The following is a 57,671-nucleotide window of genomic DNA, read 5'->3' on the forward strand; positions in this document are numbered from 1 at the left end:
CTCTATAACGGCATGATCCACCCGCTGCTCGACTACCCGATCAGGGGCGCCATCTGGTACCAGGGCGAATCCAACGTGGGCCGCGCAGAGGAGTACAGGCAACTCTTCCCCACACTGATCCGCGACTGGCGCAGCCGCTGGCAGCGCGATTTTCCGTTCCTGTTCGTGCAACTGACCAATTTCCTCGAAGCCAGGAATGCCCCCGGCGACAGCGACTGGGCGCGCCTGCGCGAGGCCCAGGCCAGCGCGCTGGCACTGCCCGACACCGCCATGGCCGTGGCCATCGACGTCGGCGAGTGGAACGATATCCACGCGCTCGACAAGAAAACCGTCGGCGACAGGCTGGCCCTGGCCGCGCAGCAAAGGGTGTACGGCGAGGACATCGTCGGCAGCGGCCCGCGCTTCGAATCGATGAAAATCGACGGCGACCGCGCCCTGCTCCGCTTTTCCGGTATCGGCGATGGGCTGGCAGCCCGCGGCGGCCCGTTGCGGGAGTTTGCACTGGCCGGCGAGGATCGACAATTCCACTGGGCCGAGGCCGAGATCGTCGGCGACCGCGTCATACTGCACAGCGACGCAGTGGACGACCCGGTGGCCGTGCGCTACGCCTGGGCGGATAACCCGGAGAACGCCAATCTCTATAACAGCGCCGGTTTACCGGCCGCTCCCTTCCGCACCGATGACTGGCCGCGGGACGCGGAGCACTGATGTTCTCCCCTCTCCCTAACCCTCTCCCGGGAGGAGAGGGAACTGCTTATTGATTGGAGGTAAAAAATGCAGACACGCAGACTCGGCAAAACCGGCTATCGGGTCAGTGAGATCGGCCTGGGCTGCTGGCAGCTGGGTGGCGACTTCGGGCCACTCGAAGGCGAACGGGCCGGGGCCATTCTGCAGGCCGCGGCGGATAACGGTATCAATTTCTGGGATACCGCCGATGTCTACGGCGGCGGCCTGAGCGAAGAGCGCATCGGCAACTTTGCACACAAACCGGAAAACCTGACAGTGGCCACCAAGCTGGGACGCTCGCCGGCCCTCTACCCGGACGGCTACAGCAAGGACGGCCTGCGCGAGAGCCTGCAGGCCTCTAGCGCGCGCCTGGGCGTGGAGACCATCGACCTGGCCCAGCTCCACTGTGTTCCCGCCGAGGTGATGCGAGACGGAACGATTTTCACCTGGCTAGAGGACCTCAGGGCCGAGGGGCTGATCCGCCACTACGGCGCCAGCGTGGAAACCATCGACGAAGCGCGGCTGTGCCTGCAGCATGACGGGCTCGCCAGCCTGCAGATCATCTTCAACCTGTTCCGCCAGGACGCCGCCAGCGGACTGCTGGACGAGGCGCGGTATAAGGATGTCGGCGTTATCGTGCGCCTGCCGCTGGCCTCGGGCCTGCTCTCGGGGAAATTCACCGCCGACACCCGGTTCGATCCCTCCGATCACCGTCACTTCAACCGCGACGGCGAGGCCTTCAACGTGGGCGAGACCTTCGGCGGCATTCCGTTTGAAAAAGGCGTGGAACTGGTGGAGGGCTTGCGCGGCCTGCTGCCCACAGACGCGGAAATGGCGCAGTGGGCGCTGCGCTGGATTCTGGATCACGAGGCCGTCTCCACGGTTATCGCCGGCGCCTCGCGGCCGCAGCAGATCGAAAGCAATATCCGCGCAGCGGAGCTGCCGTCACTGTCACCGGAACAACACCGAGCACTGGCAGATTACTACCACCAACAGGTAAAACCCAATATTCGCGGCGAGATCTAAACCGGGAAGAAAGTCTGGGGACTCGGAAAAAGTATCCACATTCCCCATAACCCGAAATCATAGCTCCCCTCTCCCACTGGGAGAGGGGGAAGGAACAGCCACCGAAGTGAAAAGCCAGGCCCCAAAATGCTGGACTTCGCTGCGCTCACTCCAATCTACGGCAAAGACAACAATGAGAAAATAACAATGTACAAAACCATCGCCACCGCCCTCGCCGCGGCACTATTGTTTTCCAACACTGCCGGCGCCGAACCGTCCCCCGGCTCCCACGCCACCTTCGACTGGTTCGAATACACAGGCCGCGACCCGGTCTTCGAAAAGCCCGTCGACAAAAACAGCTACCGCAATCCCATCCTGGCCGGCTACTACCCGGACCCGAGCGTGGTGCAGGTGGGCGGAGACTACTACCTGGTGAATTCCAGCTTTTCCTACTTCCCGGGCATCCCCATTTTTCACAGTCGCGACCTGGTCAACTGGACCCAGGTCGGCAATGTAATCGACCGCCCCTCACAGCTGGATTTCAAGAACCTCGGTATTTCCCGCGGCGTCTTCGCGCCGGCGATCAGCCATAACGACGGTACTTTCTACCTGGTCAGCACCTGCGTCGACTGCGGCGGCAATTTTGTCGTCACCGCAGAGGATCCCGCCGGCCCCTGGTCCGATCCGGTATGGCTGCCGGAGATGGGCGGCATCGATCCGTCGCTGTTTTTCGACAACGACGGCCGCGCCTATATCGTCAACAACGACGCCCCGGCCGGCGAGCCACTCTACGACGGCCACCGGGCGCTGTGGGTACAGGAGTTCGATGCAGAAAAGCTCGAATTGATCGGCCCGCGCAAAATGGTCGTCAACGGCGGGGTGGATATCGAGGAAAAACCGGTGTGGATCGAGGGGCCGCATTTATTCCGCCGCGACGGCCAACTCTACCTGATTGCCGCCGAGGGCGGCACTTCGGTCGAGCACTCACAGGTGGTTTTCAAGGGGGAATCGGTATTCGGTCCCTTCAAACCCTGGAACAGAAACCCCATCCTGACACAGCGCCACCTGGATCCGGCGCGCGACAACCCCATCACCTCCGTGGGCCACGCAGATTTTGTGCAGGACGGCGAGGGCAACTGGTGGGCGACTTTCCTCGGCGTGCGCCCCTACGAGGGCGACTTCTACAACACCGGCCGCGAAACCTTCCTGATGCCGGTGGAGTGGCGGGACGGCTGGCCGGTGATTACCGAAGGGAACGAAAAGGTGCCCTACAGCGGAAAGCGACCCGCACTGAAACCACAGCCAGAGCCGCCGATGCCAACCACCGGCAACTTCACCCTGCGCGATGATTTCGACAGCGAAAAGCTGGCTGACTACTGGCTGTCTCCGCGCCAGCCGCAAGGCGAGCCCCGATACAGCCTGGACAGCAATCCCGGCTCACTGACCCTGCGCGCCCACGGCGACGGGCTGGGGGATCGCGCACGGCCATCGTTTATCGCCCGGCGCCAGCAACACCTACGCGCCTCCGCCTCCACGGCCATGCACTATCGGCCAGCGCAGCCAGGCGACCGCGCCGGCATGGCGGCCTTCCAGAACGACGCACACTTCTACTTCTTCGGGCTGGAGAAAAACGGGGAAGGGAAAACACAACTGATTGTCGCCCGGCGCGCCGGCGCCGACCAGCCGGCGCGGGGAGAAGTCATTGCCTCCGCGCCGTTCGAGACAGAAGACAGAGAAGCTATAGAGTTGCGAATCGACGCCCGCGGCAATCGCTACGATTTCCGCTACCGCACCGGCGAGGGCTGGACACCGCTACTGCTGGATGCGGATGGCAAAGTACTCAGCACCCGCAGCGCCGGGGGATTCGTCGGCGCGGTGCTCGGGCTCCACATCTATCGGGAGAATTAAACCTTCCCGCGCCGCAAAAACCTCGCAGGGTGCGCCCTACTCCGCTTCTGCCGCAGACCGGATGCCGCGCAGCGGAATCGGGTCAGGCCGTGGCCGCATTCACCTCGATCTCGCGCCGGTCCAGCTCACCTTCTATCAGCGCCAGCGCCTCCGCCTGCATCGCCGCGGAGGCCGCGCGCGCGGCCAGGATCTCGCCCCGATCGATGGCATCGAACAGCTTCTTGTGGTTCGCGTAGCTGGCGGTCTCCACCCCCTTGATGCGGTTGGTAAAACGGATACTCACCCGCAGCGCCGTCTCGATAAAACTGCTGAGCTGGATATAAAAGGGGTTGTTGGTGGCGTTGAGAATATTGATATGGAACGCGATATCCGCTTCTACCGGATCGCGCAGGCCTTCCTCTGCCTCTTTCATCTGCTGTAGCGCCACACCGATCGCGGCGATTTTCACCCGGTCCCGATCCGTTGCCGCCAGTGCAGCCGCCTCCTTTTCGATCGCCATGCGCAACTGCAGGAATTCCCGCAGCATTTCCAGAGACGGACTGGCATTCAGGATCCAGCCCAGTACATCCGGGTCAAACAGGTTCCACTGCGCCCGCTGCTGCACACGGATCCCCTGGCGCGGGCGCGAGGTGATCAGCCCCTTCGCCGTCAACATCTTGATTGCCTCCCGGGTAGCGCTGCGACTGATGCCGTGTTCGTCACACAGGCTCGCCTCCGAAGGCAGTCCATCCCCCGGCTGGTAGCGGCCGCTGGCGATGGCAGCGCCCAGAACATGTACCAGCTGCTGGGTCAGGTTACGTCCACTCTGCTGTCTGTCCACAATTCAATCCCCTTCCATCGGCAAGCAAATAATATGACAAATAAATTGGCATCCGCCAAGCGTCGCGCCCGATTATGCCACTCTTCGGCAAACATTTATGCCTTTATATAAGCACTCACTCGGGCATTCTGGCGATCAATGGCAAGCCTCGTTGCGAGAGGCGCCACTCAATTAGCATATAATTGATATAAATATTGTAAACGTTTACACGCGATGATACCTTGATCGCAGATACGCTGGATAGCTGCCCCTGTAGGGGGGTGGCCACAAGAATAACGAGCGTGACACAGCGATGACCCGAACCGACAACCGAGCGGCCCTGTGCGCCGCGCCGCGCCACAACCTCGCCCGCCTGCTGCTATGGGCCGCAGTCTGCGCGCCCGCCATTGCCGTGGCGGAAACGCCGCTGACGCTCCACTTCGACAAACCGGCGCAGGACTGGGAAAAAGAGAGCCTGCCGATCGGCAACGGCGCCATGGGCGCCGCCGTGCAGGGCGGCATCGCCGTCGATCATTTGCAGTTCAACGAAAAGACCCTGTGGACCGGCGGCCCCGGATCGCAACAGGGTTACGATTTCGGCCTGCCGGAAAAACCCCGGACCCGCGCCCTCGCGCAAGTGCAGGAGACCCTGCGCGAAGAGGGCCGGCTGGCGCCGGAACAGGTGGCCGAAACACTCGGCCGCGAGATCACCGGCTACGGCAACTACCAGAGCTTCGGCACCCTGCAACTGGAGTTTCCCCGACTGGAACAGGTTTCCGGCTACCGCCGCGAACTCGATCTCGCCGACGCCACCGCACAAGTCAGCTATTCCGCCGACGGCATCCGCTACACCCGCGAATACCTGGCCAGCTACCCCGACGGCGTGATCGCCGTGCACCTCGATGCGGATAAAGAAGGCAGCATCACCTTCTCCGCCAAACTGGAGATCCCCGACAACCGCAGCGCCGATATCGCGGTTCGGGACGGACGCATCGCGGTCCGCGGCGCCCTCAAAGACAACGGACTCCAATACGAAACCCAACTACAGATTGTCACCGACGGCGGCCGCATCACCGCCGGTAAAAACGGCGGGCTCCGCATAACCGGCGCCGACAGCGCCAGCCTACTGCTGGCAGCCGGCACCGATTACGCGGCGGACTACCCCGAATATCGCGGCCGGAATCCCCACAAGGCGGTGCAGGCGCGCCTGGATAGCGCCACCGAAAAAGGCTATGCAGCCCTGCGCGCAGACCATACCGCCGACTACCAATCCCTTTTCAATCGTGTTGACCTGAACCTTGGGCGCGCCGAGCTCGGGGCCCCCCGCCGCCAGCTCCGCAACGGGCCGCAGGCCCGCCGAAAAAATCCCCCCATCGACCAGTGGCTGGAAAATTACGGCACCGGCAACCAAACCGCCGACCGCGCCCTGGAAGCCCTCTACTTCCAGTTTGGCCGCTACCTCCTGATTGCCAGTTCCCGCGCCGGCTCCCTGCCCGCCAACCTGCAGGGCGTCTGGAACAACTCCGCCACGCCGCCGTGGAACGCCGACTACCACGCCAATATCAATCTGCAGATGAACTACTGGCCGGCGGAAGTCACCAACCTGTCGGAAACCACCGCGCCGCTGTTCGACTTCGTCGAGAGCCTGCAGCAACCCGGCTCGGTGGCCGCGCAGAGACTCCTCGGCAGCCGCGGCTGGACCCTGTTCCTGAACACCAACATCTGGGGCTTCTCCGGCGTCATCGACTGGCCCACCGCCTTCTGGCAGCCGGAGGCCGGCGCCTGGCTGGCGGACCATTTCTACCAGCACTACCGCTTCAACAACGACGAACAGTTCCTGCGCGAACGGGCCTACCCGGTCATGAAAGGCGCCGCACAACTGTGGCTGGACGCACTGGTAAAAGACCCGCGCGACGGCCAACTGGCAGTCTCCCCCAGCTATTCCCCGGAACACGGCGATTTCACCATGGGCGCCGCCATGTCCCAACAGCTGGTTTCGCAACTGCTGCGCAACACCCGCGACGCCGCCAGCCTGCTGGGCGACACCGCCTTCGTAGCCGAACTGAACCGCACCCTGGAAAACCTCGACCCGGGCCTGCGCATCGGCCGCTGGGGCCAGTTGCAGGAATGGAAAGCGGATCTGGACGAGCCGGAAAGCCGGCACCGCCACGTATCCCAACTCTACGCCCTCTTCCCCGACGACCGCATAGATGCACAGACACCGGACCTGCTGGACGCCGCACGCACCTCCCTGAAAGCCCGCGGCGATGCCGGTACCGGCTGGAGCCGCGCCTGGAAAATCGCCCTCTGGGCGCGCCTGCGCAACGGCGACCGCGCCCACCGGATTCTCGCCGCGCAACTCAAGGACAGCACCCTGCCCAACCTCTGGAGCACCCATCCGCCCTTCCAGATAGACGGCAACTTCGGCGCGACGGCCGGCGTGGCGGAAATGCTGCTGCAGTCCCACGGCAAAGATATCCAGCTGCTGCCGGCCGTGCCGGAAGCGTGGGCCAGCGGCTCGGTCACCGGCCTGCGCGCCCGCGGCGATATCACCATCGATATGCAGTGGCGGGAGCGTGAACTGCAGCAGGCGGAAATCGAGAGCGGCCGCTCGGGAGAATTGCGCCTGCAGCTGCCTTCAGAAAACGAATACACATTGCGCCGAATCGGCGACAACAAAATTCTCAACCTGCGCCAGGAAAGCACAACAAGAATCTTCAGCGCACAGGCGGGAGAACGCTATCTCCTCGAGGCCGATGATCCTAATGAATCGCCGGTCACGCGGAAATAGCGACAACAGCGGTAAGAAAAAGTCTTTGGGGTAAATTGATCAATCAATGATGGGAGAAGAAGAATGACCTATAAAAACAATCAGTCATTTTCAAGAAAAATACTGCCGTACTGCATTCATCGAGCCGCCGGTGCTGTCCGGCTGGCATCCGGGATTTCGCTGATGGCCGCAGGCGCGCTGGCAACCGCCCAGGACGCCGCCACAGAAAAAGAGAACGAGCTTGACGCAACCCTGCTCGAAGAAGTGGTGGTGACCGGTCAGCGGGCCAGCATCCTGTCCGCGCAGGACATCAAGCGCGACGCCAGCCAGGTTGTCGATTCCATCGTTGCCTCGGATATCGGCAAGCTGCCGGACCGCAGTATTACTCAGGCCCTGCAGCGGGTCCCCGGTGTCACGGTTACCCGCTACGACAATATGAGCGATCCGGAACACTTCGCCGGCGAGGGCTCGGGCGTGGCCGTGCGCGGCCTGAGCCAGGTGCGCAGCGAACTCAACGGTCGCGATGTCTTCTCCGCGAACGGCGGCCGCAGCCTCAGTTTTGACGATGTACCCGCCGAACTGATGGCCGGCGTCGACACCTACAAGAGCCCCACAGCGGACATGATCGAGGGCGGTCTCGGCGGTGTCGTCAACCTGCGCACCCGCATGCCGTTCGACAGCGATGGGCAACTGTTCAGTGCTACCGTCAAGGGCAACTACGGCGATCAGATCGAAGAGACCAACGGCGAATATTCAGCGCTGTTCAGCGACCGCTGGGAAACCGGCCTGGGTGAACTCGGCGTACTCGTCAACCTGTCCACTTCGGACCTCTCCAGCCGCGCCGACAATATCTACACTCGTGCATACCACCCCCGCGACAATATCGAGGAAGACCAGACCGTCTGGGTACCGCGCGGATCCGACTGGCGCCGCAATGACTACCAGCGCGAGCGCGACGGCCAGTACCTCGCCCTGCAGTGGGCTCCCAGTGAAGAGCTCGAGCTCTACGCCACCGCTTTCCGTTCGAAGCATGAGCAGTACTGGGACGAAGCGGCGTTCTTCGTCGATGCTTTCGATTCCAATAGCCTGCTCAAGCGCGACGACTGGGTTTACGACGACCAAGGGGCCCTGGTTTCCGGCACACTGGCCGCAAAAATCTCCGACTTGCACGAAGACGTCGACGGAGATCCGGCAAACGGGGCGGAAACCAAGGTCGACGAACTCTGGGGCATGCCCTTCGGCACCAGCACCCGCTATTCCAAAAACACCGCCGAGACCAGGGATTTCGCCCTGGGCATGGAGTGGCAGGCCACGGAACGCCTGGCAGTAAAGGCCGACCTGCAGCGTGTCGAGTCCACCTCGACGACAGAGGACTATACGCTCGGACTGGTGGCCTTCCCCGAGGCCATTGAAGTGGGCAATCTGAACGGCACGCCCTCCGTCTCCGTCGGCGAGGATTTCCTCTCGGACCCGACAAACTACAGCTACGGCCAGATCCAGTCGCTTCCCTCCGACAACGAAGGCGAATCCACCGCCGCTCGCCTGGACCTGGAGTACGAATTTGAAAACAACCTCGTGCGTTCCGTCCAGGCCGGCGCCCGCTACAGCGACAAATCCGCCACCAACCGGGAAGGCGCCAGTTGGGCGGCCCGATACCAACCCTGGAACGCGGCCGGCGGAAATTATCCCTTCCCGGATGTCGCGGACGGCGACCTGACGCCCGTTTCCTACGGCAGCTTCCAGCGCGGTGATGCGAACGTACCTTCATCGGCCTTCCTGTTGGACCCGGCACTGCTCGACGACTTCAGAGCCAGTACCGATCGCATCGTGGCCAACTCCCCCGGCGGCTGCTGCGGGCTCGACTGGAACAATGCGCTCAACCTGACCGATAACCCCGGCAATATCAACGAGCAGGAAGAGAGCACCCAGGCGCTCTACACACGGGTCAACTTCGCCCTCGACGACCTGCCCATGCCGATAGACGGCAACCTGGGGCTCCGCTACGTACGCACCGAGAATGTGGCCGACGGCGATTTCACGATCGAGAACTGGTCAGTGGATGTGGGCTCCGAGGAAGCGGGCAACCTGCAGACCATCAACCTTCTGCCGGCGGCAAGCTCGGACCTCAAGGCAGAGAATGACTATGACCATCTGCTCCCGAGCCTGAACCTGCGCCTGCATGCATCGGACAATCTGGTGTTCCGCTTCGCCGCCTCGAAAGCCATCTGGCGACCGGAGTTCTGGCAACTGAAATCGCAGTTAACCCTGTCGGGCGGACTCAAGGAAGGTGAGGAACTTCCCACCGATCCCTCCGAGGTCACCCTGGAAAACCTCCAGAACCTGGGTAAAACCCAGTTCAACCTGAGCACGGATGAAACCAACCCTTACCTGGAACCAATGGAGGCCGACCAGTACGACCTGTCCGCCGAGTGGTACTTCGACGATAACGGCGGCATGGCTCACCTGAGCCTGTTCCGTAAGGATATCTCCGAGTACTTCACCACAGGAGTGGAAAATACCACTGTCGAAGGGTTCGACGTAGTCAGCACATGGGTCGGTAACGAGGGCACCGCCGAGATACAAGGCGCCGAAGTAGGCTTTACCAAGTTCTTCGACTTCCTTCCCGAACCCTGGGACGGTTTCGGCGTACAGGCCAACTACACCTATGTCGACAGCAACCTGGAGGGCCCGGAAGCTACCAATACCGATGCATCCGGATACGGTGACCTGCCCGCCGAAGGTATCTCCAAGAATGCCTACAACCTGGTGGGCATGTACGAGAAGTACGGTTTCTATACCCGCCTGGCCTGGAACTGGCGCAGCGAATACCTTGTCGCGGTGGGCCCCACCGGCTGGAATGGCACTACCAACGATATCAACTGGCAATTGCCGATCTACAACGACGACTACGGCCAACTGGATCTGTCCATGGGCTACAACGTCACCGACAATATCTCAGTCAACTTTGAGGCTTCCAACCTCACCAAGGAAGAAACCGTCGGCCTGATGGACCAGGGCGAAATCGGCAAGCGTCACGCGTACACCTACTCCCAGGATGTGCGCTACGCAGCCAGTGTGCGGGTAACTTTCTGACCCTCGTCAATGACCGCTTGAAGGGGCTCACAAGGGCCCCCTTTTTCTCAAGACTTATTATCAATTACTAATGAAAACAGATACCAGAAAATTCATTTCGTGTTTGGCCGGACTATTTTTCGCCGTTTCCCTGAACCCGGCAAGCGCCGCCGAACCCATTCCGGAAATCGTGGAGCGCAACGGCCGCTACACCCTGATGGTGGACAATGCCCCCTACCTGATTCTCGCCGCACAGACCAACAACTCCGCCAACTACCCGGCGGCACTGCCGGATGTCTGGCCGGTGGTGGAAAAGATGCAGGCCAACACCCTGGTGATTCCCGTCGCCTGGGAGCAGGTGGAGCCCGAAGAGGGCGAGTTCGATTTTTCCTTTGTCGACACCCTGATCGAACAGGCCCGCGAAAAGCAGGTGCGGCTGGTGCTGCTGTGGTTCGCCACCTGGAAGAACAATGCCCCCCACTATGCGCCCTCCTGGGTCAAGCTGGACAACCAGCGTTTCCCGCGCGTAAAGACCGAAGATGGCGAAACCCTGAACTCCCTGTCGCCCCACTACCGCAGCACCCTGGAGGCGGATAAGCGGGCCTTTGTACAGCTGATGCGGCACCTGAAAGAAGTGGACGAGGAGCGCACCGTGATCACCGTGCAGGTGCAGAATGAAGTGGGCACCTACGGTTCCGCGCGGGATTATTCCGAAAAAGCCGAGAAAATTTTCCGACAACCGGTACCGGAAAAACTGCTGACAGATGTGAACAAAGAAGCCGGCAGCTGGCGCAAAGTGTTCGGCGAGGACGCCGACGAATTTTTCCATGCCTGGCATATCGGCCGCTATGTGGATGAAATCACCGCGGCGGGCAAGGCCGAATATCCGCTGCCGATGTACGTGAATGTGGCGCTGCGTAACCCGTTCAATCCGGGCGAGCCGGGCCAATACTCCAGCGGCGGCGCTACCGACAATGTCATTCATATCTGGAAATCCGCCGCGCCGCATATCGACATGATTTCCCCGGATATCTATTTCCGCGATCACAAGACCGCCACCCGCGTGATGGAACTCTATGCGCGCGAAGACAACCCGCTGTATATCGCCGAGATCGGCAACGACCAGCCCTATGTGCGCTACATCTTCGACGCCATGGGCCACGGCGCCCTGGGCTTCGCGCCCTTCGGTATGGACGACACCAAATACTCCAACTACCCGCTGGGCGCCGAGAGAATGGACGAGAAAGTCATCGAGCCGTTCGCAGAACTCTATCGGGTGTTCGGCCCCATGGGTTCCGAGTGGGCCGATATCAGCCTGAACCACCGCACCTGGGGTTTTTCCGAGCCGGTGGACACCTACAAGGCGGATGGCGAGCTGTGGAATGCCAAGGGCAGCGACGGCGAAGAGAAGCCGGAAAAGGACCCGGAGGACTATACCCAGCGGCAGAACCTGGGTGACTGGACCGCGGAAGTCACCTACGGCCGCCCCGCCTTCTGGATAGACCCGCCCCAGGGCAACAACCCGGCTTCCGGCGGCGCGGTTATTGCGGAGCTGGGTGAGGACGAATACCTGGTGGTGGGCCACCGCGCGCGGGTCAGTTTCTCTCCCAGTGAAGAACTGGACGGCGAAAAGTATCTGTTCGAGCGCGTCGAGGAAGGCCATTTCGAAGATGGCGAATGGGTCTTCGAGCGTGTCTGGAACGGGGACCAGACGGACTGGGGGCTGAATTTTATTGAGCAGCCGCATGTTTTGAAGGTGAAGCTGGCCACTTACAAGACCAATTGATTTACGGGGCTGTTTGACCGCCCCTCTCCCTAACCCTCTCCCGGGGGGAGAGGGGACTGGTTCCCGGTGGCCCCGAAAGTTCAACGACATAGCTCCCCTCTCCCGCCGGGAGAGGGGCCGGGGGAGAGGGCGGCCGAAGCCCTCTCCAAGACTTATAAAAAAGACAGGTACCAAAACATGAACAAACACAGAACCTTCACCCCCCCACTGCTGGCAATCGCCCTTTTCCCCTGGCTCTATGCCTGCGACGGCAGCCAGGAACAGAACACCGAGGCCGCGGCGGCCCCCAACTGGCAGCAGACCGCCCACGGCGCCGTCGTCTCCCTGAACGAGGGCGACTTCAAAAAAGTCCGCCTGCAGGTCATCGACGAGGAGATCATCCGCGTTACCGCCACGCCGCAGCAGGGCTTCACGAATCTGCCGGAACCCATGATGGTGACCGCCGAGCCGCGGCAGACCGCCTTCTCCGTTACCGAAGTGGACGGCGAGCTGGTAGTAAAAACCGACGAAGTCTCCGCCGAGGTGGATCTGCAAAGCGGTGCCGTGGAATTCAAGAACGCCGCCGGCGAGACACTGCTGTCGGAAGCCGGCCGCAGCCTGGGACCGGTCAGCCGCGATCCGGGTAAGGTGGACGCGGACTCCTTCTCCCTGCGCCAACAGTTCGATCACCTGCCGGACGAGGCCTTCTACGGCCTGGGCCAGCAGCAGGACGGCGATGTCAATTACGCCGGCGAGAATGTCGAGCTCACCACCTACAATATGGAAATCGCCATTCCCTACCTGGTTTCCAGCCGCAACTACGGTCTGCTGTGGAACAACGCCGGTATCAGCCGCCTGGGCGATCCGCTGCCGCCCCAGCCGCTGCCGGAAGGCTTCAAGCTCTTCGATGCCAACGGCGAGCCCGGCGGGCTGACCGCGCGCTACTACGACGGCGACGAGCTCAAGCTCGAGCGCTCCGAAGCGGACCTCAACTACCAGTTCCTGTCCCACGGCAGCGTGCGCGAAGTTCCACTGCCGGAAGAAGTGGCGGACGCGGAAAACCTGCGTATCGAGTGGACCGGCAGCATCCAGCCCACGGAAAGCGGCGAGCACGAACTGAAGATGTATTCCAGTGGTTACGCCAACCTGGCCTTGAATGGTGATGAACTGCTGAACCGCTGGCGCATGAACTGGAATCCCTGGTACCACAATGCGGAAATGGAACTCCAGGCCGGCGAGAAATACCAGCTGGATCTCGACTGGCAGCCCCAGGGCGGCTATATGCGTCTTCTACAACACGGCCCGCGGCCACAGGAAGAACAGCAGCAACTCTCCTTCGCGGCCGATACCGGCAAGGCGGTGGACTACTACTTTGTTGCCGGCGAGGACAAAGACGAGGTTGTCTCCGGCTACCGCGAGCTGACCGGCAAGGCCACCATGCTGCCCAAGTGGGCCTTCGGTTTCTGGCAGAGCCGCGAGCGCTACAAGTCCCAGGACGAACTGCTGGGCGCGCTGGAGGAGTACCGGGATCTGGAAATCCCCATCGACAATATCGTACTGGACTGGTCCTACTGGCCGGCCGACGCCTGGGGCAGCCACGATTTCGACAGCGAGTTTTTCCCCGAGCCCAAAGCCATGGTGGACCGCGTGCACGAGCTGGACGCCAACATCATGATTTCCGTGTGGCCCAAGTTCTACCCCACCACGGAAAACTACAAGCAGCTCAATGCCGAGGGCTGTATGTTCAACAAAAACATCGAAGAGAATAACCTCGACTGGATCGGCCCCGGCTATCTCAATACGTTTTACGATGCCTACGATCCCGAGTGTCGCGAACTCTACTGGAGCCAGATGCGGGACAAGCTGAATACCCTCGGCTTCGACGCCTGGTGGCTGGACGCGGTGGAGCCGGATATCCACTCCAACCTCAGCTTTGCCCACCGCAAGGACCTGATCAGCCCCAACAACCTGGGCACCGGCGCGGAGATGTTCAACGCCTATGCCCTGCCCCATGCAGAAACGGTTTACGAAGGGGAGCGCGAAACCGATGGCCACAAGCGCAGCTTTATTCTCACCCGCTCCGGCTTCGGTGGTATCCAGCGCACCGGCTCCGCCATCTGGAGCGGCGATGTGGTCTCCCGCTGGTCCAACCTAGAGGAACAGATCGCTGCGGGTATCGGCGTGGGTATGGCGGGCGTGCCCTACTGGACCTTCGATATCGGCGGTTTCACACCGGAGGATCGCTACCGCTACAACGGCGATGTGGTGGTGGGCAATTTCAATGAAATGCCCGAGAGCGAACAGCAAGAGTGGCAGGAGCTGAACCTGCGCTGGTTCCAGTTCGGCGCCTTCACGCCGCTGTTCCGCTCCCACGGCCAGAACCCCTATCGGGAGATCTTCAATCTCGCCGACGAGGGCAGCGAGACCTACGACAGCATGGTCTGGTACACCAAACTGCGCTATCGCCTGATGCCCTATATCTACACCCTGGCCGGCGATGCCTATCACAAGGATGGCACCATGATGCGCGGCCTGGCGATGGATTTCGGCGACGACCCGAAAGTGCGCGACATCAACACCCAGTACCTGTTCGGCCCGTCGCTGCTGGTAAACCCCATCTCCGAGTTCGGCGCCCGCTCGCGCGACCTCTACCTGCCCGAGGGCAGTGACTGGTACGACTTCCACAGCGGCGAGAAATACAGCGGCGGCCAGCAAATCGAAGCGGATGCGCCCTATGATCGCATGCCGCTGTTCGTCAAGGCCGGCAGCATCCTGCCCACCGGCCCGGAAATCCAGCACACCGGCGAAAGCCTGAACGCACCGCTGACCATCAACGTCTTCACCGGCGCCGACGGCAGCTTCGAGATCTACGAGGACGACGGCAGCAGCTACGGCTACGAAAACGGAGAATGGTCACGCATTCCGCTGAGCTACAACGAGGCCAGCGGCGAACTGACCATCGGCGAACGCATCGGCGACTTCCCGGGCATGGCGGAAAGCCGCCAGATCCAGGTGCGCTGGATCGAGGAGGGCAACAAACTGTCCGACTTCGACGCGCCGGCTGCGACAACCGTGGAATACAGCGGTGATCTGCTCACCCTGAAGCGCGGATAAGGACCCAGCGGCCCAATGCTCCCTCGCCCTCCCCGCAAGTGAACGAAGGGAGCGGTTCCCCCTCTCCCACCGCGACAAATTTGCGGGGGCCGAAGGCGCCGTGAATACCTGGAGCGGCCGGAACCAGATTTGGACGCCGAAGGCGCCCGACAGGGTGGTCGCCAGGAATGGCGACCATCAGTGGGGCCGGGGGAGAGGGCCGCTGACGCCGGCACAGAACAAGAAAAGGCAGGCCATGAAACACTGCTGTTACGCGACCATCCCGACCACCCTTTGCCTCCGGAAAAGCGCCGCTGGCTTCCAGCGAAAAGCTGCAGATTTCCATGGCCACCAACGGCGGCTTTGTCATGGTGAATGACTGATGGCGACGAAAAGAATCGAGAAGATCACCATCGTCGGCGGCGGCACCGCCGGCTGGATGGCGGCGGCGACGCTCTCAAAGCACTACCGCGAACAACCTCTGAAGATTCAGCTGGTGGAATCGGAGCAGATAGGCACCGTGGGCGTGGGTGAGGCGACGGTACCGGGCATCATCCGCCTCAACCAGTATCTGGGTATCAACGAGCGCGACTTTATCGCCGCCACCGGCGCCACCTTCAAACTGGGGATCGAGTTTTCCGGCTGGCGCAAAACCGGCGAACATTTCTTTCACCCGTTTGCGGATTTCGGCGCGCCCATCAGTAACCTGCCATTTTTCCCCTGCTGGCTGAAACTGCAGCGCGAAGGTCGGGCGGCACCACTGCAGGAATACTGCCTGTCCGCCGCCATGGCCAGGGCCAACCGCTTCGCTCAGCCGGACGACAGGGCCACCACGCCACTGGCGCTCTACAGCTACGCCTACCACTTCGATGCCGGCCGCTACGCGCGCTTTTTGCGCGACTACGCCGAGGCGCGCGGGGTCGAGCGTATCGAGGGCAAGGTCGTGGACCTGCGCCAGAACCCCGACAGCGGCGATATCGAGACACTCTACCTGGAAAGCGGAAGCACACTCGACGGCGACCTGTTTATCGACTGCTCCGGCTTCCGCGGCCTGCTGATCGAAGAGGCGCTGAAGACCGGTTACGAGGACTGGCGCCACTGGCTGCCGGTGGACACGGCACTGGCGGTACAGAGCGAGCGCGACTCCACGCCCCCTCCCTACACGCGCGCCAGCGCCACCGCGGCCGGCTGGCGCTGGCGGATTCCGCTGCAGCACCGCAGCGGCAACGGCCATGTCTTTTCCAGTGCCCATATGAAACTGGAACAGGCCGGCGAAGACCTGCTGCGCAACCTGGATGGCCCGGCCCTGGCCGAACCACGGCCCATCCGCTTTACCGCCGGTATGCGCAAAAAATTCTGGCACAAAAACTGTGTGGCCCTGGGGTTGGCCTCGGGTTTTATCGAACCATTGGAGAGCACCAGCATTTCCCTGATCCAGACCGGTATCGAAAAACTGCTGCAGTTTCTGCCGGACCTGGTGCCCGAGCCGACAAAGATTCGCGAGGCCAACCGCCTCAACCGGGAAGAATACGAACGCCTGCGGGATTTTATCATCCTGCACTACAAGCTGAACGGCCGCGACGACAGCGATTTCTGGCGCGAGATGCGGGCCATGCCGGTACCGGACAGCCTGCAGGCAAAGCTGGAGACCTTCCGCGAGGACGGGCGCATGCTGATGTACGAGCAGGAGTCCTTCAGCGAGGCCAGCTGGATCGCCATCTACAACGGCCTGGGTTACCGGCCGCAGCGCTATCTGGCAGAGGTAGACAAGCTGGACACTGAACAACTGGCGCAGGTGTTTGAAAAAATGCGCCGCGCCGTGGCGGCGGGTGCGGAAAGCGCGCCCACGCACGGGGAGTTCCTCGCCCAACTGATTCCGGACTAGAAACTGGACAGCTCCCCCCTTGGGAACGCCGAGCTCCAGCTCGGCTGGTGGGCCGTAGGCCCACGGCCTCGGAAAACGACGGCGAGAGAGAGCAAAACCGGTGGCTGCGGCCGGCCCCCTCTCCCCCGGCCCTCTCCCGCAAGCGGGAGAGGGGAGAGCGGGCCTGCGGCCCGCAAGCCGAGCTGGAGCTCGGCGCACCCGGGGGCACACGAAAGAAAAGAATAGTAGATAAGAGATGTTAAAAAGACTGATTACCACAACCCTGCTTCTTGTTACCGCTAGCGGCGTCGCTGCCGGCAACGATTACCACTGGCGCAATATCACCGTCGGCGCCGGCGGCTTCGCACCCAATATTGTTTTCAGCGAGGCGGAGGAAAACCTCGCCTACCTGCGCACAGATATGGGCGGCGCCTATCGCTGGGACGAAATTCGCCAGCGCTGGATACCGCTGCAGGACGGTATGGCGGAATCCAGCTATTTCGGTATCGAAAGTATCGCCGCGGATCCGGAAGATGCGGACGTGGTGCATATGGCCGCGGGCATGTACAAGCACTATCCGGCGGCCATGCTGCGCTCCTTCGACCGCGGCAGCACCTGGGAAGTGACACCGGTGCCCTTCGCCATGGGCGGCAACGAGGACGGTCGCGGGCTGGGGGAGCGGCTGGCCGTTGATCCGCAGGATACCGATCACCTGCTGTTCGGCTCCCGCTTCGACGGTCTCTGGCGCAGCCGCGACCGCGGCGCCAGTTGGCAGAAGCTGCAGAGCTTTCCCCACCCGGGGTTGGGCAAACCCCAGGAGCGCTGGAGCAGCCGTGGCGGTGTGAGTTTTGTACTGTTCAATAGCGACCGTATTTTTGCCGGCGTGGCCGACAGGCGGGCCGCGGGGCTTTACCGCTCCGACGACGGCGGCGAAAGCTGGGAAAAAATCTCCGGCGGCCCGCATGAGTTGCTGCCGGTGCAGGCCGCCGCAGCCGGCGACAACCTGTACATCACCTACAGCGACGATATCGGCCCCAATGGTATTGAGAGCGGCGCCGTCTACAGACTGGATCTGGAAATCGACGAGTGGAGCAATATCACCCCGCCGCCGGCAAAAGCCGAAGGCGGATTTATGGGCCTCAGCGTCAGTGAACAGAACCCGGAAACCGTCGCCGTGGCCACTATCGACCGCTGGCGGCCGCGGGACAATATTTTTGTCAGCCACGACGGCGGCGACAACTGGCGCGCACTGGAATCCCGAAGCCGGCGCGATGTGAGCGCCACGCCCTATCTCTACTGGGGCGAGGAGGAATCCGACTTCGGCTGGTGGATCGCGGGCCTCGCCTTCGATCCCTTCGATGAAAACACACTGGTCTATACCACCGGGGCCACCGTCTACCGCACGGACAAACTGCCCGGGGAAAAGCTGCTCTGGCAGCCCTGGGTCAAAGGGATCGAGCAGACCGCGGTGATTGCATTGACCAGCCTGCCGCAGGGCCCGGAACTGCTGTCCGGCTTCGGCGATATCAGCGGCTTCGTGCACGAAGACTTCGATCGCTCGCCGCGGACCATGCTCACCGGTCCGGTATTCGCCAATACCAACCAGATCGACTATGCCGGCGCCGCGCCCCATATCGTCCTGCGCAGCGGCACGCCGCCGCACCGGGCCGAGGGGCCGGTGCCGACGCTGGCCTGGTCCGACAACCACGGCCGCCAGTGGCACCCTTTGACGGTGCCGCCGCTGAAAATGGACGGAGAATCCCGGCGTTTCGACCTCAGTGGCGACAACGCCATCACCGTCTCCGCCGACGGCGAGACTTTCGTTTTCATGGCGCCGATTCCACAGCGCAGCGGGGATCGCGGCGAAAACTGGCGGTCCGTCAAAGACCTGCCCGAAGGACTGCGCCCGGTGGCCGACCGGGTCGACGGCGAACGCTTCTACGCGCTGGATTTTGCCAGCGGTGAAATCTATGCAAGCAATGACGCCGCCAGGACTTTTGCCCCGCTCAATTCTCGAGGACTACCGAAGGGACTAAAAGCCCCGCGCGATCGCGAACAGGCCTGGCCGCTGCTGGCCACACCGGGGCGCAGTGGCGAGCTGTGGCTGGTATCGGAAAAGGGACTGTTCCACTCCACCGACGGCGGGCACAGTTTCCGGCGCCTGCAGGGCGATATCGCAGTGGAGGAAATGGCCTTCGGCAGGGCCGCCCCCGGCCGCGACCACCCGGCGCTCTTTGCCATCGGCACACGCGGCGACCTGCGGGCCATCTGGCGCTCGGACAACGCCGGGAAAAGTTGGCAGCGCGTCAACGGCGCCGACAGCGAATACGGCCGTCGCTACCGCACCATCGCCGGCGACCCGCGCCACTTCGGCCGCGTCTATGTGGGCACAGACGGCCGCGGCATCGTTGTGGGCGAGCCGACCGGGGCAATGCGGATTTCCCGCAAAGAACAATCGGAAACAGGCAACGAATAATCTGGAGTAGAGCATGAACAGGGCCAGTTACCCCGACCTGCGCGACAACGCGATCTTTATCACCGGCGGCGGTTCCGGCATCGGCGCCGCCTTTGTGCGCGCCTTCTGTCGCCAGGGCGCGCGGGTTGCCTTTGTCTCCCTGGACGCCGACAAGGCACAGCGACTCTGCAGCGAAGTGGAAGAAGAAACCGGCAGCGCCCCCTTTTTCCAGCGCTGCGATATCGGCGATGTGGAGCACCTGCAGTCCTGTATGGAAACGGCCGCACAGCGGCTCGGCAGCATCCGCGTACTGATCAATAATGCCGCCCGGGATACCCGCCACCAGCTGGAAAAATTCACCCCCCGGGAATGGGATGAATCCCTCAGTACCAATCTGCGTCCGCATTTCTTTACCGCACAGGCCGCCGCAGCGGGGATGCGCGAGCTGGGCGGTGGCAGCATCATCAATGTAGGTTCCAACTCCGCGCTGCTGGGGCTCTCTGGCTACCCGGCCTACGTCGCCGCCAAAGCGGGTATCGTCGGGCTGAGCAAAGCGCTGGCGCGGGAGCTGGGGCCGGACAATATCCGCGTCAATGCACTGATTCCCGGCTGGGTGATGACCGAACGGCAGAGAGAGCTGTGGGTCACCGAGGAGGCACTGCGGGAATGCCTGGATCAACAGTGCCTGAAATCCACCATCGGCGAACAGGACTGTGCCGACAGCGCCCTGTTCCTCGCCTCCGATGCCTCCCGCATGATCACGGCACAATCGCTGGTGGTGGACGGGGGGCGCGCCTGATGCAACGGATTGTGGTGGACTGGGGCACGACCAATATCCGCGCCCACCTGATTGACGACGACGGCCGCGCACTGGTGAGCCGCAGCGGCGAGTGCGGCGTGCAGCGCTGCGACGGCGACTACGCCGCGGTGCTGGGGGAATACTGCAGCGACTGGCAACACCGTTGGCCGGGAATCCCCACCTACCTCTGCGGCATGATCGGCAGTCGCACCGGCTGGCAGGAAACGCCCTACGTGCCCTGCCCGGTCGAGCCGCCGGCACTGGCAGCCGGCCTGAAACCCCTCGCCGGCCGCGACAATATTTTTTTCGTGCCGGGGGTACAGTGCCGCACGCCGGCCGGCACACCGGATGTCATGCGCGGCGAGGAATGCCAGGTGCTCGGCGCACTGGCAATCAGTGGACTGGACGACGGCGTCTTGATACTGCCCGGTACCCACAGTAAATGGGTGCGCGTCCGCGGCGGCCGGATTGTCGATTTTGCGACTTTTTTTACCGGTGAACTCTTTGCCCTGCTGCACCGGCACAGCTCCATCGGTTCGGTGCTGGATGCCGAGTCGATGGATGCCCACAGCTTTGATCGCGGACTGGCGCAGAGCTGCGGGAAAGGCGGCCTGCTACACCAGGTGTTTTCCGCCCGCAGCCGCAGCCTGTGCGAAGATACCGGCGATCAGTCGATGTCCGCCTATCTGTCCGGCATCCTGATCGGCAGCGAGTTCGCCCATGCACTGAGCCTGTTTCCCCCCGCCGGCAAACTGCTGCTGGTGGGCGATCGCAAACTCGGCAACAGCTACCGGCAGGCCGCACAGCATTTCGACCTGCCCCTGCAACCGATCGACCCGGCACTGGCGGTGGTACGGGGAGTGAAAATCATCTGCGATGCAGCGGGCGATCACAGCCAGCAAAAGGAGGCCGCCGGTGCTGAAAGCATTTCTTGAACACTGCCCACTGGTGGCAATTCTCCGCGGTGTTACCCCGAGCGAGGCGGTACCGGTGGCGGAGACACTGCTGGAGTGCGGATTCTCCACGATTGAGGTACCGCTGAACTCACCCGGGGCGCTGGACTCCATAGCCCGGCTCAGCGACCGCTTCGGCCGCGATGCACTGATCGGCGCCGGCACGGTCACCGCCGCCGGGGAAGTGCAGCGGGTGGCAGATGCCGGCGGCCGGCTGATCGTCTCCCCGAACTGCGACACAGCGATCATTGCACAGAGCAAGAAACTGGACCTGGTTTCGCTGCCGGGCTGCTGTACACCCACAGAGGCCTTTGCCGCGCTGGATGCCGGCGCCGATGCAATCAAGCTGTTTCCGGCCACCCTGCTATCACCACAGACAGTCGCCGCACTGCGAGCGGTACTGCCGCCGGTGCCGCTGCTGGCGGTGGGTGGTATCGACGAGCGGGATTTTACCGCCTACCTGGCGGCGGGCGCGGACGGTTTCGGCACCGGCTCCAGCCTCTACCGGCCGGGCAAGGCCCTGGTGGATATCCGGCAAAAGGCGAAGGCCATGATTGCCGCGCTGACTCCGTAGGGTGCGCCGTGCGCACCCTACCAATGAGAAGCCGCCGAAGCGGCAGTGAATAACAATAAGCACGAGAGAAGGTGAGAGCTATGCAACTGGCACCCATCGACCTGCTGATCTTTATCGCCTATGTGGCGATGCTGATTACCATCGGCTACCTCGTATCGAGGGAGAAAAGCGGCCACCAGAAAAATACCCGGGATTATTTCCTCGCCGGCAAGGGGCTGCCCTGGTGGGCCGTAGGCGCCTCACTGATTGCGGCCAATATTTCCGCCGAGCAGATTATCGGCATGTCCGGTTCGGGCTATGCAATCGGCCTGGCCATCGCCTCCTACGAGTGGATAGGGGCCATCACGCTGATCCTGGTCGGCAAGTATTTCCTGCCGGTATTCGTGCGCAAGAAAATCTACACCATGCCGCAGTTCCTGGAACAGCGTTACGACAGCCGGGTGAAAGTGGTGATGGCCACCTTCTGGCTGGGTGTCTATGTGTTCGTGAACCTGACCTCCGTACTGTGGCTGGGCGCCCTGGCGATCAACGCCATCGCCGGCGTCGAACTGCTATCCGGGCTGCTGTTCCTGGGCCTGTTTTCCGCCGCCTACTCCCTCTACGGCGGTCTCAAGGCGGTGGCGCTGACCGACATCATCCAGGTGGTACTGCTGGTTCTCGGCGGGCTCGTGCTTTCCTACCTGGCACTGGACATGATTTCCGATGGGCGCGGTGTCCTCGCCGGCTTCGCGGAACTCACGCAGAGAGCACCGGAGAAGTTCGACATGATTCTGTCGAAGGACAATCCCCACTACATGAGCCTGCCGGGCCTGTCGGTACTACTTGGCGGTATGTGGGTGGTGAATTTCGCCTACTGGGGCTTCAACCAGTACATCATCCAGCGGGCACTGGCGGCGAAATCTGTTGAAGAGGGCCAGAAGGGCATCGCCTTCGCCGCCTACCTGAAGCTGCTGATGCCGCTGATCGTGGTGCTGCCGGGGATCGCCGCGGCGGTATTGATTCCGGAACTGGAGCGGCCGGACCAGGCCTATCCGCAGCTGATGAACCTGATGCCGGTGGGTTTCAAGGGGCTGGTATTCGCGGCGCTGGTGGCCGCCATCGTCTCTTCGCTTTCCTCGATGACCAACAGTATCTCCACCATCTTCACCATGGATATCTATTCGCGCTACCAGCCGCAGAGAAGCGAGCAACACTATGTGCGCGTGGGGCGCACCGCCAGCCTCGCGGCCCTGGTGCTGGGTACCATCTGCGCACAGCCGTTGCTGGGCCAGTTCGAGCAGGCCTTCCAGTATATCCAGGAATTCACCGGCTTCTTTACGCCGGGCATTACGGTGCTGTTCGTACTCGGCGTCTTTTGGCCGCGCGCCACTGCCAACGGCGCCCTGGTGGCCGCTATCGGCTCCGCGCTGCTGTCCCTGGTCCTGTGGAAATGGTGGCCGGAACTGCCGTTTATCGACCGTATGGGACTGGTATTCCTGATCTGCCTGGCGCTGGCGGTGATCGTGTCCCTGTTTGAAAACCGCGACCAGGTCCACACCGACAGTGGCGGCGGCGAAGTGGTGGCCACGGGCGAAATCAATTTCGCCACCAGCCAGAGTTTCAACCTGGCCGCGCTGGGTGTCACGCTGGTATTGATCGCGCTTTACGCCACCTGGTGGTAGAAGAGCTATTCGATCACTTTCTACAGGCAAAAAAGGGCCGGTAGTGCGCCGCAATGCTGTTCACTTAACGAATTTGCGGGCAAAGGTGTCGATGCCGGGTGCGGTCTTGCGAGACCTTCTGCGAGAGGGACCTCGCAGAAGAGCCCCCAGGGATGGGTTCACGGCGTGTCTCGCAAGACCGTACCCGGTAGCGACACCGCCACTTAGCAAGCTAAGTGAACGGCATTGCGCCGGCCCTTTCTGTTTTCACAGGTTCGGTTACTGCGCCGTACAGATTACCGCATCCAGGTTGCCCGGATTGCCCTGTACCCCGAAGTTGGCAGTCGCACCGGGTTGCAGGCTGCCGTTGTAACCCACACTGCCGCCACTCAGCAGGCTGCCGCTGGTGGCACCCAGGTCGATGCCCCAGGAATTGGTGACGGTCACGGACTGGCCGAAATCCATCTCCACCGTCCAGCCATCTACCGGCTGGCTGCCGTTGTTGGTAACGGTAAAGTCCTGCACGAAGCCACCGCCCCAATCGTTGGACGAATCGGCACTGCAGGCGAGGTCGCCGGTACCGCCGGAACTGGAGGAAGACGAACTGCTGGAGCTGGACGAGCTGCTCGAACTGGAGGAACTACTACTCGAAGAGCTACTGCTGGATGAGCTCGAGCTGGACGAAGAGCTGCTGCTCGACGAACTGGAACTGCTGGACGAGGAGGACCCCGATCCGCCGTCCACCGGGTCCGCGTAAAACAGGCCGCGGCCGTTGGTACCCAGGTAGACCCGGCCGTAGACGCGCGGGTCGCCGGTTATGGCCTCGCCCATATTGCCGTACTGGTGTTGATCGTCGTTGATGCGTACCCAGTTGTCGCCCTCCTCGGTGGAGCGGAATACACCGGTGACACCGTCCACGGTCCCCACCAGGTAGAGCGTCTGGTAGGTGGCCCCCGGGGCAGCGGCGCCGAGCCCGATATTCACCCCTTCGCCGACACTCGCGATGCGCTCGAAACTGGCACCGGAATCGGTGGAGCGCCACAGGCCGGTCGCAGTGGATTCGTCGGCATCCACACCGCCACCGGCGAGCCAGATATGCCCCTCCAGTCCGGGCGCGGCGAGAAACTTGCCGGATTCCGGCAGGCCACTGGCCGCGGTGGCCGCGAAAGTGGCGCCGCCATCGGTGGAGACATAAAAGCTGCCTTCCGCGAGCGCGTAAAACTTATCCGCGTTTACCCGGTCACTTTCAATCCGCGCGCCCTCCGGGACACCGCTGGCGGCACTCCAGGAACTGCCGAAGGTAGTGGAGTAATGCACCGCGGCGCCTTCCGGACTCCAGACGATGCTGCCGCCGTCCGCACCGAGGGCCACATTGCCGCCGCCGGTAACGCCCGCCGGCTCCTGCGGCTGCCACCAACTATCGCCGGCGGAAGTGGAGACACCGATGTGCGCCTCATCCGCATTGCCGACCCGTACCATGGTGGACGGGTCCAGCGCGGCGAAGTCGATACCGGTGGTGCTGGTGAGATACGGCATCTGGTACATCAGGTCCGGCACCGCATCCAGGTCGGTGTGTTTGAAGCCGCCGATATCGCCCAGCGCGGAAAATACCGGTGCGTCACCACTGGGCGGGCTGGCGAGATCCAGCACCGCGGTTTCCTCCAGCCCCTCGATCATCGGCTCGACGGTAATCACACCGCCGGCATCCCAGTTGGTGAGATCGTTGGAGCCGTAAATGGTGGCGCCGGTACCGTACATGAACCGGTTGGAATCGTGCGGATCGATTTCCACCGACTCGTTCATCCAGCCGAGTTTCAATGCCTCTTCCGGCGGTTGCGGATTGGCGCCCAAGTCCAGCCAGGGCACGCTGCTGATATCCATGGTGTAGCGCTTGGTGCGCTCCGGATAGGCGCCCCACTCCCAGATACGGGTCCAGCTTTCACCGCCGTCGGTACTGCGGAAGTGAATCATGTCCGGCCACCAGGAGTTCAGCGAGGCCACCATGATGGTGTCGGGATTCTGGCGGTCGATGGTCAGGCCGGAGAAACCGAAGTAGAGATCGTCGCCGTCGACCGGGGTGATATCGGTCCAGCTCTCGGCGGCGGCGTCGAATTTCCACACCGCGCCGTCCTCGCCGTCGTAGGGGCCGCCGGTATCGCTGGTGGCCACATACAGCTGGCCGTTGACCTCGTCGTAGACGCCCTTGTGGGGAATGTAACCCGCCGGCGCACCGGGAATCGCTTCCCAGGTGGCGCCGCCGTCGGTGGAGCGGTAGAGGGATTCCCCCTTGTCCGCCACGCCCACATAAATGACGTCACTGCCCTGGCCCGGTGTACCCGACGAGGGATCGAAGGTGACCCAGACCACCCCCTGCAACTGGTTGAAGTAGTTGTTGGGATCTTCCGGATCCTGGGCGTAGCTGCCGGGATTGGGGAAGTCGCTCACCTCGGACCAGGTGACGCCGTAATCGGTGCTGCGCCAGAGCCCGTTGCCGCCTTCGGCACCGTAGTAAAGGGTGCTGTTGTCGTTGGGGTCGATGCGCAACCGCTCCCCCATGCCGCGGCCGGGCATATTGCCGCCCACCTTGAACGGCAGCTCGGTCACGGCCCAGGTTTCGCCGCGATCGGTCGAGCGGGCGATGGCGCCGTTGTTGGGATCCCAGCTGTTGGTGTACATACCCAGCGCCGCGTAGACGTGGTCGGTATCCACCGGGTCCGTGGCCAGGCTCATGACACCGTTCCAGCCCCAGTTTTCCCAGCCGATCCAGTCGAGCAGCGGCTTCCACTGCTGCTCGGTTTCATTCCAGCGGTAGGCGCCGCCAATATCCGTGCGCGCGTAGATCAGGTCCGGCTCGGTGCGGTTGAAGATGATGCCCGGCACAAAGCCGCCGCCATCGATACGCACATTCTGCCACTGGTACTCTTCCTGCGGCGCCGCGATGGCACCACCGGCGATCAGCGCAAAAGCACTGGCCTGCAACAGACCGCGGCACAGAGCCCGCAGGCCGCTGCACCCGTTCTTTATCCGTATATCTCTCATCGATCTATCCTTTTGTTGGTTTTATTCGGCCGATACTGCATTTGGCTCTTGTGAAGCCCCCGGAAACAAACCGAAGGGCGCAATGCGCGCGCAATAGAGGACGACAACAAACGAAAGGATGAAAGAATGGTTTCAGCCATCTCGCCTTCATCACACATTGCGCACACAAACGGATCTTGCAGCGGCAATACCGCTGCAAAATTCATTGCATTTTTCAGTCACAATGGTGCAAAAGTAAGTTGACTGCTTTTTTATATTTTTTTGATGCTAGGCCGCCATGGATGGCAGTCATGCAGATCACGCATGGAGCAGTTATCTGCCACGGTGCACCCTACGGACCTGTAGAAGCCCCATTCCGCGAGCGAGTACCGCGGCGACCGCTGTGTCACTCCCCCAGCAGCCTGGCCAGTGTCGGCTCCATGGCCTCGGCCCAGATTTGGTAACCGCGCTCGTTCGGGTGCAGGAAGTCGGGCATGATCTCTTCTGTCAGTTTTCCATCCTCTGTCAGGAATTCGTTGTAGATTTCCCGATAGAAGATATGCTCGTTGTCGGCGTAGCCGGCGATGATTTCGTTGACCTCCCGATTTATTTGGCGCATGTGCGTACCCGGTTCCTGATCGCGGGGGAAGATGCCCAGCAACAGGATTTTCATCTGCGGCTGGCGCTGGCGCAGTTCGTCCAGCACTGCGCGGATACCGGCGGCGGTGAGTTCCGGATCCTCGCGGCGGTGACTGGTATTGTTGGTGCCGATCAGTACCACGCCGACTTCCGGTTCGATATGGTCGACTTCGCCGTTCCGCAGGCGCCAGAGCAGGTTTTCCGTGCGGTCGCCGCCGAAGCCCAGGTTCAGCGCATTGCGGTCGCCGTAGTATTCCTCCCACACGGCCTTGCCCTGGTTGGCCCAGCCTTCGGTAATAGAATCGCCGATCATCAGCAGGTCGATATCGCGCTTTTTCAGCATCGCCAGCTTCTCCTTGTGTCGGGGCAACCACCAGTCCCGCGCCCAGTAGGTGTCGAGCATCGCCGGGGTGACGGAGAGCTTGCGATAGTCGGGGCAACTCTCGCTGGCCTCGCCGCTTTTCTCCATCCGCACATTGGCCACCGCCACCTGGCCCTGGCCGCCGGCGCGCAGTGAGAAGGGGACGGTGACTTTCGAGAAGTCGTCGCCTTCGCGTACAAAACAGCTCAGGCTGTAGCTTCTGCGGTGCCAGCCCTTATCTTCCCCGTCGAGCTCCACACTGCGTTCACAGTTCTCGCCGCACTGCAGCGCCAGTGCCAGGTCCCCGTCTTCGAGGTCGTCCACTTTCAGGTCGAAAGACAGTACGCCCTCGTCGATGTAGTTGCTCAGGTCCAGCGGGCCGCCGTGCTCGAGACTGAGGCGGGCCAGCCAGGTATCGCGCCATTTGAAGGTGAGTGCATCTTCCTGCACCTCTTTGTCACTGGTCACCACAGTGACGCGCCCACTGGGCAGTTTGGCGAAGGCGCCGCTCAGCATCTGGTCCTGCTCGAAGTCCGCGATCTGCACCCCCCAGGGCTGCATCGGCCGGCCGACATAGAGATCGTATTTCGTGGGTTCGCCGCGCATCAGGCCGGGCACATTTTCGGCGAGGTTTTCCGGCCCGGTTTCGCCGGACCGGTAATCCAGGCCGTCGCCATAGGCGAACAGCGGATCGTAATCCGGGTGTTGCGGGTTGAGGCGACCCTGCAGCGGCAGTTTCGGCCAGGAGAACGACAGGCGCCCGTTGAAGTCGTGGCGCGGCTCGCCGTCTTCGCCGGCGACAATCACATCCGCCACACCGGCGCCTTCGGTGCCCGGCAGCCAGGCGGCGACAAAGGCATCGGAGGCGTTCAGTTCCGGGTTGACCCAGCGCGGACGGCCGGACAGGAACACGGACACCACCGGGATATCCGCGCTGCGGAATTTTTTCAGCAGTGCCAGGCTGTCTTTTTTGCCGGCCTCGAATTCCAGCGAGTTGAGATCGCCCTGCCCTTCCGCATAGGGCGTCTCGCCGAATACCACCACCGCCGCATCCGGTTTTTTTTCGAACTGGCCGTCTTCGGACAGCTGCGCGCTGCCGCCGGCCGTTTCCACCGCGTTTTTGATTCCCGCATAAATGGAAGTGGCGCCGGGGAATTTTTCGTTGGCAATACCGGCCCCCTGCCAGCTGACACTCCAGCCGCCGGACTGCATGGCAATACTGTCCGCACCGGGGCCGGCGACGAGAACCTCCTGCCCGGGATCCAGCGGCAGAATACCGTCGCGGTTTTTCAGCAGCACCAGGCTCTCGCGCACGGCGCGGCGTGCCAGCCTGCGGTGTTCGGCACTGCCGACCACGGATTCGTCGCCGGCCAGCGCGCGCGCGGACGGCTTCCGTTCAAACAGGCCCGCGCGCAACTTGACCCGCAGGATGCGACGCACCGCATCGTCCAGGCGCGCCTCGGAAATTTCGCCGCTGCGCACCTGTGCCAGGGTGTTGGCGATCATGGCCTTCCAGTCGTAGGTGACCATCAGCAGGTCGATGCCGGCGTTGATCGCCTGCGCACAGCTATCGTTGGTGCAACCGGGTACCTGGCCGTGGCCGTTCCAGTCGCCCACCACCAGGCCGTCGAAGCCCATGCGCTTTTTCAGCACCTCAGTGAGCAGGTATTCGCTGCCGTGGGTCTTCTCCCCGTTCCAGGAAGAAAAGCTGGCCATGATGGTCTGGACACCGCTCTCGATGGCCGCCGGGTAGCCGGCGTTGTGGATGTCGATCAGCTCCCTTTCATCGATGCGGGCATCGCCCTGGTCGTCGCCTTCAAGGGTGCCACCGTCGGCGAGGAAATGTTTGGCGGAGGCCAGCACGCGATTTTCTGCGAGGAATTCACCGGAACCGGCGTCGCCCTGCAGGCCCTCCACCATGGCCGCGGCGTATTCGCGCACCAGTGCGGGATTTTCGCTGTAGCTCTCGTAGGTGCGACCCCAGAAATCGTTTTGGGCCACCGCCAGGGTCGGAGCGAAAACCCATTCCACGCCGGTGGTGCGCACCTCTTTCGCGGTGGCGGCGCCGATGGCTTTCACCAGTTCCGGGTCACCGGCGGCGCCGAGGCCGATATTGTGCGGAAACAGGGTGGCACCCAGCAGGTTGCCATTGCCGTGTACCGCGTCCGTGCCCCAGAAAACCGGTATTGCGGTGCCGCCGTCGGCGGTGTCCATGGAGGCTTCCCAGTAGGCGTCCGCCAGTGCCAGCCAGTCGTCCGGGCCGGCCTCGCTGTCGCGGTTGGGCATGGAGCCGCCGCCGTTCAGCACCGAGCCGATATGGTATTTCCTTACCTGCTCCGGCGTGATCGACTGGATTTCCGGCTGCATGATCTGGCCGACCTTTTCCTCCAGGGTCATTTTTTCCAGCAGGGATTCGGCGCGGCGCTCGATGGTCGGGTCGGTGGCGGGGCTGGAGGCTTTTGGCCATAAATCCAGGTTCCGCGTTGGTTCCTGCGCGAAAGCGGCGGTGGGGAGCAGCAAGGCTGCGGAGAGAATTGTGGATAAGGTCTTTTCGCTTAGGCTTTTTTTGATCATCGCGGTTTCTATTTTTATTTTCCGGTTTCGGTGGCGCGGCGACTGCCCTCTCCCCCAGCCCCTCTCCCGGAGGGAGAAGGGAGCTCGCTGTTCGAGCTCTAGTGGGAATTTCGGGGAGTGCCGTGGGTTTCGACGATGCGGATATGTTCCTCATCCATTTTCATATCGCCGCCTTCATCCAACTGGGTGACGTGGTTGCGATAGATTTCCTGCCAGGGGGTCTGATTGACCAGTTGCGGCGGCGGCAGGTCGGCGCGGCGGCGTTGCAGTTCCTCTTCGCTTACCAGCACGTCGACGCGGTTGTTGTTCAGGTCCACCTGCACCCGGTCGTCGGTCTGCAGCAGCGCCAGCCCGCCGCCGGCGGCGGCCTCCGGCGAGGCGTTCAGGATCGACGGGCTGGCGGAGGTGCCGCTCTGGCGGCCGTCGCCGATACAGGGCAGGCCGGTGACGCCGCGCTTGATCAGGTAGTCCGGCGGGCGCATGTTCACCACCTCGGCGGAGCCGGGGTAACCCAGCGGACCGCAGTTGCGGATTACCAGGATGCAGTGCTCGTCCATTTCCAGCGCCGGGTCGTCGATGCGGTGGTGGTAGTCCTCCGGCCCCTCGAACACGATGGCGCGGCCCCGCAGTACATTCGGGTGTTCCGGATTCTGCAGGTAGTGTTCGCGGAAGCTGTCGCCGATCACGGATTTTTTCATGATGGCGCTGTCGAACAGATTGCCGCGCATCACCGCAAAGCCGGCGTTTTCCATCAGCGGCTGCGTGTAGGGCAGGATCACTTTTTCGTTGCGCGGTACCTGCTCGCCGTAGAGTTCGCCCAGGGTCTTGCCGCTGACATTGCGGCAACTGCCGTCGGCGACGCCGGCGCGCAGCAGTTCGCCCATCACCGCTGGCACGCCGCCGGCGCGATAGAAATCCTCCCCCAGGAATTCGCCCGCGGGCTGGCAGTTCACCAGCAGCGGGATTTCCTCGCCGTGATCCTGCCAGTCCTCGAGGGACAGCTTCACCCCCAGGCGGTTGGCGATGGCCTGCAGATGCGGCGGCGCATTGGTGGAGCCGCCGATGGCGGAGCAGAGGCGGATGGCGTTGAGGAAGGATTCCCGGGTCATGATATCGGAGGGCTTCAGGTCCTCGAACACCATATCGACGATGCGCTTGCCGGTGTGGAAGGCGATGGCCGGGCGCTCCTTGTAGGTCGCGGGAATCGCCGCACAGCCGGGCAGCGACATGCCCATCGCTTCCGCCAGGCTGTTCATGGTCAGCGCCGTGCCCATGGTGTTGCAGTGGCCGACGCTGGGTGCGGAAGCGGTGACATTGTCCATGAACTGTTCGTAGTCGATATCGCCGCGGGCGTAGTCCTCGCGGGAGGTCCAGATGATGGAGCCTGATCCCACGCGCTGATCGGTATCCTCGCGCCCCCAACCGTTCAGCATGGGGCCGCCGGACAGCACGATGGCGGGAATATCCACTGCCGCCGCGGCCATCAGGGTGGCCGGCGTGGTCTTGTCGCAGCCGGTGGTCAGCACCACACCGTCGAGCGGGTAGCCGTAGAGGATTTCCACCAGCCCCAGGTAGGCCAGGTTGCGGTCCAGGGCCGCGGTGGGCCTTTTGCCCATCTCGGCGATCGGGTGCACCGGAAACTCGAAAGGCACACCGCCGGCATCGCGGATCCCCTCGCGCACGCGCCGGGCGAGATCCATATGGTGGCGGTTGCAGGGGGTGAGGTCGTTGCCGGTCTGGGCGATACCGATGATGGGCCTGCCGGACTGCAATTCCTCGCGGGTGAGGCCGTAGTTCAGGTAGCGCTCGATATAGATCGCCGTCTGGTCCGGCTGGCTCGGGTCATTGAACCAGTCCGCGCTTCTGAGTTTCCGCTTCGTATTCATAGGTTAAATCATATAATTAATTTCAAGACAATGCAGGGCCCTGAGGGCCCTTTTGGTCGCCGGGAAGAACTTCGCCCGCAAACAGACTCCTACAGCGGGCCTGTGGCCCGCGGGCGGAGCTGGAGCCGCGGTCCCAGGCAGCCCCCAAAAACCTACAGCAGCCCCCTGGCCGCCAGGTTCCGCATCAGCGCGGAGATACCGAATTCCCACTCCGGTGCCTTATCGCTGGTGGTGACAGTATTGCTCAGCGCACCCAGTTTGGGCGAGCTGATACGCACGCGGTCGCCCTCCTTGTGGGTGAAGCCCATGCTCTCATTGTCGCGATCCTGGGTGGGCGCGAACAGGGTGCCGGTAAACAGGGCCACGCCATCCGGGTACTGATGGGTGCGGCCGATGGTCTGCTCCACCAGGTTCAGCGGGTCGCGGCTGATTTCGCTCATGGGGCTGACTTCGCGCAGCGCGAAACCGTCTTCGCCCTCGATCTCCAGGGTCACTTCGGCGGAGCGCACATCGTCGATGGAGAAGGTGTTATCGAACAGGCGGATAAAGGGCCCGATGGCGCAGGAGGCGTTGTTGTCCTTGGCCTTGCCCAGCAGCAGGGCGCTGCGGCCCTCGATATCGCGCAGGTTGACGTCGTTGCCGAGGGTGGCGCCGACGGTCTTGCCGCGGCTGTCGACGATCAGCACCACTTCCGGTTCCGGGTTGTTCCAGGAGGAAACCGGGTGCACCCCCACCTGCTCGCAGGGCCCCACCGACGACAGCGGCTGAGATTTGGTAAACACCTCGGCGAAGGGGCCGATGCCCACTTCCAGGTACTGGGACCAGATACCCGCTTCCTGCAGCGCCGCCTTCAGGGATTCCGCCTCTTCCGAACCGGGCACCACGCCCGAGATATCGCCGCCGATTTTCTCCGCCAGCTTCCCCCGCAGCTCTTTGGCGCGGGCGGGATCGCCGGCGGCGCGCTCCTCGATGACCCGTTCCAGCATGGAACAGACAAAGGTCACACCGCAGGCCTTGATCGCCTGCAGGTCCACCGGCGCGAGGAAGTGCGGCACGGATTCATCGCGCTCCGCCGCCTGTGTATTGCGCAGGATTTCCTCCACGGAGCCGATGCGCTGTGCCCGGCCCAGGTCCGCGCTGTCGGGGCCGAAGCCCGTTTCCAGCAGTTGCGCCAGCGTCGGTGCCAGCGGGCTCAAATCGAAGACGCCGTCTTCGCACAGCCACACCGGGCTGGGGCCGGCGACGCCGGAGGGCGACAGTGCGGCCGGTACCCGGGCGCGGCCCAGCAGCGTGCCGGCCAGGCCGTCTTCCGGCAGGATTTGTGTTTGCGGGTTTTCGTTCGCTGTCATACTTCCATCACTTCCGCTTCGTAAACGTTTACATTCCACCTTGAAAAAATGTGCCGATCGGGCGGGCCTGCGGCCCGCTTGCCGGGCTGGGGCCCGGCGCTCCCGGCTCAGCCGCGGAACAGCGGCTGTTCGACCCCGCGCACACCCGGCTTGCAGCGGAAGAGGCCGCCGGCCAGCGGCTGTTCGGCCAGTTCCCGCTCGCCCAGGCCCTTGCGCGCGGTGGTGATCAGCAGCGTGTCCCGATCCGGGCCGGCGAAGGTGCAGCTGGTGACATTGGCCACCGGCAGTTCGATGCGGCCGATCGCCTCGCCCGCAGGGGAAAAGCGCGTGATGCCCCAGCCGTTCCAGTGGCACTGCCACAGGCAGCCCTCGGCATCCACGGTATGGCCGTCCGGGAAACCGGAATCCTCCGGCAGTTCCAGGAAGACACGCCGATTGTTCGGCCGGCCCTGTGCGTCCAGGTCGAAGGTGTAGACGGTGCGCTTCGGGGTGTCGTTGTGATACATGGTGCGGCCGTCCGGGCTGAAAGCCGGGCCGTTGGTGATCACATAGCCGTCGTCCTGCGCTCGCCACTGCAGGTCGCCGTCCAGGCGGTAGAGGACGCCGGTGGGCTTTTCCTCGCCGTCGTCCATACTGCCGGCCCAGAAGTTGCCGCGGCCGTCCACCTTGCCGTCGTTGAAGCGGTTGCCGGGCAGATCCGCCTCCGGGCCACCCAGGGGATGCACCGCGGCCTCTTCACCGCGCAGGTCGACGGTGGCAAAGCCCTCGCGGAAGGTGCCCACGAAGCCGCCACCGGCCCGCGGCGCCAGTGCGCTGAGCGGGCTGTCGAACTGCCAGCTGCGGCGGTTGCCACCATCGATATCACAGCGGTGCAACTGCATCCGCTTGATATCCACCCAGTAGAGCGCGCGCTCGCGCTCCACCCACAGGGGGCCCTCGCCGAGGGTGGCGCCGGCTTCCCAGATACACTGCAGATCCCGATCGTACTGCTGCATGATCAACCTTCCATCTGTTCCAGTTCGCGGCCGCGGGTCTCGCGCACATATTTACCCACGAAGAAGATCGAGATGGCCGCGGCCAGTGCATAGAGACCGTAGCTGCCGGACAGCTGGATCGAGGCCAGCAGTATCGGGAAGGACAGCGTGATGCCGAAGTTGGCCAGCCACTGCGCCAGGCCGCTGACGGCGAGGCCGGAACCGCGCATCTGGTTGGGGAACATCTCCCCCAGCATGACCCACATCACCGGGCCCCAGGAGGCGTTGAAGAAGACCACATAGGCGTTGGCCGCCAGCAGCGCGACCACGCCGATGCCGTCGGACAGGCTCAGCGAGCCGCTCTCGTCGATGGTGGCCTGGGAGAAGGCCCCGGCCATGATCGCCAGGGTGATCGTCATGCCGATGGAACCGAACCACAGCAGCGGTTTGCGCCCGATCTTGTCCACCAGGATCAGCGCGGTGATCACCGCGGCGATACTCACCGCACCGGAGACCACATTGATCAGCAGCGCGTCGCTCTCGGTAAAGCCCACCGACTGCCATAGCACGGCGCCGTAGTAGAAGACCACATTGATGCCCACCAGTTGCTGGAACACCGCCAGGCCGATACCCACCCAGACGATGGAGCGCAGTTTGCCGCTGGCCGGGTCGAACAGGTCTCTCAGGCTGGGGCGGTGATCCTCCGCCAGGGACTCGCGGATCTCGTCGACTTTCTCACCGCCGGCGCGCTCGCCGAACAGTTTACCCAACACCTTCTCGGCGCCGTCGCCCCGGCCGCTGGCCACCAGAAAGCGCGGGCTCTCGGGAATAAAGTAGAGGCCCACCAGGAAGACCGCTGCCGGGATCAGCTCCATCCAGAACATCCAGCGCCAGGCCTCGAAGCCCATCCAGAATTCGCCGGTGGAGGCGCCGGCCCAGTTGGCGATGACGTAGTTACTGACAAAGGCGCAGAAGAGGCCGCAGATGATCGCCACCTGCTGCACCGTGGCGAGGCGACCGCGATAGGCCGCCGGTGCCACCTCGGCGATGTAGGCCGGCGTCATCACACTGGCGGCGCCCACGGCCAGGCCGCCGAGGATGCGGTAGATCACGAATTCCAGCGAGCCGGTGGCGATACCGGAGCCCCAGGCGGAGACAACAAAGCAGATTGCCGAGACCACGAGCAGCGTCTTGCGACCGAACCTGTCCGCCAGGGAGCCGGCAAAAAAGGCGCCGCCGGCGCAGCCCAGCAACATGGAGGCGACATTGAAGCCGGTGCCGGCGCTGTCGGAGTTGAACGCGGCCTGCAGGCCGTCGACGGTGCCGTTGATTACACCGCTGTCGAAGCCGAACAGGAAACCACCGAGGGTGGCCACGATGCTGATGGCGATCACCATTACATGGTTGGTTTCGGATTGCGCGGCCGTGGGCGCATCGCCCAGTACGGCGCTATCGGTCGTGGGATTCATCTTGTTATTCCCTCACTCACTGTAGCGGCCGCCGTGCGGCCGGTGTTTATTGTTATCGACGCGGTCTTTGAGAAATCGTTTTAGCAACTAGTGGGCCGCGCGTGAAGCTCTGCAACAGAGGGCACAGCCAAAACCGCATCGCCGCCCCATTTATACAATTTCCGGCGCATGTATGTAAACGTTTACATCCAGTTGACGGAAAAACCCGAGTCATTACACCCGCAACAGCCTGCCCTGCAGGCGATGGCAGGCGGCGGTTTTGGCGCGGGCAGCGGCCGCGACGGTGCGCGCGGCGCATCCTGCCCGCCCGCGCATTGCCGCTCACTCCGCCGGCGGCGCCGCGGTGGAGCTGCGCAGCACCAGCCGGTGCGGCACCACCTCCGGCTCGGCGCCGATATCGCCGCCGAGCATGGCGCGGCACAGGCGCTCCATGGTGTGCTCGCCGATCTCCTCGGCGGGCTGGGCCACGGTGGTCAGCGGCGGCGAGGCAGTGGCGGCATAGCGCACATCGTCGAAGCCGACGATGGAAATATCCGCGGGTATTGCCAGGCCGTTGGCGCGGATCTCGTGCATGGCGCCGAGCGCCATTTCGTCGGTGGCACAGAAAATGGCCGTCGGGCGCGGCCGCTGCGCCAGCAGCTCCCGCACCGCGCGCCGGGCGCCATCGATGCTCAGGTCGCCCTCCAGTACCCAGCCGTCATCCACCGCCAGCCCGGCATCTGCCATGGCACCCCGATAGCCGCGCTCGCGATCGCTGGTGAGCAGCGAGTCGCGTGCACCGGAAATGAATGCGATGCGCCGGTGACCGAGGCCGATCAGGTGTCGGGAGGCCTCGCGGGCGGCGCCGACGTTGTCCACACGCACGCTGGGAAAATGGCTCAGTTGCGGTGTCACTGTCTCACAGCCGATCACCACCGGCGGCACGGTGCCATCCGGGCGACGCTCCAGGGCGCTGCTGCCGGCCCCGCCGTCGCGCATGAACGGCGAGATACTGGCCAGCAGGATGATACCGTCCGCCTGCTTGGAGAAGACCATATCGGCGTACTCGTTGAAACCCTCGGTGTTGAACTGGGTTTCGCTGATCAGGATGCTGTAGCCCTCGCGCCGCGCCACGCGCCAGATACCGCGCATCACGCCGGAGAAAAACGGATCGCCCACCTCCGGCAGCACCACCATCACCAGGCTGGTCTTGCCGCGGCGAAAATTGCGCGCGAGGGCATTGCGCGAGAAGCCGGTCTTCTCGATTGCCGCCTGCACCTTGAGGCGGGTCTTCTCCCGCACATGTTCGGGGCTGTTCAGATAGCGGGAGACCGTGGCGATGGAAACGCCGGCTTCTTTGGCAACTTGTTTGATCGACACCTGTGATTTCCTGTGCGAGAGACTTCCGGTCGGGAGTGTATGGTAACGTTTTCAGCGATATTCATCTCACCGGCGCGCCACTATTACTGCCACGACTCACCTCAATTGTAAACGTTTACATAAAATGGTAGCGTTCACACCAGTTAGGTTTTTCCTATTTGTTTTGTTGTCCCGGCGGGAGTTTTGCCGGGCAAATCGGCTGTACGGATAGAGATCGCAGTATGAAGAACAACAAGCTGGCGGTAGTCACTGGCGGTACTACCGGCATCGGCAGGGGTATAGCCCTGCACCTGGCCCGGGCGGGCTGGGATATCGCGGTAAACAACCTGCGCGACGACGTCGAAGCGCGGCAACTGGTAGCGGAAATCGAGTCACTGGGTCGCGAGGTTCTGTTTGCCCACTGCGATGTAGGTGACAGTAGAGAGGTAGACGCCTTTTACCGCCAGGTGGTGGAACACTTCAATCGGGTGCCCGAGCTGTTGGTAAACAACGCCGGCGTGCAGACCTGGGCACCGCTGCTGGAACTGTCCGAAGAGGACTGGGACAAGGTGATCCGCACCAATCTGAAGGGCTGCTTCCTCAATACCCAGCGCGCCGCGCGGCTGATGATCGAGAGCGGTGTGCGCGGCGCCATCGTCAATATCGGCTCCGGCTGCAACAAGCTCGCCTTCCCCAACCTCGTCGACTACGCCGCCAGCAAGGGCGGTATCGAAGTGTTCACCAAGACCTCGGCGGTCGAGCTGGGGGAATACGGTATCCGCGTCAACTGTGTGGCGCCGGGGGGTGTACTGACCGAGCGCACTGAACGCGAGGCCCCGGACTACGCCGGCAGCTGGGCGGCAATCACACCGCTGGGGCGCGTCGGCTACACCGAGGATATCGCGCGCGCCGTGGAATTCCTCGCCGACGAAAAGGCCTCATTTATCAGCGGCCAGACCCTCTGGGTAGATGGCGGCGCTTTCAGCAAGGCCAACTGGCCCTACCCTTCCAGGGAGGATGTCAGCGTCTCCGGCAGCACTTCCACCGTTTCCGCGCAGAGCTGATAGCGCACCCTCCCCCCGGCGGTACAACCCTGTTTCCGCCCCGGGCTGATCGCCTGCCGGGCGGGCTCCTACTGGCTGTATCCGGATCGAAACTTCGGCCGCTCCAAGACAGGGACCGCGGAGCGGCGCCCCCTCCCGACTCCCGAAAACTCGAGTGCGAGACGCCCCATCAGACAGCTTGCGGATCGGCCTCCAGCTGCTCACTCTCCGGCTGCGCCACCCGCAGTGCAGCCACCGCCGCCAACAGCCAACTGGCACCGCCGATCATCAGCGCATAGATCGCCTCACCGTCGAAGAACTGCTTGAGCAGAAAGCCGAGAATACTCGCCGCCAGAAGCTGTGGAATCACGATAAAGCCGTTGAAGATGCCCATGAAGACACCCATCTTGCGGTGCGGCACAGCACTGGACAGCATCGCGTAGGGCAGCGACAGGATCGACGCCCAGGCAAAACCGACCCCCACCATCGGCAGCAGCAGCCAACGCGGATCGGCGATAAAGAAGAAAGACAGAAGACCAACGGCACCCAGGCACAGGTTGATGCAGTGGGCCCCGCGCAGGCCGGTACGTTTCGCGATCAACGGAATCAACAGCGCCGCAATCGCGGCGAAGCCGTTGTAGGCGGCGAACAGGATACCCGCCCAGTCGGCGCCGTCGTTGTAGGCTTTTGAGGTCACATCGCTGCTGCCGAAGTGGAAGCTGCTCACCGCCGCGGTGGTATAGATCCACATCGCAAACAGCGCGAACCAGGAGAAGAACTGCACCAGCGCCAGCTGCTTCATTGCCACCGGCATGCGGTAGATATTGGACACTATCTCATCCAGCGCATTGAAGCGCCCTCTGCGCAGCCACTGGGCCAGCAACTGCAGCAGCCCCAGGCCGCCGATCAGGCCGCTAAAAATATACAGCTGCGGATCCAGCCCCCAGTGCCATACCGCCGCCGAAATCAGCGCGCCGGCAATGGTGAACCCCAGCCCCAGGGCCCGGTAGCGCGCGGGCGACGGCGCCGCCTCTTCCTCGCCCTCCTGCTCGGGTTCTGCCGCGGCGAAGTCATCCAGCTGCTGCGGGCTGTACTCGCGGGTCTTCAACACGCTCCATAGCACCGCCAGCAGAAACACTGCGCCGCCCACATAGAAAGACAGCTTCACCGAATCCGGAATCGCGCCCTCGGCCGCAGTGTTGGAGACACCGAACCAGTTGCTCAGCATCCACGGCAGCGCCGAGGCCACTACCGAACTGATGCCGATAAAAAAACTCTGCAGCGAATAGCCGAAGGCCCGCTGCTTCTGCGGCAGCATATCCCCCACCAGCGCACGGAAGGGTTCCATGGACACATTGATGGAGGCATCCATGACCCACAGCATGCCGGCGGCAATCCACAGGGTGGGCGAGTTGGGCATGAAGATGATGGCAATGGAGGACAGCACCGCCCCGGCCAGGAAGAAGGGACGGCGGCGCCCCAGCGGCGTCCAGGTGCGATCGCTGAAGTAGCCGATCACCGGCTGCACCAGCAGGCCGGTCAGCGGTGCGGCGATCCAGAGTACCGGGATATCCTCGATATCCGCCCCCAGAGTCTGGAAGATACGGCTGACATTGGCGTTCTGCAGCGCAAAACCGAACTGGATGCCGAGAAAGCCGAAACACATATTCCAGATCTGCCAGAAGCTGAGCTGGGGCTTCTGTCGCGGGGACGAAGGGGAAGCTGCTTGAGACTGAGACATGGGGATCACCGCTGAAACTGTTTATGGTTATCGGGCCATCCTGACACGGCGGTCCGGCGCGGCCATCCTCCCCCGAGGGGGTGGATGCTGCCAGCGCTCACTGCACTAACATGAAGCTGCCCTGAGCGGCGCTCGATCCCACAATAAATAAAGGCCCGGTCCGCACCATGATCCCGAACTCCCTTCGCCGCCCGACCCGCCGGCTATCAGCGGTCGATGGCACCATATTCTACCATGCTCGCAGAGTATGTAAGTACCTACTCGCAAGCCTGTTGACCTGCCTACCGCTGGCGGCCCCCGCCGAGTCCATCGACCGTGTCGAACCACCTTTCTGGTGGACGGGCATGGCCGAGGAAGAACTGCAGCTGATGGTCCACGGCCGCGATATCGCCGGCCTCGAACCGTCGGTCACCTACCCCGGGGTCACCCTGCTGGGAACCGAGACCACCGGCAACGACAACTACCTGTTCATCAACCTGCGCCTGGCGCCGGACACCGAGCCCGGTCGCCTGGAGATCGCCCTGCGCGACAGCGGCGAGGCGCGGGCGACAATCGAATACCCGCTGAAAGCGCGGGCTCCCGGTTCCGCCGACCGCCGCGGCTTCGATGCCACCGACGCCATCTACCTGGTCACCCCGGACCGCTTCGCCAACGGCGATACCGCCAACGACAGCACCGCCGACACCCTCGAGGAAGCGGACCGCGACAACCCCGGCGGCCGCCACGGCGGCGATATCGCCGGTATGCGCAAACACCTGGACTATATCGCCGATATGGGCTTTACCCAGGTGTGGCCCAACCCGCTGGTGGAAAATGACCAGCCGGCCTACTCCTACCACGGCTACTCCGCCACCGACTTCTACCGCGTGGACCCGCGCTTCGGCAGCAATGAAGATTTCCGCGAATTCGTCGACGCGGCCCGCAAACGGGGCATCGGCGTGATCCAGGACATGGTGCTCAACCATATCGGCAACGGCCACTGGTGGCTGCGCGACCTGCCCGCCGCGAGCTGGCTGAACGGCGACGGCACCGACAAGGGCGAGTACACACTCACCAACCACAGCCGCACCACACTGGTGGACCCGCACGCGAGTGACAGCGACCGCGCGGCCTTCGTACAGGGCTGGTTCGTGGACTCGATGCCGGACCTGAACCAACGCAACCCGCTGCTGGCCAACTACCTGGTCCAGAACAGCATCTGGTGGATCGAGTACGCCGGCCTGTCCGGTATCCGCGCCGACACCTACGCCTATTCCGACGGCGACTTCCTGCAGCAGTGGGCGGCACGCATCCACCGGGAGTACCCGGATTTCAATATCGTCGGCGAGGAGTGGACCCGCAACCCGGCGCTGGTGGCCCACTGGCAGCGCGGCGAAGGCGCACAGGTCAGCGGCGGCCGCCTGAAAAGCATGATGGACTTCCCGCTGCACTACGCACTGCGCGAGGGGCTGGCCGAGGAGGACAGCTGGGACAGCGGACTCACGACCCTGTACGAGTCCCTGGCCAACGACTTCCTCTACCCGCAGCCGCAGCAGCTGGTGATCTTCGGCGGCAACCACGACACCAGCCGCCTGTTCAGCCAGCTCAATGACGACCCCGCGCTGTTCAGGATGGCGATTGCCTACCTGGCCACGATGCGCGGCATCCCGCAGTTTTTCTACGGCGACGAAGTACTGATGGAAAGCCCAAAGGAACGCAACGACGGTATCGTGCGCAGTGACTTTCCCGGCGGCTGGGCCGGCGACGATAGCGATGCGTTTACCGGCAAAGGCCTGGGCGGGCACCAACAGCAGGCGCAGGAGACCGTGCGCAAATTGTTCCGGTGGCGCCGGCAGGCGCCGGTGATACACAGCGGCAGACTGAAGCACTTCTCGCCGCGGGAGAACACCTACGTTTATTTCCGCTACAACGATAAAGATGCCGTCATGGTGGCGATCAACAAGGGCAACGAACCCTATCGGCTGCCGCAGGCGCGCTTTGCGGAAGCGCTCGGTGACAGCACAGGGGGCGTCGACGTACTGACCGGCGAGCGCCATGCGCTGGAGCAACTGGAGATTCCGGCGCGGGATGTGCTGGTGCTGGAACTGGATTGATGGGCACCAATCGGGACGGAACCTGCAGGGTGCGCCCTGCGCACCCTGCAAAACAGACAAGATGTAAAAGAGCGATGACAAACCGAAATACCCTGCTGCGCGGTTTCGCGCTTGTTTTCCTGTTCTATACCGGCCTCGCCAGCGCCGGCGAAACACGCGAGTACCGGAGCCACCAGCTGGATTCGGGCGCACTGACCATCGCCCTCAGCGACGGCAGCGTTACCCTGACGCCACTCAACGACGCCGCACTGGAAGTGCACTACCAGCGCGACGGCCTGAAACAGCTGCCCTCCTTCGCCATCGATAGTGACCGGCCGCAGCGCACTGCCGCGGCAAAACTCACGGAGGGGCGGGACAGACTGGCCTACAGCCTGCCCGGCCTCACCGCCCTGATCCACAAATCCCCGTTCCGCATCGAATACCTCCGCCGCGGGCGGCTGCTGGTCGGTGAGGAAAGCGGCTTTTTCGGTACCGAAACCCTGCGCGGTTTCCGCTTCTCGCTACAGCCGCAGGAGAAACTGCTCGGCGGCGGCGAGCGGGTGCTGGGCATGGACCGCCGCGGCCAGCGCCTGCCGCTCTACAACAAGGCCCACTACGGCTACACCACCGAATCGAAGCAGATGTACTTCGGCCTGCCGGCGGTCATGAGCAGCAACAAATACCTGTTGCTGTTCGACAACAGCGCCAGCGGCGCCATGGACCTGGGCGCCGCTGAGGAGGACGTGTTGCAGTTCGAGGCCGCAGCCGGCCGCACCAGCTATATCGTCGTCTCCGGGGACAGCTACCCGGGGCTGATCGAACACTATGTCGACGTAACCGGCCGCCAACCGCTGCCACCGCGCTGGGCACTGGGCAATTTCGCCTCCCGCTTCGGCTACCGCACAGAGAAAGAAGTGCGGCATACGGTGGAGAAGTTCGCCGATGAGGATTTCCCGCTGGACGCGCTGGTGCTGGACCTCTACTGGTTCGGCCCCGATGTCAAAGGCCATATGGGCAACCTGGCCTGGGACAGGAACGCTTTTCCCGAGCCGGAGAAAATGCTGGCCGACCTGAAGGAGCGCGGTATCCAGACCATCCTGGTTACCGAACCCTTTGTGCTGACCAGCTCCAGACGCTGGGACCAGGCCGTGGCCGCAAACGCGCTGGCGAAAAACCTGGCCGGCGAGCCCAAGCGCTTCGACTTCTTTTTTGGCAACACCGGCCTGGTGGATGTATTTTCCGAAGACGGCCGCGACTGGTTCTGGAATATCTACGACGGCCTCTACCGGCAGGGCGTAGCCGGCTGGTGGGGCGACCTGGGCGAACCGGAAGTGCACCCGGCCGACACAGTGCACGCCATCGGCACCGCAGACGAAATCCACAATGCCTACGGCCACCGCTGGGCACAGCTACTGTTCGAGCGGCAGAAAGAAAACTATCCCGAGCGACGCCCGTTCATCATGATGCGCGCCGGTTTCGCCGGCTCCCAGCGTTACGGCATGATTCCCTGGACCGGCGACGTGGCCCGCGACTGGGGCGGTCTTAAGCCGCAGGTGGAGCTGTCGCTGCAGATGGGCCTGCTGGGTTTCGGCTACACCCACTCCGACCTGGGCGGCTTTGCCGGCGGCGAGGAATTCGATCGCGAGATGTATATCCGCTGGCTGCAGTACGGCGTCTTCCAACCGGTCTACCGCCCGCACGCACAGGAGGAGATTGCCCCGGAACCGGTATTCCACGACCGCAGGACCCGCGACATAGTCCGCGACTACATCAAGCTGCGCTACCGCCTGCTGCCCTACAACTACACCCTGGCCTTCGAAAACAGCCAGACCGGCATGCCGCTGATGCGCCCGCTGTTTTTCGAGAACGAAAAAGAGATCGAGCTGATCGATTACAAGGACGCCTACCTCTGGGGCGACGACTTCCTGGTGGCACCGGTAACCGACTCCGGCGTCACGGAGGTTACTGTAAAACTGCCCGGCGGCGTCTGGTTCGATTACTGGAGCGACGAGCCGTACAGCGGCGACACGGCACAGGTGGATGTGGACCTCGAAACCATCCCGGTACTGGTACGCGCCGGCGCCTTTATCCCGACCGTCGACCATCTCGACAATACCCGCGATTACTCCAGCGAAACACTGAACCTGGACTACTACGCCCACCCGACCGCGGCCAGCTCCAGCGGCCGCATCTACGAAGACGACGGCCAGACCGTCGACGCCTACGGCCGCGGCGAATACCAGATGCTCGAGTTCAACGCCGAGCGCAGCGCCGATGGAATCGACTTCAGCTTTACCAGCGAGGGCGACGGCTACGATGGCGCACCGGAAGAACGCCATATTCGCCTGAATATCCACAACTGGAAACCGGCTCCGGCAAGCGTTTCCGTCGACGGACAGCAACTCCGGATACTGGAGCGCGAAAGCGATTTCGAGAAAGCCACCCGAGGCGCCTGGCTGGAAAAATCCAGCGGGCAGTTGCATATCAAATTCAACTGGCGCGGCAGGCCGCTGGAGCTGGCCGTCCGGCATTGAATACAGGCCGTAGGATGGGCAAAGGAGCGCAGCGACGCGCCCATCCTACAAAACGCACCGCACTGCCGTAGGAGCAGAATTCAAGGGCACAATTACCAATGAAGAAATTTCCCCCCCTGATCGCCGCCTTGCTTACCATCGCCACCGGTTGCACTGAAAAAGCCACCGAAGCTGCCGAGCTGGAGCCCGGCACGCCCGGCGAAAAACCGATCATCTACCAGACCCTGCCGCGCCTGTTCGGCAACACCAACCCCGCCAACAAACCCTGGGGCACCATCGAAGAGAACGGCACGGGCAAGTTCAACGATTTCACGCCGGAAGTGCTCGCCGATATCCGCGAGCTGGGGGCCAATTACATCTGGTATACCGGCTCGCTGCATCACGCATTGGTAGGCGACTACACCCAATACGGTATCAGTAACGACGACCCGGACGTGATCAAGGGCCGCGCCGGCTCCCCCTATGCGATCAAGGATTACTACAGCGTCAACCCGGACCTGGCAGAAGACCCGGCAAAGCGCCTGGATGAATTCCGCGCGCTGATTCGGCGCAGCCACGCGCAGGGCCTCAAGGTCATCATCGATATCGTCCCCAACCATGTGGCCCGCGCCTACGAATCACTCGACAAACCGGAGGGGGTTCGGGATTTCGGTGCCACCGACGATACCTCGCTCACCTACGCCCGCGACAACAGTTTCTACTACGTGGTCGGCGAGGACTTCAAAGTGCCCGAGAGCGACGACTATCGGCCGCTGGGCGGCGAGCCGCACCCGCTGGCGGACGGCGAGTTCGAGGAGAGCCCGGCCAAGTGGACCGGCAACGGCGCCCGCGCGGCGCAACCGGACATTGACGACTGGTACGAGACGGTCAAGATCAATTTCGGCGTGCGTCCGGACGGCAGCAAGGACTTCCCGGAACTGTCTGCGGCGTTCGCGCAGAAAGATTACCGGGTGCACGCCGAATTCTGGTCGGACAAGGATGTACCGGACTCCTGGGAAAAACTCCGCGATATCACCCACTACTGGCTCGATTTCGGCGTCGACGGATTCCGCTACGATATGGCCGGCATGGTGCCGGTGGAGTTCTGGAGCTACCTGAACTCCTCCATCAAGATGGAGAAGCCGGACACCCTGTTGCTGGCCGAGATCTATACGCCCGAGCGCTACCGCGACTATATCCGGCAGGGCAAGATGGATTACCTCTACGACAAGGTGGGCAGCTACGATGCCATCCGCGCAGTACTGGAAGGCGAGGGTAGTACTGACACGGTCGCGGAGGTCCAGCGGAGCCTGCAGGATATCGCCCCGCATATGCTGCGCTTTATGGAAAACCACGATGAACAGCGCATCGCCAGCCCGGAGTTCGCCGGCAGCGCCGGGGCCGGCAAACCGGCGATGCTGGTTTCCGCCACCGTGTCCGCCGCCCCCACGCTGGTCTACTTCGGCCAGGAACTGGGCGAGCCGGCACGCCGGGACGCCGGCTTCGGCAAGGCCAGCCGCACCACCATTTTCGATTACTGGTCGGTACCGAGTGTACGCCGCTGGCTGCAGGGAGAATCCACCGCGGAGGAAAAGCAACTGCGCGACTTTTACAGTCGCCTTCTGAATTTTTCCGCCTCGAGCAGCGCCCTGCGCGGTCAATACTTCGACCTGCACCGCTACAACCGCGAGCACAGCGACGGCTACGGCGGGCAACAATTCGCCTTTGCCCGCTGGGCCGGCGACGAAAAGCTGATGGTGATCGCCAACTTCGGCGACAGGGAAAAGGCTCTGACACTGCGGTTGCCGCCGGCGCTGATGCAGCAGTGGCAACTCGAAGAAGGTCGTTACGCGCTGACGGATCAGCTGGACACAGCGACCGCAGAGTTATTGTTCGATGAAGAAGAGGGGAAAATCGAGCTGAGGCTGGCGCCGCAGTCGGGACATATTTTCCGGCTGCAATAGAGCCGGGACCTTTACGAAAACAACACTCAAACAATCGCCTGCGGTGCGGGCTCTACGGGGTCAGTGATTGAGTGCCAGCCGCTGCGGCAGCGGATTGCGGGCGCGGAATGCGGCCCGGTCTTCGTCGGCGACCTGTTCCAGCAGGTTGCTGTAGAAACGGTTGGCGCTGGCCCGGGCGGCCAGGTCGGCACGGCCCCGGTGCTGGGACAGCAGGAAGTCCAGGTGCTCGAAGATATAGCTACGCCAGTAGCCGTCCACTTTCTTCAGTAGCGGCCGTGCCACCGACAGGCTCTGCTGTAGCCCGCTCCAGTCGCCGCGCTGCCGCTGGCGGCGGCACTGCACTTCCAGCCAGCGCAACTGCTCCACGGGGTAATCCTCCCACTGCACCTCTTCCAGCGCCGCCTGCCCGTCCAGGCCCAGCTCCACCGCGGCGATGCGCGCGCGCAGCCCCAGCCGGTGCGGCACTTCCGGGCCCAATAGCGGATCTAGCTCCCCATGGATTTTTTCCGCGCGCTGAGATTCGCCCCTTTCCCGGGCCAGTTGCAGGCGCAACAACTTTTCCGCCACCCGCTGCTCGACACTGCCGTATTCGGCCAGGGGCTTCGCCAGTTCTGTCAGTTGTCGCTCGGCCCGCTGCAACTGCCCCAGGGCCAGGGACAGCTCGGCGCGCCAGAGATCAAACTCGACGATGCCGCGCCTGTCTCCGCGGCTGTGCATGAATTCGCTCACCGAGTCCCATTTTTCCGACGCGGACCTGAAGCGTCCCTGCAGAAATGCCAACCGGCCCAGATAGGCGCGAATGACGATTTCGTAATCTTCCAGGTTTTCCCGCCGGGCCAGTTTCTCGCCGGTCCGCAGGGCCCGGTAGGCTTCCGGCCAGTTGCCACGCTGCAGTTCCAGCTGGGCGATATTCTGCCGCACCTCCACTTCGCCCATGGGGTCGTGGGCTTTTGCAAAATTTTCCCGGGCGCTGCGCCAGTAGACCATGGAGTGGTCGTAGTCGGACAGCAGGAAGTAGATGAAGCCCACGTTGTTCTGGCTCTCGGCGCGCAGCCAGATATCGTCCAGGCGCATGCGGATGGAGAGCGCGCTGCGATAGCGCTCCAGTGCATCGCGATAGTGGCCGCGCTCCTCCGCCAGCAGGCCCATCTGGTTGTAGATTTCGCTCTGTGCCTTTTCGTCCCCAAGGTCCCCGGCCAGGGCCAGCGCCTCGCCCAGTTTCCGTTCCGCGGCCTCGCCCTCACCGCGCATGCTGTGCAGTGTGGCGAGATTGCCGAGGCTGGTAACCTGGCCGCGCCTGTCGCCCTCGGCGCGTCGCTGTTCCAGGCCCCGGACGTAGTAGTCCCGCGCCTGCTGCAACTGGCCCAGGCGCTGGTGGGCCACGCCGTAGGCGTTCAGCACATCGCCACGACCGGACAGGTCGCGCAGGCGCTCGTGGGCTTCCAGTGCCCGCGGCAGGTATTCGTCCAGCGCCCGCTGGCCGCGGCCGGATACGATGGCGGCCTTGGACAGCTCCAGCCAGGCGCGGGCATGTTTCGGGTCCAGCACCACCACCTTCTGCAACTCCACCAGCGCCTCTTCGAACAGGCCCTGCTCCATCTGCAGTGCGGCCAGCTCCATGCGCGCGCGTGTACGGCCGGGAAAGGTCTCGATCAAGCGGTGCAGGAAGGTTTCCGCCGCGTCGGCATCCCCCCGCCAGCGGGCGGACAGGGCCTGGGCCCAATAGGCGGTCGCGGAATCCGGGCGGCTGGCTGCGACGGTGTGCTGCAGGCTGGCTTCGGCTTCCGCGGTATCCCCCTGATCACTGGCGATACGGGCCCGCAGTAGCCAGCCGGGCCCGTAGTCGGGCTGGGATCGCACCAGTTGGTCGGCAGCGTCGCGCGCCCTCTGTAGCTGCCCCAGTCGATAGGCCTCTTTTGCGCTGGCGAAGCGCTGGGCGTCTGCAGTCCACAGGGGCACCTCCCGTCCGGAGGTGCCATCGATCTGCAACGCGTCCCCCACCAGGGTGCCGGCCCGCTGGAAGAATGCGGGCAGCGCGTCCGCTGCCAGCCGCTGGTCCGCCAGGGTCTGCGCGGCGCGATTCGGCGCGTGCAGGCTGCGCAGCTTCAATACAACCCGGTAGTTGTCCCGCACTGGGAAAACCCGGGCCGCGAGCAGGTAGTCGGCCCCCATCAGTCGGGCGACCTTTGCCGCCTGGCGATCGTCCGCTCCCGGATAGGTCTGCTGGAACAACTGCAGCGCCCTGTTCACATCGCCGGGTTGCAACACCCGGATTTTCCGCAGATCCCGCAGCGACTGGTTCAACAGTAGCTGCCCGCCGTCTTCCAACCAGTCGGTATCGCCCGACAGGCCGGACAACTTCACCGGCAACACCGCGAGAGCGTGCGCAGCGCCCGCGGATGGCGGCTGCGGTGCCGCCGAATCCCGGGTACCGAACAGCCCCAGCAGCACGACGGCGGTGAGCGCAGAGAAAGTCATCACCAGTCCGCGACGGATGTCGTCACGCGCGAACCGGTCCCCGCCGGTTATCTCGCTCTTCTCGGACATCAGTCGGGAAGCTCCAGGCTGAAGATCAGGGTTTGTGCCGACGCGCTGAGTTCGCCGGCGACATTGTCGATATCGCGGCTGGAGCGCCAGATATTGGGAATCCAGTAACCACTGTTCCTGTCGATGATGGCCAGTGCGGACTCCAGCCTCCGCACGGCCTCGGCATCGTCTTCGAAGGCCCAGGCGCCCTTCGCATAGACCACTTTCAGGTAGAGACTCCAGTATATCCAGGCCGGCATCTGGCTGCGGAATTCGTGCAGCTTGTCTTGCAGCCGGTAAAATTTGCCGGCGATCACGGTATCTGTCTCCCGCTTGTCCTCCACTACCAGGAACTCGGAAAACTTGCCCCGCCGGCCGCGACAGCGATAGCTGCCAGAGCCGACATAGGTGGTGATATCGCGGAAGTCCTCGCCCTCGGAGGCGGCAAACAGGCGCAGCCTTGTGCCCGGTTCGTACTCCAGGTTGTGGGTGTGTAGCTCCAGCTCCACGGTATCGGTGAAGGTGAGGCCGCCGACCGGCTCTATCCCGATCAGCATCGGGAATTCGGCCGGGGGCAACACCCGGGTGCCAGGCGGCAGACGATGTAGCAGGCTGGGTTCGACAGGATCGAACCGGTCGACGGAGAGACCGATATTCTGTTCGGTCAGCCCGAATACCTGGTCGAAGGTAATCAGCAGATCGGACTCTATATCGCCGGGCAGGGAGAGAAAGGCGATCACCTGGTTGCCGTCGATCTCCAACTCCACCAGGCCCAACAGGCCCACGTCCAATACCAGATTATCGAGATTGAGGTCGATCAGCCCGGTATTGATTTCGATTTTCGTTTTTCTGAGCAGATCCAGCAGACCCGCACTGGCACCGGCGGCCAGCAGTAACAGCAGCAGTCCGCCCAGCAGCCGCGCCTTCAGCGATACCCTCGTAGCCCGGCGGGATCCATTTCTCCCGGTTTTGCGATATCGCAACATCTCCGTGCCCTCGTTTTTATCTTTACGGAGAGGCTAGTAGTACAGAGGCTCGGGTGCTGGCGAGGTGCAAAGCTGACCGGGAATTTCCGCTAAAAAATGTGATCTGCTCGGCAGGCATGTCGCAGGAGTTATCTTGTTGTCTCTCGCCCGGAGGGAATTCCGCGCCGAAAAAAGCGGCGCGGAAAGGGAAGGCGGGGCGGTTATTCGGTTTCAAGCGAATAGGTCATGGCCGTGTCGTCCACGGTAACACGGTAGCTGCCATTTACAACGGTGGGGATATCGACACCGGCCCGGTCCAGGATGCCATCTCCGTCGCTGTCCCCGTAGTTTTCTGTCCAGTCGCCGTACACATCGAATTTGAAGCGCTGATCCTCGCTGCCGTCGAAGCTCACTATCGCTTCCCAGGTGTTGTCCGCCACCAGTGTCATCGCAGTGCTGCCCCAGCTGTTGGCTGTGCCGCGGAAGTGAAGTGAGGGCAGGTTGGATTGCAGGGTGCCGCAATCCGATATGCAGGCCAGGCTGTAGGTCAGGGTCCGGTCGTTGACCTCCACGCGATAGGTACCACTGATCGGTGTATGGATATCGCCGCCGCCCTGCTCCAGGATGCCGTCGCCATCGCTATCGCCGTAATTCCAGCTCCAGTCACCCTCCACATCAAACTTGAAACGCTGTTCACTGCTGCCGTCAAACACCACCGTCGTACGCCAGGTGTTATCCGCCACCAGATCCATTGCCGTGGTGCCCCAGTTATTGGGCGTACCGCGGAAATAGAGCTGCGGGAAGTTCTGCGCGATGCAGTCGCTGCAAGGCGCTGCGGGGGCACCGCCGTGAATCGCGGCGGCACTGTTGGCGGCCACACTGAATTGTGCGTAACCATCGGCTCCCACGCTGATTACATCGCCGCTGCAGGGCTCGTCCCCGTCCAGGACATTGCAGTAGGCCCCGGCGGGCAGGCCGGTGTACAGGTTCTGCTCCAGGCTGCCGCTCTCGTTGTTGATCACGACGAACCCCTTCTGTCCGCGGCTGAAGGCGATCTGGTTATCGCCGTTGTCCCACCAGTTCTGCAGCGGGGTGCCATCCACATGGTTGCGAAAACCGACCATATTGGCGATGTTGCCCCAGCGGTGCTGGCAGACCCAGGCGCTGTTGCCACAGTCCTGCGGGCCACTGGCGGGCGGGCCGATCTCCGTATCGCTGAAGGCATAGCCGGACATAATTTTCGGGTAACCGTAGGGATGTGCCAGCATGAAAATATTGGCGAGGTTGTACCTGGCCCCGTCCTTATAGGTAAGGTTTCCGCCACCGCCGTGGCCACGCTCGCGGTCGTGGTTGTCGATGAAGTTCACCGCTTTCCCGGAGCCGAGAAGCCCCCAGGATTCACCAATTGTCTCCAGGTATTTGATCTGGCCGTTGAAGTTGCCAGCAACATCGGTACCGTATTTGAATTCCGTGACCCGGCCAAGGTGGGTGTAGTTTGCGGGCTGGATTTCGGCCGCTTCCCCGGCCGCGCCGATCACCTCGGAAAAAACCCAGGGGTTGCCGGCCGCGCCGAGGATGACATCGAGGTCGGTGGGGCTCATATGCTTGACCGCATCGATACGGAATCCATCCACGCCCATGTTCGACAGCTTGTTGAAATAGGCCGCCAGGGTGTCGCGCACATAACCGGAACCGGTATCCAGGTCCGGCAGGCCGCTGAGGCGGCAATTCCAGACGTTGCCGGCATCACCGTAATCAGTGATATCACAGCCGGCGTGGTAATCCGCGGGGGAGAATTCCGGGTGGTTGGTCAGGCTCCAGGGCGTGCCGCCCCAGCCGGTACCGCCGCTGTTGTGGGCGGCGGTGTGATTGATTACCGCATCTGCATACACCTTGACACCGGCGGCGTGGCAACGCTGGATCATGCTGGCCAGTTCCGACTCGGTGCCGCTGCGACTGCTGAGGTTGGTGTAGGTTACCGGCTGGTAGCGGGCCCACCAGGTATCGTGACTAATATGCTCCTGGGGCGGCGATATCTGAACTGCGTCGTAACCTTTGGGGCCGAGAAAATTTTCGCACTCGCTGGCGATATCGTTCCAGCGCCATTCGAACAGGTGCACAAACGCTGTGCCGGCGGAGAGATTGTTACTGGCGAGCGCGCCGATCACCATGGCCGCGCCCGCAAACCAGTTGCTGGTCTGGGTCTGTGGTTTCATCGCTGTTTCCCGTTATTGTTATTTAGGAACTTTCAACTGCCGGCCGGACAGCTTGCCGGGCAGCGCGGGAACAGCTTAAGGAAAGGGACAAATCCCCGGCATCCACCCGCTGTGGGGCGTAGCAAATTCAAGCGCCAGAAAATCCCCCGCCCGATGGCGGGGGATCCGCCGGGAGACGGGAAGATGGTCTATTCGGCCGGCGCCAGGAGCACCAGTCCGGAGGGCGTATCCAGGCTTACGCGACCGCCCTCGACGACCGCCGTTTTGCCGGAATAGAAATCCTCCAACCGCGCCCCTTCGGCAAAGGTATCGCCCACGGCAATGGATTTTTCGCCGCGCCCGCTGTCGACAGCAACCACCACCGGGGATTCACCGTCCAGCGTGCGGGCAAAGGTATAGGGCTTGTCGGCGATCTTACTGTGTACACCGGCACCCACCGCCGGATGCTCTCGGCGGAACTGGCCCAGCTTCTGCCAGTGGGCCAGCAGCTCGCGGGTCTGCGGCTTTTCCAGATCCTGCCAGTTCATCGGGCTGCGCAGCTGGGCGTCGCCGTTGGCGGATGCGGTCAGGGGGCGGCCCAGTTCGTCGCCGTAGTAGATTTGCGCGGCGCCGGGGGCCAGCATCAGCTTGAACGCGGCCTCCCGCGCATGCTCGCGCTCGCGGTCGAAGGAGTGCATGTCGTCGTGCGAAGTCAGGTAGTTGAGCACGCTGACGCCATCGAGCGCACCGCCGTGCAGGCTGTCCGAGTAGCTGGAGAAGATACTTTCCATATCTTCGCCGGCGCGCTGGACCAGGTCGAAGTTGATCAGGCTGTCGAAGCCGTAGTCGAAGAAATCCACTCGGCGATCGCCGAAGTCGTACTCGCGGCCCTCGCTCGCTCCGAAATCGTTGATGCCGTAGCCATAGACTTCACCGACCATATAAAAATCGCGATCGTCGAGCTTTTTATCGGGGTTTTCCGCTTTCCACTGTGCCAGCGCATGACTTGCCTCTTTCTTGAGTTCCGCCCAGGCCCGCGGCTCCACATGCTTGGTGGTATCCACGCGGAAGCCGTCCACACCGTATTCCCACACCCAGTCGGTCGTCCACTTGATCAGGTAGTATCTCGGCGTGCGCGGATAGCCGGTGCGCTCGAAAAATGTATCCAGTTCCGCCCGCTCCTGTGCCAGGCGCCCCTCTTCGCGCCATTTTTCAACCAGTTGCGGCGGCAGCGATACCGGCTCTTCACTCTCTGTGCGGATATCCGGCAGGTTCTCCACCAGAGTGCAGCGCACTGTGCCGGCGAATCCGGTCCAGTCGCAGACCGGTCCGGGCCTGACCCAGGACTCGGGCCACAGCGGATCCTTTTCGGTCACCGGGCCGGTGTGGTTGATGACCACATCCAGTAGCACCCGGATTCCACGGCGGTGGGCGGTATCGATCAGTTCGGCCAGGTCGGCCTCAGTGCCGAAGTTCCTGTCGACTCCAGTCCAGTCACGGGGCCAGTAGCCGTGGTAGGGATAGGTGAGGCCCGTGCCCTCGTCGGTGGCGCCTTCAATCTGTTCGTATACCGGCGACATCCACAGGGCGTCCACGCCCAGGTCACTGAAGTAGCCCTCCTCGAGCTTGTCGATCACGCCGCGCAGGTCGCCGCCGGTGAAACTGCGCAGCCGGGCTCCGTCGCGCCCGCGGCCGTAGCTGAGGTCGTTGTCCGGATCGCCGTTGCGAAAGCGGTCCGGCAACATGAAATAGATGGTGGCATTGGACCAGAAACTGTCGCCGGGCTGTGGATCGGCAACGGTGGTGTCGGTACAGGCGCTGATTCCCAGCATGGCAATCAGGCTCGCGGCGATGCGTTTCATTTTATTCTCTCGACATACTTTCACGGTTTCTCGAGCAGACAACTCTACCAGCGGCCGCGCCGTCCACATCCTCCAGGCCGGGGGCGTAGCGCGACTGCCGGGTCAATACGATTGCATTATGCCGGTGTCTACCATACAAAGAGAGGCGGCGGGAACTTTCCCAACGAGAAGTCCATCACAGTACACTATCGAACAGCCTATTCAGATCAAGGAGAGCTGGGGATGTCGGAACAACAATCGAATCGCGGCTGGATCATCGGCCTGGCAGTCATCGCCATCATCGCCATTGCCGCCTACTTTATCCTGTCCGCGGACAAGGCGCCCGAGCCGGCGCCGCCGGTGGCGGTCGAAGAGCCGGAGCAGGCGGAGGAGCCGGCACCGGACCTGGAACCCGCACCCGCCGAACCGGAACCCGCCCCCGCGGAGCCAGCCCCGGAACCGGAGCGCGAGCTGCCGCCGCTGAACGACAGCGACGAGACCTTCCGCGGCGACCTGCTGAGCCTGGCACCGGACGGCGCCCTGGGTCGCTGGCTGGTTTCCGACGAACTGCTGCGCAAATGGGTGGCCGCCGTCAACGCCGCCTCCAGCGGCCAGATGATGGCCAAGAACCGCCCCTATAACTCGCCCAGAGGGGAGCTGGCGGTCGATGAGGAAGGGGCCACCGGAATGGTGCTGTCGGAGGAAAACTACCGTCGCTACGACACGCCCGTGCGCCTGTTTGCCGCCATGGATACCGACACCGCCATCGATCTCTACCAGTTCTGGTACCCGCGCCTGCGGGAGGCCTTCGGCGAACTGGGAATGCGGGATAAAAAATTCCACAACGTGCTGCTGAAAGCCATCGACCAGGCCCTGGCCGCCTCCGATGTAGACGAGCCCATCCAGTTGGTGCGCCCGTCGGTCTACTACAAATTTGCCGACCCCAAGCTGGAGCGGTTGCCCGGGGTGCACAAACTGATGATCCGCATGGGGCCGGACAATGCGGCGCGGGTGAAGGAAAAACTGAAGGAACTGAAAGCAGAACTGGAACAGATAACACCGGAAAGCTGAACTCCGAAAACAGACACGGAGGTGTGTTAATCTACCCCTGCCGGCTGCAGCCGGCCGAGGGGTATGCGCGGCTGGCGCGGCCGGGGACTGGCTCGTTCGATGGTAGTTTCCGAACCATCGGGCGTGCATCAGGGAATTCCCAGCTGAGGAGAGAAAATGCAAGCCGAGCAGAAAACCATCTTTGTCGTCGTCGACCCCAACGATGAAAAGCACGTAGCCCTGGAACGGGCCCTCACCACCGCCAGACTGCGCAACCCCCAACCCAGGTTGGTCATTTTTGTCGCCGTGGACGGCGAGGCCGTCGACACCCGCGCAAGCAACGACCACCTGTTTCGCGACGAGTTCTGGTTCCGCGACCAGATCCGCACCCCGCTAGAGGAAGCCGGCCTGGATTACGAGCTGCAGGTGTGCTGGTCCAGCGACTGGCAGGGCGCGATCATACAGGAGTCCAAGCGCTACAGTGCCGAACTGGTCTACCTGCCGGTACACGCCAAGACCAGCCGTCGATTTACATTCACAGAATCCAAATGGCAGGTGCTGAAACAGGCCAGGTGCCCGGTGGTACTGATTCGCCCCGGCGCCAAGGACAACCGCAAGGTGGTGCTGGCCACAGTCAACTACCAGGCACAGAAAGCCGGGCAGCGGGAACTCAACCGCCTGATCAGTTCACAGGCCAACTATTTCGCCGAGCGCTACGATGCGGAGCTGCACCTGGTGAACGCCTACCTGGATTCCATGCTCTACCCGGACCGCGGCGCCCTGGCCAAGCTGGCGGACAAGACCGGCGTCCCCACCCACCGCATTCACGTCAAGCAGGGCTATACCAACGAAGTGGTGGCGGACATAGCCAGCGAAATCGACGCGGACCTGGTGGTGATGGGCACCCTCAACCAGTACGGCGCCACCGGCTCGCTGCTGCGGGGCAACACCGCCGAGCGGGTGATCGGCTCGCTGGATACGGATGTTATGGTCTGTAACGAGTTTAGCCACGCCTAATCGACTGAGCTGCAAGCCAACCGGCCGCCGGCCCTGTCCGGCGGCCACCCCCCACCCTACTCCCCACAAGGGGCTGACGCGGTAGTCGGCCTACCATTGGATACTGGAAAACTATCGTCACCGGTACCTCTGGAGGTCAGCACCGTGAGAACCGCAACCCCGCTCGGCATTTATTTGCCGCCGAAACCCCGCCCCTGCACAACTCCCGCACCCTTGTAAGTTGTACATTGACACAGGCTGATACAAGAGAAGCTCAACATGAAGAATATTAACCGGCTTGCGACAATCGCCCTGTCCTCCGCGATGCTCAGTGGCCCCACGGTTTCCAGCGCCCAGGACGGCGAGGAATTCGTGCCGCAATGGGCGAAGCGGGCCGTCTGGTACCAGATTTTCCCCGAACGCTTCCGCAATGGCGACCCTTCCAACGACCCGAAAATGAAGGATATTCTCGGCGCCGATCCGCAGGAGCCGCCCAGGGAATGGCAGATTCACCCTTGGGGTAGCGACTGGTACCGGTTGCAACCCTACGAACAAGCCAATGACGAGCGGGAACTCTGGAAGCACCTGTTGCGGCGCCGCTATGGCGGCGACCTTCAGGGAATCATCGATCAGCTCGACTATGTGAGCGACCTAGGCATCAATGCCATTTACCTGAATCCCGTCTTCGACTCGCCGTCGCTGCATAAGTACGACGGCGCCAGCTACCACCATATCGACCCCAATTTCGGGCCGGACCCCGAAGGCGACCGGAAATTGATGGCCGAGGAGAACCCGCAGGATCCTTCCAGCTGGGTCTGGACCAGGGCCGATGAACTGGCGCTGAAGCTGATTGACGAAGCCCATGAACGCGGTATCAGGATCATATTCGACGGCGTATTCAATCATATGGGCACCAATAGTTTTGCCTTCCAGAACCTGCTCGAGTACCAGGAAGAGTCGCCCTACAAAGACTGGTTTACGGTCGAGTCCTTCCGCAATGAACGCAAGGGGACGAAATTCAGGTACTCCGGCTGGTTCGGCGTGGAGTCCCTGCCCGAGTTCAAGGAGGATGAAAACGGCCTGGTAGAGGGACCGAGAAACTATGTATTTGCCGCTACCCGGCGCTGGATGAACCCGATGGGCAAGGGTGTCGGGCACGGCATTGACGGCTGGCGGCTGGATGTCGCCTACGACGTTCACCACAATTTCTGGAAGGCCTGGCGCAACCACGTAAAATCGATCAATCCCGAGGCCTATCTGACCGCAGAGATCGTCGACGAGCCGGAAACAGTAAAACCCTACTTCCAGGGCGACGAATTCGACGGCGAGATGAATTACAACTTTGCCTTCGCCGCTGCCGAGTTCTTCTTCAATCCCACAGACACAGACATCAGCGTCAGCGAGTTCAACCGGAAACTGGCGGATCTCCGGGGGCTCTATCCACAGGGCGTGGCTTACGTCGTGCAGAACCTGTTTGGAAGCCACGACGCCAACCGGATTGGCTCGCATATCGTCAATCGCGGAATCGGCAACTTCCGGGACTGGGGGGATTACTTTACCAAGTCACAGGTTACCAACAACCCCGACTACTCTGTGCGCAAACCCAACCGGCATGAGATTCAGTTGCAAAAACTCTTTGCCATCTTCCAGATGACCTACGTGGGCGCGCCGATGATCTACTACGGCGACGAAGTGGGCATGTGGGGTGCAAATGACCCGGATTCACGCAAACCG

The 57,671-nt window shown here is 62.8% G+C and carries 33 protein-coding genes (2 of these 33 cut by a window edge); 20 read left to right on the forward strand and 13 right to left on the reverse strand.

Going from position 1 to position 57,671, the window contains the following annotated elements:
* The 3 genes from OQE62_RS04735 to OQE62_RS04745 form a co-directional block, all read left to right on the forward strand.
* Positions 1-708, forward strand: partial view of a sialate O-acetylesterase gene (locus OQE62_RS04735; protein WP_265720849.1) — the 3' portion only. Its footprint begins 1,248 nt before the window's first position; 708 of the gene's 1,956 nt are visible here — the last part of the coding sequence; the start codon falls outside the window, past its left edge; it ends in the stop codon at positions 706-708.
* A gap of 66 nt (positions 709-774) precedes the next feature.
* Positions 775-1,752 carry an aldo/keto reductase gene (locus tag OQE62_RS04740; RefSeq protein WP_265720850.1) on the forward strand — a complete coding sequence of 326 codons (978 nt, stop codon included), beginning with the start codon at positions 775-777 and terminating at the stop codon, positions 1,750-1,752.
* Positions 1,753-1,938: 186 nt separating this feature from the next.
* Positions 1,939-3,639, forward strand: coding sequence for a glycoside hydrolase family 43 protein (locus OQE62_RS04745; protein WP_265720851.1), 1,701 nt, complete (start codon positions 1,939-1,941; stop codon positions 3,637-3,639).
* An 82-nt stretch (positions 3,640-3,721) separates the two neighbouring features.
* Here OQE62_RS04745 and OQE62_RS04750 read toward each other — a convergent pair whose 3' ends face one another.
* The gene (locus OQE62_RS04750) at positions 3,722-4,459 is read right to left on the reverse strand and encodes a FadR/GntR family transcriptional regulator (protein ID WP_265720852.1); all 738 of its coding nucleotides are present in this window, start codon (positions 4,457-4,459) and stop codon (positions 3,722-3,724) included.
* Between the two features lie 292 nt (positions 4,460-4,751).
* Here OQE62_RS04750 and OQE62_RS04755 point away from each other — a divergent pair, with 292 nt between their 5' ends.
* The 10 genes from OQE62_RS04755 to OQE62_RS04800 all read left to right on the forward strand — a co-directional run bounded on the left by OQE62_RS04755 (position 4,752) and on the right by OQE62_RS04800 (position 23,444).
* The gene (locus OQE62_RS04755; protein ID WP_265720853.1) at positions 4,752-7,229 is read left to right on the forward strand and encodes a glycoside hydrolase family 95 protein; all 2,478 of its coding nucleotides are present in this window, start codon (positions 4,752-4,754) and stop codon (positions 7,227-7,229) included.
* Between the two features lie 162 nt (positions 7,230-7,391).
* On the forward strand, positions 7,392-10,301 hold the full coding sequence (locus OQE62_RS04760) for a TonB-dependent receptor (protein WP_265720854.1): 2,910 nt from the start codon (positions 7,392-7,394) through the stop codon (positions 10,299-10,301).
* 103 nt (positions 10,302-10,404) lie between these two features.
* The gene (locus tag OQE62_RS04765; protein WP_265720855.1) at positions 10,405-12,066 is read left to right on the forward strand and encodes a DUF5597 domain-containing protein; all 1,662 of its coding nucleotides are present in this window, start codon (positions 10,405-10,407) and stop codon (positions 12,064-12,066) included.
* A gap of 177 nt (positions 12,067-12,243) precedes the next feature.
* On the forward strand, positions 12,244-15,159 hold the full coding sequence (locus tag OQE62_RS04770; protein ID WP_265720856.1) for a TIM-barrel domain-containing protein: 2,916 nt from the start codon (positions 12,244-12,246) through the stop codon (positions 15,157-15,159).
* Between the two features lie 361 nt (positions 15,160-15,520).
* Positions 15,521-17,023 (forward strand): tryptophan halogenase family protein, encoded by a 1,503-nt coding sequence (locus OQE62_RS04775; protein ID WP_265720857.1) that lies wholly within the window; start codon positions 15,521-15,523, stop codon positions 17,021-17,023.
* Positions 17,024-17,258: 235 nt separating this feature from the next.
* Complete coding sequence (locus OQE62_RS04780) at positions 17,259-19,478, forward strand: WD40/YVTN/BNR-like repeat-containing protein (protein ID WP_265720858.1); 2,220 nt, start codon at positions 17,259-17,261, stop codon at positions 19,476-19,478.
* 13 nt (positions 19,479-19,491) lie between these two features.
* Positions 19,492-20,256, forward strand: coding sequence for an SDR family NAD(P)-dependent oxidoreductase (locus tag OQE62_RS04785; RefSeq protein ID WP_265720859.1), 765 nt, complete (start codon positions 19,492-19,494; stop codon positions 20,254-20,256).
* Positions 20,256-21,191 carry a 2-dehydro-3-deoxygalactonokinase gene (locus tag OQE62_RS04790; RefSeq protein ID WP_265720860.1) on the forward strand — a complete coding sequence of 312 codons (936 nt, stop codon included), beginning with the start codon at positions 20,256-20,258 and terminating at the stop codon, positions 21,189-21,191. Before OQE62_RS04785 ends, OQE62_RS04790 begins: the two co-directional genes overlap by 1 nt.
* A complete protein-coding gene (locus OQE62_RS04795) occupies positions 21,172-21,783 on the forward strand; it encodes a 2-dehydro-3-deoxy-6-phosphogalactonate aldolase (RefSeq protein WP_265720861.1) in 612 nt (203 codons plus the stop codon). Before OQE62_RS04790 ends, OQE62_RS04795 begins: the two co-directional genes overlap by 20 nt.
* An 80-nt stretch (positions 21,784-21,863) precedes the next feature.
* Positions 21,864-23,444, forward strand: a complete 1,581-nt coding sequence (locus OQE62_RS04800) for a sodium/sugar symporter (protein ID WP_265720862.1) — start codon at positions 21,864-21,866, stop codon at positions 23,442-23,444.
* A 258-nt stretch (positions 23,445-23,702) separates the two neighbouring features.
* On the opposite strand, the gene OQE62_RS04805 is transcribed toward OQE62_RS04800, so the two are convergent.
* From OQE62_RS04805 to OQE62_RS04835, 7 genes are all read right to left on the reverse strand, one after another.
* Positions 23,703-26,462, reverse strand: a complete 2,760-nt coding sequence (locus tag OQE62_RS04805; protein WP_322746560.1) for a cellulose binding domain-containing protein — start codon at positions 26,460-26,462, stop codon at positions 23,703-23,705.
* Between the two features lie 385 nt (positions 26,463-26,847).
* Positions 26,848-30,015 (reverse strand): glycoside hydrolase family 3 N-terminal domain-containing protein, encoded by a 3,168-nt coding sequence (locus OQE62_RS04810; RefSeq protein ID WP_265720863.1) that lies wholly within the window; start codon positions 30,013-30,015, stop codon positions 26,848-26,850.
* Between the two features lie 98 nt (positions 30,016-30,113).
* Positions 30,114-31,901, reverse strand: coding sequence for an IlvD/Edd family dehydratase (locus OQE62_RS04815; RefSeq protein WP_265720864.1), 1,788 nt, complete (start codon positions 31,899-31,901; stop codon positions 30,114-30,116).
* A 152-nt stretch (positions 31,902-32,053) separates the two neighbouring features.
* Positions 32,054-33,250, reverse strand: a complete 1,197-nt coding sequence (locus OQE62_RS04820; RefSeq protein ID WP_265720865.1) for a fumarylacetoacetate hydrolase family protein — start codon at positions 33,248-33,250, stop codon at positions 32,054-32,056.
* A gap of 107 nt (positions 33,251-33,357) precedes the next feature.
* The gene (locus OQE62_RS04825) at positions 33,358-34,245 is read right to left on the reverse strand and encodes an SMP-30/gluconolactonase/LRE family protein (RefSeq protein ID WP_265720866.1); all 888 of its coding nucleotides are present in this window, start codon (positions 34,243-34,245) and stop codon (positions 33,358-33,360) included.
* A gap of 2 nt (positions 34,246-34,247) precedes the next feature.
* Positions 34,248-35,693 carry a sugar porter family MFS transporter gene (locus OQE62_RS04830; protein ID WP_265720867.1) on the reverse strand — a complete coding sequence of 482 codons (1,446 nt, stop codon included), beginning with the start codon at positions 35,691-35,693 and terminating at the stop codon, positions 34,248-34,250.
* Positions 35,694-36,014: 321 nt separating this feature from the next.
* Positions 36,015-37,052 (reverse strand): LacI family DNA-binding transcriptional regulator, encoded by a 1,038-nt coding sequence (locus OQE62_RS04835; RefSeq protein WP_265720868.1) that lies wholly within the window; start codon positions 37,050-37,052, stop codon positions 36,015-36,017.
* A gap of 221 nt (positions 37,053-37,273) precedes the next feature.
* On the opposite strand from OQE62_RS04835, the gene OQE62_RS04840 reads away from it, so the two are divergent.
* Entirely contained in the window at positions 37,274-38,095 is an 822-nt protein-coding gene (locus OQE62_RS04840; protein ID WP_265720869.1) for an SDR family NAD(P)-dependent oxidoreductase, read from the forward strand.
* A gap of 169 nt (positions 38,096-38,264) precedes the next feature.
* Here the strand turns inward: OQE62_RS04840 and OQE62_RS04845 are convergent, their stop codons facing one another.
* Positions 38,265-39,815, reverse strand: a complete 1,551-nt coding sequence (locus OQE62_RS04845; RefSeq protein WP_265720870.1) for an MFS transporter — start codon at positions 39,813-39,815, stop codon at positions 38,265-38,267.
* 272 nt (positions 39,816-40,087) lie between these two features.
* Between OQE62_RS04845 and OQE62_RS04850 the strand changes: the two genes are divergently transcribed.
* The 3 genes from OQE62_RS04850 (at position 40,088) to OQE62_RS04860 (ending at position 46,364) form a co-directional block, all read left to right on the forward strand.
* Positions 40,088-41,908 (forward strand): glycoside hydrolase family 13 protein, encoded by a 1,821-nt coding sequence (locus OQE62_RS04850; RefSeq protein WP_265720871.1) that lies wholly within the window; start codon positions 40,088-40,090, stop codon positions 41,906-41,908.
* A 74-nt stretch (positions 41,909-41,982) separates the two neighbouring features.
* Entirely contained in the window at positions 41,983-44,421 is a 2,439-nt protein-coding gene (locus OQE62_RS04855; RefSeq protein WP_265720872.1) for a glycoside hydrolase family 31 protein, read from the forward strand.
* 98 nt (positions 44,422-44,519) lie between these two features.
* Complete coding sequence (locus OQE62_RS04860; RefSeq protein ID WP_265720873.1) at positions 44,520-46,364, forward strand: alpha-amylase family protein; 1,845 nt, start codon at positions 44,520-44,522, stop codon at positions 46,362-46,364.
* A 60-nt stretch (positions 46,365-46,424) separates the two neighbouring features.
* Here the strand turns inward: OQE62_RS04860 and OQE62_RS04865 are convergent, their stop codons facing one another.
* The 4 genes from OQE62_RS04865 to OQE62_RS04880 form a co-directional block, all read right to left on the reverse strand.
* On the reverse strand, positions 46,425-48,911 hold the full coding sequence (locus tag OQE62_RS04865) for a tetratricopeptide repeat protein (protein ID WP_265720874.1): 2,487 nt from the start codon (positions 48,909-48,911) through the stop codon (positions 46,425-46,427).
* The gene (locus tag OQE62_RS04870; protein ID WP_265720875.1) at positions 48,911-49,876 is read right to left on the reverse strand and encodes a DUF6689 family protein; all 966 of its coding nucleotides are present in this window, start codon (positions 49,874-49,876) and stop codon (positions 48,911-48,913) included. The genes OQE62_RS04865 and OQE62_RS04870 overlap by 1 nt, the downstream gene beginning before the upstream one ends.
* 200 nt (positions 49,877-50,076) lie before the next feature.
* Positions 50,077-52,071, reverse strand: coding sequence for an alpha amylase C-terminal domain-containing protein (locus OQE62_RS04875; protein WP_265720876.1), 1,995 nt, complete (start codon positions 52,069-52,071; stop codon positions 50,077-50,079).
* A 188-nt stretch (positions 52,072-52,259) separates the two neighbouring features.
* The gene (locus OQE62_RS04880) at positions 52,260-53,912 is read right to left on the reverse strand and encodes an alpha-amylase family glycosyl hydrolase (protein WP_265720877.1); all 1,653 of its coding nucleotides are present in this window, start codon (positions 53,910-53,912) and stop codon (positions 52,260-52,262) included.
* Positions 53,913-54,134: 222 nt separating this feature from the next.
* Between OQE62_RS04880 and OQE62_RS04885 the strand changes: the two genes are divergently transcribed.
* The 3 genes from OQE62_RS04885 to OQE62_RS04895 all read left to right on the forward strand — a co-directional run.
* Positions 54,135-54,962 (forward strand): DUF3014 domain-containing protein, encoded by an 828-nt coding sequence (locus OQE62_RS04885; RefSeq protein ID WP_265720878.1) that lies wholly within the window; start codon positions 54,135-54,137, stop codon positions 54,960-54,962.
* Between the two features lie 156 nt (positions 54,963-55,118).
* Entirely contained in the window at positions 55,119-55,958 is an 840-nt protein-coding gene (locus OQE62_RS04890; protein WP_265720879.1) for a universal stress protein, read from the forward strand.
* Positions 55,959-56,216: 258 nt separating this feature from the next.
* Positions 56,217-57,671: the 5' portion of a glycoside hydrolase family 13 protein gene (locus tag OQE62_RS04895; RefSeq protein WP_265720880.1), read on the forward strand. 396 nt of this gene lie beyond the right edge of the window; only the first 1,455 of its 1,851 coding nucleotides appear in the window; the start codon lies at positions 56,217-56,219; its stop codon lies off the right edge, out of view.

Origin of the sequence: Microbulbifer halophilus, assembly GCF_026183675.1 — a bacterium.
Taxonomy (GTDB): Bacteria; Pseudomonadota; Gammaproteobacteria; order Pseudomonadales; family Cellvibrionaceae; genus Microbulbifer; species Microbulbifer halophilus.

What these genes read in the sequence shown, in the direction of transcription:
- OQE62_RS04740 (WP_265720850.1), top strand. Translation starts at nt 775, where the DNA reads ATGCAGACACGCAGACTCGGCAAAACCGGCTATCGGGTCAGTGAGATC.
- OQE62_RS04745 (WP_265720851.1), top strand. Translation starts at nt 1,939, where the DNA reads ATGTACAAAACCATCGCCACCGCCCTCGCCGCGGCACTATTGTTTTCC.
- OQE62_RS04755 (WP_265720853.1), top strand. Translation starts at nt 4,752, where the DNA reads ATGACCCGAACCGACAACCGAGCGGCCCTGTGCGCCGCGCCGCGCCAC.
- OQE62_RS04760 (WP_265720854.1), top strand. Translation starts at nt 7,392, where the DNA reads ATGGCCGCAGGCGCGCTGGCAACCGCCCAGGACGCCGCCACAGAAAAA.
- OQE62_RS04770 (WP_265720856.1), top strand. Translation starts at nt 12,244, where the DNA reads ATGAACAAACACAGAACCTTCACCCCCCCACTGCTGGCAATCGCCCTT.
- OQE62_RS04775 (WP_265720857.1), top strand. Translation starts at nt 15,521, where the DNA reads ATGGCGACGAAAAGAATCGAGAAGATCACCATCGTCGGCGGCGGCACC.
- OQE62_RS04780 (WP_265720858.1), top strand. Translation starts at nt 17,259, where the DNA reads ATGTTAAAAAGACTGATTACCACAACCCTGCTTCTTGTTACCGCTAGC.
- OQE62_RS04785 (WP_265720859.1), top strand. Translation starts at nt 19,492, where the DNA reads ATGAACAGGGCCAGTTACCCCGACCTGCGCGACAACGCGATCTTTATC.
- OQE62_RS04790 (WP_265720860.1), top strand. Translation starts at nt 20,256, where the DNA reads ATGCAACGGATTGTGGTGGACTGGGGCACGACCAATATCCGCGCCCAC.
- OQE62_RS04800 (WP_265720862.1), top strand. Translation starts at nt 21,864, where the DNA reads ATGCAACTGGCACCCATCGACCTGCTGATCTTTATCGCCTATGTGGCG.
- OQE62_RS04805 (WP_322746560.1), bottom strand. Translation starts at nt 26,462, where the DNA reads ATGAGAGATATACGGATAAAGAACGGGTGCAGCGGCCTGCGGGCTCTG.
- OQE62_RS04810 (WP_265720863.1), bottom strand. Translation starts at nt 30,015, where the DNA reads ATGATCAAAAAAAGCCTAAGCGAAAAGACCTTATCCACAATTCTCTCC.
- OQE62_RS04815 (WP_265720864.1), bottom strand. Translation starts at nt 31,901, where the DNA reads ATGAATACGAAGCGGAAACTCAGAAGCGCGGACTGGTTCAATGACCCG.
- OQE62_RS04820 (WP_265720865.1), bottom strand. Translation starts at nt 33,250, where the DNA reads ATGACAGCGAACGAAAACCCGCAAACACAAATCCTGCCGGAAGACGGC.
- OQE62_RS04825 (WP_265720866.1), bottom strand. Translation starts at nt 34,245, where the DNA reads ATGCAGCAGTACGATCGGGATCTGCAGTGTATCTGGGAAGCCGGCGCC.
- OQE62_RS04830 (WP_265720867.1), bottom strand. Translation starts at nt 35,693, where the DNA reads ATGAATCCCACGACCGATAGCGCCGTACTGGGCGATGCGCCCACGGCC.
- OQE62_RS04840 (WP_265720869.1), top strand. Translation starts at nt 37,274, where the DNA reads ATGAAGAACAACAAGCTGGCGGTAGTCACTGGCGGTACTACCGGCATC.
- OQE62_RS04845 (WP_265720870.1), bottom strand. Translation starts at nt 39,815, where the DNA reads ATGTCTCAGTCTCAAGCAGCTTCCCCTTCGTCCCCGCGACAGAAGCCC.
- OQE62_RS04855 (WP_265720872.1), top strand. Translation starts at nt 41,983, where the DNA reads ATGACAAACCGAAATACCCTGCTGCGCGGTTTCGCGCTTGTTTTCCTG.
- OQE62_RS04860 (WP_265720873.1), top strand. Translation starts at nt 44,520, where the DNA reads ATGAAGAAATTTCCCCCCCTGATCGCCGCCTTGCTTACCATCGCCACC.
- OQE62_RS04865 (WP_265720874.1), bottom strand. Translation starts at nt 48,911, where the DNA reads ATGTCCGAGAAGAGCGAGATAACCGGCGGGGACCGGTTCGCGCGTGAC.
- OQE62_RS04870 (WP_265720875.1), bottom strand. Translation starts at nt 49,876, where the DNA reads ATGTTGCGATATCGCAAAACCGGGAGAAATGGATCCCGCCGGGCTACG.
- OQE62_RS04875 (WP_265720876.1), bottom strand. Translation starts at nt 52,071, where the DNA reads ATGAAACCACAGACCCAGACCAGCAACTGGTTTGCGGGCGCGGCCATG.
- OQE62_RS04880 (WP_265720877.1), bottom strand. Translation starts at nt 53,912, where the DNA reads ATGAAACGCATCGCCGCGAGCCTGATTGCCATGCTGGGAATCAGCGCC.
- OQE62_RS04885 (WP_265720878.1), top strand. Translation starts at nt 54,135, where the DNA reads ATGTCGGAACAACAATCGAATCGCGGCTGGATCATCGGCCTGGCAGTC.
- OQE62_RS04890 (WP_265720879.1), top strand. Translation starts at nt 55,119, where the DNA reads ATGCAAGCCGAGCAGAAAACCATCTTTGTCGTCGTCGACCCCAACGAT.